The organism is Pseudarthrobacter sp. efr-133-R2A-89 (genome assembly GCF_030209315.1).
In the GTDB taxonomy this organism is placed as follows: domain Bacteria; phylum Actinomycetota; class Actinomycetes; order Actinomycetales; family Micrococcaceae; genus Arthrobacter.
Window position 1 is genome coordinate 55,335 of the sequence record NZ_JARVSE010000010.1, and the last position, 57,033, is coordinate 112,367.

The window sequence follows — 57,033 nt, forward strand, 5'->3', positions numbered from 1 at the left end:
GCTGCGCTGCCGACGTGTCCCGTTCAGGTACAAGGACCCTTTACCGGCGCGGCAGGGAAGGCGCTAAATTGTAGCTACCAATTGGGGCAATGCTCATTACAGCCCGCCGCTATGGAGGGACGAACGTGGAACTCTTCAGCGACAAACCAGCGGTCGCTGCGGCGGCCCTGACCAGGCTCGTCGCCGCCGAGGCCCGGGCTCCGGGAAAGCCGGCCGGCCGCCTCCAGGCATACCTCAGCGACCTGGTGGTGCGGAACGGGCCCCGCATCGTTGAGCAGCTCGCCATCGAACTGGCGCGCCAGCACCTGGCCACCATGGATCGGCTGGCCAAGGAGACGGGCAAGCCCGCCGCCCGCTACCTTGACGAAGTTGAGCTGGCGGCCGCCATGGATGAGAGCATTGGCCGGGACTCGGCGGATCCCGGCGAGGGGTACTGACGGACGCCGTTGACCCTTACAGGCCGGTCGTGTCCCGGCGCCGCGCCGCGAAGGCGAACAGGGACGTCGTTGCCACCGTCGCCAGGTACCCCGCGATCACAATCAGCGAGATCCCGGCCCAGAAGTAGTTCGTGGTGCTGGTTTCCTGCCACGGGCTGGGCGCAATCCGGATCAGCGAATAGACGGCCACCCCGGCCGAGGCCAATCCGATCAGCACCGGAAGCGTCAGCCAGATGCGTGCCGAACCAAGGTGCCGGCCGAACCCGTCCCACTCATTCCAGGAACCGCGGCGCAGGATCAGCCAGCCCGCAGGGATCATGAAGGCGCCCACCAGCAGGAAGGCGGCCACCACGTCCGCAGGCCGGTGCCACTGGTTAATCAACGTGGAGGCGCCGGACGCGATGGCAAAGGAACCACCAATGAAGCCGGCCATGGGGCGCCAGCGCGGGGATGCCATCAAGAACACGGCGGCCGCGGCCGAGGCCGCCAGCGTGGTGTGCCCGGACGGCAGGGAGTTGAGCTCAAGGGTCAGCACGCCTTTGTCCGGCCGGGCAGGCAGCAGGTCCTTGAGTACCTGCGTGGCCACGTTGGCGCCGATGCACGCCGCCACGGCGATTCCCGCTTCCGCCCAGTGCCGCCGGATCACCGTGACGAACAGGACCACGACGGCGGCCATCACCAGTGAGATGGTGGGCAGCCAGTCCAGGAACTGGGTGGCGGCCTTGCCTGCCGGTCCGTGGATGTCCACGGCTTCCACCAGCGCGGACTCATCGATGAACTGGCCCGTGGCGGTCTGGACGAAGAAGTAGTAGGTGGCAACCAGACCGGCAATGCAGGCCACAGTGGACAGCACGAACAGGAACGCCGAACCCGGAGCGGGCCGGGACGGTGTCCTGGTGGGTAGTTGCCGTGAAGAAGTCATCGCGCTTAAGGGTGACACAAAAAGCTGGACGGCCGCTCAGGGGCTGGTGGCATCCGGCTTGACGGGGCCGAGCCGGGGAATGCTTGCTGCCGCCACCAGTACTGCGAGGACGCCCAGGCCGAACGGCAGCGCAGTGGCTGTCGCGATGCCGCCCACCAGGAGCGGGCCGCCGGCGTCACCCAGTTCACGGCCGAGTTCGGCCGAGCCCATGGTCCGGCCCATCCGTTCCGGCGGAGTGGTGTCCGTCAGGTGCGCGAAGCCCAGGGGCGTGGCGGCGCCGATCCCTGTCCCGATGCACGCCGCGGCCACGAAAACGGTCACCGCGCCCGGGGCGGCCGCAACGAGGGCGATGCCCGCGGCAATCAGCAGCAGGCCGGCGGTGGTGCCCCTGTTGTCTGTGACGGCGTTCCGGTCCCGCAGCCTGCCGATCCACGGCTGGGTCAGCACCGAACCCAGCGCCACCACGCTCACTGCGGCGGTACCGGCGATGGCATCCATGCCATGGCGGGCAGCCAGCGCCGGCAGGAAACCGACGGCGGCACCCAGCGCCCCGGTGGAGGCGGCCAGCACCAGTGTGGGCACCAGGAAACGACGCTCGCCAAGCTGCCGGGCGAGGTCCATCACCGTGTACCGCTTGCGGGGCAGCGGCGGCAGGTGCTCGGCGGACACCAGCACCCACACAGCCGTGACTGCGGCCAGGACGGAGAGGGCGCCGAACAACAGCGGGAAACCGCCCGCCAGGATCAGACCCGCACCCAGCGGCGGGCCGATGATGTAGCCCAGGCTCTTCCAGGAGCCATACCGGCCAAAGTAGGTGCCGGCCTTGCCGCCGCGCGCCATCCGGGCCACCATCGCGGACGACGCCGGCGAAAAGGCCGACGCCGCCGCCCCCTGTCCCAGCCGGGCCAGGGCAAGGACCAGGGGATCGGCCGCGCCAAGTCCGATCAGCGACAGCCCGGCGAAGGCCAGCAGGCCGCCCACGACGACGGGTTTGGCGCCGATCCGGTCACTGAGCGCACCGAAGACGGGTTTGAGGAACACCTCGGCAACGTCATACAAGGCCAGCAGGATTCCGAGGTTCAGCAGCGTCAGGCCGATATTTCCGCTTTGCGAGCCCAATCCGGCCGCGATGCTGTGGGCGCCAAAAGCTGTGACGAATCCCGCTGCATACAGTGGCGCCGAGGACGAGCGGGCAGCCTGGCCTTCAGTGCTCATGATTGGGACTTTAGTACCTTCACAAACTTGTGAAAACTCCGAAGATTAATGCATGAACACCGTCATCCAAACCGTGGGCTTGCATAAGAACTTCGGCAGGGTCCGTGCCCTCGACGGGCTGGACCTTGACGTCCGGGCAGGGGAGATCCATGGCTTCCTGGGGCCCAACGGCGCCGGGAAATCCACCACCCTGCGCATCCTGCTGGGCCTGGCCAAGGCAACATCCGGTTCCGCCACCGTCCTTGGCATGGACCCGTGGACCCAGGCTGTTGAACTCCATCGGCGCTTGGCCTATGTTCCCGGCGACGTCAGGCTGTGGCCCAACCTTTCCGGCGGCGAAACCATCGACCTGCTCTCCCGGCTCCGCGGGGGTACGGCGGATGGTGCCGGGTACCGCCGCAGCAAGGACCGGCTGTGCGAGGCCTTCGACTTTGACCCGGCCAAGAAGGGGCGTGCCTACTCCAAAGGCAACCGGCAGAAGGTGGCCCTGATCGCCGCCCTTGCCACGGACGCCGAGCTTTACCTGCTCGACGAGCCCACGAGCGGCCTCGACCCGCTCATGGAGGCGGTGTTCCGTACGGAACTGCTTGCCGTCGTCGAGCGGGGTGCCACCGTGCTGCTCTCCAGCCACATCCTGACCGAGGTGGAGGTGTTGTGCCACCGGGTGAGCATCATCCGGGCCGGCAGGATTGTGGACGGCGGTACGCTGGACTCCCTGCGCCACCTGACCAGGACCGAAATTTCGTTCGCTGCCGATGGCCTGGACACAGACTCGCTGGCGCGGCTCGGTGCCGTGCATGACCTGGCGTTCGATGCCGGCCGGGTCAAGTTCAGCGCTGAATCGGACCGGGTGGCGGAGGTGCTGCCCGCCCTGGGTGCCCTGGCGGTGCAGGGGCTGACCATCACGCCGCCGTCGCTCGAGGAACTGTTCCTGCGGCACTACGGCGACACCGCGGCAGGTGCCGAATCCGGGGCGCGGCACGATGACGGGGACCACCGGCACGGCGGGCGCCGGCACCTGCTGGGTGCCAGGGGACGTGGCTGACATGGCCGTCCTCATGATCCTCTGGGGCCAGCGACTGCGCCGTGACCGCTGGCAGCTGCTGAGCTGGATCCTGGGAATCGGCGCCTTCGCCCTTTTCGCCGCCTCCGCTGTGACCCAGACCTACGGCAATGCCGCCAGCCGCGCCGAAATCCTGCAGGTGGCCATCGCCACCCCCGCGATCCTGATGCTGCGCGGCCTGCCCCGTGGCGCTGACCAGGGCGCCTTCACGTTCTTCCTGGTCTACGCCTTCCTGGCCCTGCTGGCCGGACTGATGAGCACCTTCCTGGCCGTGCGCCACACCCGTGCCGACGAGGAAACCGGGGGCGCCGAGCTGGTGGCCGCCACCCCCGCGGGCCGGCTCTTGCCCACTGTTGCCACCGTCCTCCATGGCGCGGCAGCCAATGTCCTGGTGGCGCTCGCCGTCTGCGCCGGACTCGCCGCCCAGGGCCTGGACCTGCAGGGGTCCCTCGTTGCGGGTGCGGCCACGGGCGCCGTCGGCCTCGCCTTCCTTGGCGTGGGCATCCTGGTGGCCCAGTTCATGAGCACATCCCGCGGCGCCAACGGTGTTTCCTCCGCCCTGGTTGTCCTGGCGTACGTGCTGCGCGGGATCGGCGACGCCACCGGAACCCCGCACGCTGACGGAACGTCCATGACCGAGGGCGCCGCCAGCTGGTTCTCACCCATCGGGTGGGGCCAGCAGACGTTCGCCTTCTCCGGCAACAGGGCCTGGCCGTTATTGCTGCCGCTGGGGCTCGGCATCGCCTGCCTCGGGGCCGCATGGGTCATCCTGGGCACCCGGGACAGCGGTGCCAGCGTATGGGGTGCCCACCCCGGACGCCTCACCGCCAGGCCGGGCCTGCGCAGCCCTGCGGCCCTCGCCTTGCGCCTGCAAGCCAACTCGATCATCGGCTGGGCACTGGGTGGCCTGGCCCTCGGCCTGCTGGCCGGGTCGCTGGGAAAGGCCATTGCCGCCGTCGACACGCCGGACACCAACATCACCGCGGTCCTGAGGTCGATCCTCCAGTCCCAGGGCACTTCCCTGACCCAGCTCATGGTGTCTGTCCTGTTCTCGATGGCAGGGATCCTGGCCGCTGCCTGCGCGCTGCAGGCCGTGATCAGGCTGAGGCAGGAAGAAGCCGCCGGGACCGCGGAACTGCTGCTCGCCGCTCCGGTGGGGCGGATGCGCTGGCTGGCCGGCTACCTTGTGCTCGGTGCCGCAGCAGTGGTACTGGTCATTGGCCTGACTGCGGTGGGCACGTGGATCACGCTGACCGGGTCCGGCGACCAGGCCATGCCGGCCGATGCACTCTGGCAAACCGCCGTGGCGCAGCTGCCGGCGGCGCTGATCTACCTCGCCGTGCCCGCCCTGGTGTTCGTCCTGTGGCCCGCCGCGACCATCGGCGTTGGCTGGGCCCTGCTGGGGCTCGGGGTCTTCCTGGGGATCTTCGGCGGCATGCTGGGCCTGAACCAGAGCGTCCGCGACCTCTCCCCGTTTACGCACACGCCGGTCCCGCACGGGAATGCGACCGACTGGAGCGGGGCGTGGTGGATGCTGGCCATCGCCGTCGTTGCCGGCGCGCTGGCCGTCGCGGCGATGCGGAGGCGGGAGGTGGGGGCGGCATGAGCACCGAAACGCGGGTGGATGCCGCCCGGGACGCCGGGGTGGCCGCCGCCGCTGCCGAACGGACGGCTGCCGCTTTCGCCGCCGCCGGGTTTCCCAAGATGCCCGCCAGGACGCTGCTGGCCCTGGTGTCATCCGAGCAGGGGAGCCTTACGGCTGCCGAGCTCGCGGAACGGCTCGGGGCCAGCGCCGCCGCCGTGTCCGGGGCGGTGCGCTACCTGCAGACCGTGGGCTTCGTGCACCGGGTATCCCAGCCCGGCAGCCGCCGCGACCTCTACGCACTGCACGACGACGAGTGGTACGTGGTGTCCATGCGCAACAGCCCCATTTACGAGAAGCTCGCCGACCTGACGGACGCCACCGCCGAGGCCTTGCCGGAAGGTTCGGAAGCCCGGGCCCGGGTGGCCGACATGGCCCGCTTCTACCGCTTCCTCAAATCGAGGATGCCGGCCTTGCTGGACGACTGGGAAAAGGAACGGGAGGCGCAGCCGTGACCATCATCGACAACGCGGTGTACGTGAACGGGCTGCGGACCGAGGACCCGGAGGACCTGGACGAAACCTACTTCCTCCTGCGGCAGCGTGAGGGGATGGCGTGGATCGGGCTCTACCGGCCCGATGCCGCCGAACTGGAGTCCGTCGGCGAGGAATTCGACCTCAACCCCCTGGCCGTGGAGGACGCGCTCGCCGGGCACCAGCGCGCCAAACTGGAACACTACGGCGAGTGCCTGTTCCTGGTGCTTCGGCCCGCCAGGTACCGCGACGACGTCGAAAAGGTCGACTTTGGCGAGATCCACGTCTTTGCCGGCGAAGAGTACGTCGTCACCGTCCGGCACGCCGAATCCCCGGACCTGGCCCGGGTCAGGCGGCGGATGGAGTCCATGCCGGAATTCCTGGCCCTCGGCCCGGACGCGGTGCTGTACGGCATCCTGGACCAGGTGGTGGACGAATACGAACCCGTCGCCGCCGGGCTGGAAAACGATATCGACGAGATCGAGGACGACCTCTTCGGCGCGGACCCGGACGTATCCCGCCGCATCTACGAACTGTCCAGGCAGGTGATCATGTTCCAGCGTGCCACCAGTCCGCTGGCCGGGATCCTGCAGGCCCTGATGTCCGGAACCCCGGACCGCGAGCAGGCATCGGAGCTGCGTGACCACTACCGGGACGTCCTGGACCACGTGCTCCGGCTCAACGAACGCGTGGCGGCCTTCCGGGCCCTGCTGCAGAACGCGCTCGCGGTCAACGCCGCCTTGGTGGCCCAGCGGCAAAACGATGAAATGAAGAACCTGACCGTTTCCAGCTATGCCCAGAATGAGGAGGTCAAGAGGATCTCCTCCTGGGCTGCCATCCTGTTCGCCCCCACGCTCGTGGCATCCATTTACGGCATGAACTTCCGCATCATGCCCGAGCTCGAGTGGGACTACGGCTACCCGTATGCCATTGGACTGATGCTGCTCCTCGGGCTCATCCTGTACCTGGCGTTCAAGCACAACAAGTGGATCTAGGTTTTCCACACCGCCGGTGCCGCAGATCCGGGAGGACTCCGGCGCCGGTACAGTGAAACGCATGCCCCGCCGTGATGCCCCGATACCCCCGCTGGACGAACTCCTGGCAGCAGCACACGTGGTCACCCTTCCCATGCGGGTGAAGTTCCGCGGCATCATGGAACGCGAATCACTGCTGCTCCGCGGGCCGGCCGGGTGGGGCGAGTTCTGCCCGTTCCCGGAGTACGGCGACGCCGAGGCTTCCCGCTGGCTGGCCGCCGCCATTGAAGCCGGGTGGCAGGGCTTCCCGGCGCCACTGCGCATGTCCGTGCCGGTCAACGCCACCGTGCCCGCCGTTCCCGCGGACCGGGTGCCGGAGGTCCTGGCCCGGTTCGGCCGGGTGGACGCGGTCAAGGTCAAGGTCGCCGAGCGCGGACAGTCCCTGGACGACGACGCCGCCCGGCTTCACGCCGTCCGGGCGGCCCTGCCCGGGGCCGCCATCCGGGTGGACGCCAACGGCGGCTGGGACGTGCCCGCAGCGGTGGAGGCCCTGACCCGGCTGGCCGCCGTGGGGCTGGAGTACGCCGAGCAACCGGTACCCACCATCGAAGGGTTGGCCGAGGTCCGCTCCCGGCTGCGGGACACCGGCACTCCGGTGCTGATCGCCGCCGACGAGAGCGTGCGCAAGGAAACCGACCCCCTGCGCGTAGCCAGGGCCGGTGCAGCGGACCTGATCGTCGTCAAAGTGGCCCCGCTGGGGGGAGTGCGGCGCGCCCTGGACATCGTGGCGCAGGCGGGACTTCCCGCCGTCGTCAGTTCCGCGCTGGACACCTCGGTGGGGATCCGCGCAGGCCTGGCCCTGGCCGCCGCCCTCCCGGAGCTGCCCTACGCCTGCGGCTTGGGCACGGTGTCGCTGTTTGAATCGGATGTCACACTGGACCCCCTGGTGGCCGACGACGGCGCGATCGGCCTCCGCGATGCGGTTCCCGACGCCGGGCTGCTGGAGCGGTTCGCGGCTCCGGCCGAACGCCGGGACTGGTGGCTGGACCGCGTCCGCCGGGTGCACGCGCTCCTCACCGCCTCCTGACACGGCCGCTCACTTTTGGCGGTTTTCCCTGACACGCCCGCTCACTTTTGGCGGTTTTCCCTGACACGCCCGCTCACTTCTGGCGGCTTTTCCGGGGACGCCCGCTCACTTCTGGCGACGTCCCTGCAGGTCACGGGCGGTTAACCATAACTTCATCGAATGGACGGTTTCCTGTAGGAACGGGCTGGAAGGGTGGGCGGGCACCCCAAAGACATTCCTTCGGAAGGTTCCCCATGTCTGAAACTGCCCGCAAGTTCACCCTGCTGCCCATGCTCGGCCATACGAAGGGCAAGCGCAGCCCGGTCACATGTGCACTCAAATGCGACAACGCCTGCGCCGGCGAGGTCTGCAACACCAGCTCCAACAGCTACTTCCGCGATATTGCCTCCGCCACCCTGTCCCGCCGCGCCGCCCTGGGCCTGGGCGCCGCCGGTGCGCTCGCCGTCGTCCTCGGTTCCGCGGTGAACTCCGCCGAACCCGCCTCCGCCGCAGGCCTTTCCAAGGCAGCCAAGGAGGGATTCGGCAAGTCCAAGCTGCAGTTCACCGCCATCAAGCCGGTGGACAAGGCCGTTGATGCCTTCACCGTCCCGGACGGATTCACCTGGCAGCCCATCATCCGCTGGGGTGACCCGCTGTTCAACGATTCCCCGGACTTCGACCTGAACAACCAGACCGCGGCAGCGCAGGCCCGGCAGTTCGGCTACAACAACGACTACACGGACATCGTGGAGATCCCGGACAGCAAGGGCCGCCGCGCGGTGCTGTTCACGAACCACGAATACACCAACGAGAACATCATGGTTCCCGCCGGCTACGACGCCAAGGAAACCCGCGCCATCGGACGCGCCGCCCACGGGCTGGCAGTCGTGGAACTCGAGCGCAAGAACACCACCAAGCCGTGGTCGTACGTCAAGGGCGCCCCGCTGAACCGCCGCTACCTCTCCGACACCACCTACGAACTGACCGGCCCCGTTGCCGGGTCGGCCCTGGTCAAGACCGTCGCCGACCCCACCGGCCGCGCCATCAAGGGAACGTTCGGCAACTGCTCCGGCGGCACCACCCCCTGGGGCACCATCCTCTCCGGCGAAGAGAACTTCAACGGCTACTTTGTCTCCGGCGGCACCTCCGCCAGCGACAAGCGCTACGGCCTCACCGCCAAGCCCACCGCGCGCCAGTGGGAGCTGGACGACCCCCGCTTCGATACCCGCAACGCCGGCTACGAAAACGAAACCAACCGGTTCGGCTGGATCGTCGAAGTCGACCCGTTCGATCCCACCTCCACCCCGAAGAAGCGCTCCGCTATGGGCCGCTTCAAGCACGAGGGCGCCAACGTGATCGTGGCCGAATCCGGGCATGTGGTGGCCTACATGGGTGACGACGAGAAGTTCGACTACCTCTACAAGTTCGTCTCGGCAGGGAAATACCGTGAGGGCGACCGCAGGCACAACATGGACCTGCTCACCGAGGGCGACCTCTACGTCGCCAAGTTCACCGGAAACTCTCCCGCTGCTGAGATCACCGGAACCGGGGCGCTCCCCGCCGACGGCGCGTTCGACGGCACCGGCGAATGGCTGCCCTTGGTGGTCGGCGGCAAGTCCGCCGTCCCCGGAATGTCCGTCGAAGAAGTCCTGGTCTACACCCGCCTGGCCGCGGACAAAGTGGGACCCACCAAGATGGACCGTTGCGAGGACGTCCAGCCCAGCCTGCACACCGGCAAGGTGTACGTGGTCTGCACCAACAACTCGGACCGCGGCACGGGTACCAAGGAAGGTGCCACCGAAGTCAACCCGCGCACGCAGAACCGCGATGGGCACATCGTGGAAATCACCGAAACCGGCGACCAGACCTCCACGAAGTTCAACTGGACCCTCCTGATGGTCTGCGGCGATCCCGCCCAGGGCGACGTCACCTACTTCTCCGGCTACCCGGTGGACAAGGTTTCGCCCATCTCCTGCCCGGACAACGTGGCCTTCGACTCTGTGGGCAACCTCTGGATCTCCACCGACGGCGCCCCGTCCGGGATCGGCTACAACGACGGGCTCTTCAAGGTCACCCTGGACGGCGTGGAGCGCGGCAAGGTGGAGCAGTTCCTCTCCGTTCCCCGCGACGCCGAAACCTGCGGCCCGGTCATTCACGACGACGAGCGCACCGTCTTCGTCTCCGTTCAGCACCCGGGCGAGGAAGGCACATTCGAGGCGCCGCACTCCTACTTCCCGGACTACGTCCCGGCAGGCACGACGCCGGCTCCCGGCCAGGTGCGCGCCCCCCGTCCCGCGGTGGTCCAGGTGTTCCGCGGCTAACCCCTTCCCGACGCCCTCTCACTTTTGACGGCTTTTCTGGCAACGCCCGCTCACCTTTGACGGCTTTTCTGGCAACGCCCGCTCACCTGTGCCCTTCTTGGGCGCATAAGGTGAGCGGGCGTTTCCTTTTGAGTTGCCATAGGTGAGCGGGCGTTTCCTTTTGAGTTGCCATAGGTGAGCGGGGGTTGGGGGATTGGCTGTCATAGGTGAGCGGGGGTTGGAGGGTGGCAGACTGGTTGGGTGACTTTGCCGAACGAACCCGCACCGGACACCTCCGCCGAAACCGATCCCGGGAACGCCAACGCCGCCCCCGGGTTGAGCGCCCTTGCTGCGGCACGGATCGCCGTCGACGTCCTGCTCGACGGCGGGGTGCGGCACGTGGTGGTGTCGCCAGGTTCGCGGTCGGCCCCCATGGCCTATGCCCTGGCCGAGGCGTCCGCGGCCGGCCGGGTGGAGCTCCTGGTGCGGATCGACGAGCGGTGTGCCGGCTTCACGGCCCTGGGCCTTGCCCTCGCCACCGGAACGCCGGCGGCCGTCCTCACCACGTCCGGGACCGCCGTCGGGAACCTGATGCCGGCGGTGATGGAGGCCAACCACGCCGCCGTTCCGTTGATCGTCCTGTCGGCGGACCGGCCGGAGGAACTGCGCGGGACCGGCGCCAACCAAACCACAGTCCAGCCGGACCTGTTCGGTGAGCAGGTCCGGTTCGCCGCCGACATACCCGCCGGGACCAGCCCGCAGCGCGCTGTGGAAACCGGGCTGTCAGCGGCCACCGGGGCATTCCCGGACCTGCCGCCGGGGCCCGTCCAGCTCAACCTCGCGTTCCGGGACCCGCTGGTTCCGTCGCCACGTGACGGCTTGCCCGACGCGGTGGAGCGGCAACGCTACCGGGTGGGATTCGAGCCGCTGGTCATGAACCTGCCGCCCGCCCCGGAGGACCTGCCCGAGCGGCGGACGGTGGTGCTCGCCGGGCACGACGCCGGGCCTGTCGCCGAGGCCTTCGCCCGCGCCCACAACCTCCCGCTCCTGGCTGAGCCCTCCTCCAACGCCAGGTTCGGACCCAATGCGCTGGGCCCCTACCGTCTGCTGCTGGAGCACTTCGGGCCCGGCTCAGCTCTCCCCATAGAACGGGTGGTGCTGTTCGGCCGGCCCACGCTGTCCCGCCCCGTGGCCTCCCTCCTTGCCCGCCCTGACATTGAATCAGCCCTGTACCAGCCGGTACCTGTCGCCTGGTACGAACCCGGGCGCCGCACCGAACTGCCCCTGGAAAACCTCGCGGACCTGGCCAACTTCGCCGGCCGCGGAAGCTCCGCCTGGCTGGACACCTGGCTCCTCGCCGGGTCGGCCGCCCAGCACGCGCTGGACCAGGTGGTCTCCGAAGAATCCGCCGCCACCGGACTGTCCGTCGCGGCCCTGGCGTGGAGGAATGCCCGCGGCCAACTGCTGCTCGGATCCTCCAACGGCATCCGGGACGTTGATCTCGCCGGTTTGCCGGCCCCGGATCCTGCCGCCACGGTCTACGCCAACCGGGGCCTGGCCGGGATCGACGGCACCATCTCCACGGCCACGGGCATCGCGTTGGGCGGGCTGCAGGAAACCACGGTCCTGCTGGGCGACGTGACGTTCCTGCACGACGCCGGCGGCCTCTTCCTCGGCGCAGGTGAGGAACAGCCGGACCTGCGGATCGTGGTCCTCAACGATTCCGGCGGCGCCATCTTCAGCCTGCTGGAGCACGGGGGAGTGGAGGAGGGCGGCCGCTACGGGGACGCCGTCGAACGCCTCTTCGGCACCCCGCACTCGGTGGACATCGCGGCACTTGCCAGGGCGTACGGCGTCGGGCATTCACTGGTCAGTACGACGGCGGGACTCGCCGAAGCGCTCGGCCAGCCTGTGCAGGGGCGCAGCATCGTCGAAGTCCGCACGGACCGCCGGCAGCTCAGGCAGCTCCATGCCCGCATCAAGGACGCCGTGTCCGCCGCCGTCGCGGGAGTCCTTGCGGGCCGGTAAGCGCCGCCCCCGCGTCGATGCCCCTCGACGGGTGAACTGCCCCGTGACGCAAAATTCCCTGGCGCTGCCGGAATAACGGCAGCGCCAGGGAATGTGCGCATCGAACGGGAAATGCAGGAGCGTCAGAGCACGCGGCCCAGGAACTCCTTGGTCCGGGCATGCTGCGGGTTCGCGATGATCTCCCGGGGGTCGCCCGATTCCACCACCACACCGCCGTCCATGAAGGTCAGGGTGTCACCCACTTCGCGGGCAAAGCCGATCTCGTGGGTCACCACGATCATGGTCATGCCCGACTTTGCCAGGTCCTTCATCACGTTCAGGACATCGCCCACGAGCTCCGGGTCGAGCGCAGAGGTGGGCTCGTCGAAGAGCATGAGTTCCGGGTCCATGGCCAGGGCGCGTGCGATGGCAACGCGCTGCTGCTGGCCGCCTGAGAGCTGGGACGGGTAGTGGCCGGAGCGGTCCGCCAGGCCCACCCGGTCCAACAGTTCCAGCGCGCGCTTCTGCGCGGCAGCCTTGGACTGGCCCTTGACGTGCACGGGGGCTTCCATCACGTTCTGCAACGCGGTCTTGTGCGGGAACAGGTTGAACCGCTGGAACACCATGCCGATTTCGCGGCGCTGGGCGGCGATTTCCTTGGTCTTGAGGTCGTGGAGCTTGCCGTTGACCTCGCGGTAGCCAATCAGCTGGCCGCCCACGGAGATCCGCCCGGCGCTGATGGATTCCAACAGGTTCACGCAGCGCAGCATGGTGGACTTCCCGGAACCCGAAGGCCCGATCACCACCGACACTTCGCCTTGCTGCACCGTCATATCGATGCCCCGGAGGACATGGTGGGGCCCGTAGAACTTGTGCAGGCCCTCGATCTTGACCAGCGGCTTTTCGGCTGTGACCGTCATCGTGCACTCTCCTCGGGGAAGTCCGTCTTCATGGACCGCTGGGCGTCGGCACCCGCACCTGCAGCCTTGGCCGCTGCCGGATTCACGGCAGCGGGAGCGAGGTTGTCCACACCCTTGCCGTAGTACGCCTCGAGGTAGTGCTGGCCCACCATGAGGATGCTGGTGACAAGCAGGTACCAGAACGCGGCAACGATCAGCAGCGGAATCGGGAGGTAGATGCGGTTGGCCAGGGCATTGGTGGCAAAGGTCAGGTCCAGCGTGAACGGGACCGCCAGGACCAGCGAGGTGGTCTTCAGCATGCCGATGGTTTCGTTGCCGGTGGGCGGGACGATAATCCGCATGGCCTGCGGCAGGATGATCCGCCACATGATCTTGCCCTTGGACATGCCAAGTGCCTCGGCGGCTTCCTGCTGGCCCCGGTCCACGGACTTGAGGCCGGCCCGGAAGATTTCCGCCAGGTAAGCCGATTCATTCAGGCCGAGGCCGAGGATCGCGGGGATCAGGCCCTTGCTGGGATCGGACAGCGCGTAGCTGAACAGTTCGGGACCAAACGGGATCCCCAGCGTGAAGGCCGGGTAGAGAACCGTAACGAGGCCCCAGAACACGAGCTGCGTGTAGACCGGGGTTCCGCGGAAGAACCACACCCAGACCCAGCTGGACCAGCGGAAGACCGGGTTGTCGGACTGCCGCATGACTGCCAGCAGGATGGCCAGGACGATGGCCAGGACCATCGACGCCACCGTCAGCAGCAGCGTCCACCCCACGCCCTGGACAACCTTGACGTCCAGGATGTAGGTGCCCACAACGTCCCAGCGGAAGTTGGAGTTGGTGAACAGGCTCTGCACGAGCCCGGCCACCAGGAGGAGGATGATCGCGGCGCTGATCCACCGGCCGGGGTGGCGCACCGGCACTGACTTATTCAGGACCGGTGCGTCCCCTTGTTGATGGTGTTCCATGTGCACGCCTGACTTGTCGTCGGTAACGCGAAAACTCAAGACTTAACCGCCGGGTTGACCTCGGACTTGGTGATGGCGCCCTCGGAGTTGCCCCAGCCTTCGAGGATCTTCTTGTAGGAGCCGTCTGCCATCAGCTTGGTGACGGCCTTCTGGATGACGTCAGCCCAGGCGGTGTCGGCCTTGGCCACGGCGATGCCCTGCGGTGCGGAGTCGTAGACGTCGCCCAGCTTTTCCAGCTGGCCGTTGGTCTGGGTGAGGGCGTAGCCGATGATGGGGGAGTCGGCGGCCATGGCGTCGATGCTGCCGTTCACCAGGCGCGTGGTGACGTCCGTCTGGTTCTTCAGCGTGACGATGTCAATGGGCTTCTTGCCGTCGGCCGCGCACTTCTTGTTGCGGTCGGCGAGGTCCGGGTCTTCCTGCACGGTGCCGGTCTGCACGCCGATGGACTTGCCGCAGACATCATCCAGCGAGAACTTCTTGGGGTTGCCCTTCTGTACTGCCCAGGCGGTGCCGGCGTTGAAGTAGCTGACCATGTTCACGGCACCCAGGCGTTCCGGGTTGATGGTGAACGAGGAGATGCCCAGGTCGTACTTGGGGCCGAGGGCCGGGAGGATGCCGGTGAACTCGGCAGTCTGGACCTGGACCTTGAGGCCCAGCGTGGCGCCGATGGCCTTGGCGATATCCACGTCGTAGCCCACGGGAGTCTGGCCGTCCGGACCGAGGAACTCGGCGGGGGCGTAGCTGGTGTCAGAACCAACGGTGATGGTGCCCTTGGACTTGATGGCGTCCGGGACCATGGCGGCCAGGGCGTCGTCCTTCTTGACGGTGGTGGGATCAAAGCTGGCGCTGGCGCTGCCTGAGGAGGTGGCCGCGCTGGAGGGACCCGTTTCCGAGGCATTGGTGCATGCTGAGAGAGCCAGGGCGCTGATGGCGATCATAGTGGCGGCGGTCAGCTTGGAGGTGCCCAGGAGGGTACGGGGAGTCTGCATTTCTTACCTTTTGTTGCAGGGGCTATGAGGTACTAACGCGGCTTATAGTGTAACGCTCAACAAGAGAGGTACGTCACACGCAACTAAGTTTCACTATTGGATAACTGTAGCGGGGGCAAAATCAAGACTTCCAGAGCAGGACTTGTCTGTCATCCCAGACTCGGGGCCCCGGGAAGCTAGCTGTTGATGCCCAGGGACTCCAGCATGGGCCGGAACTTGGCCCACGTTTCAGCCAATTCGGCCTCCGGCAGCGAGCCGTCAACTATTCCGCACCCGGCATAAAGCCGGACGGTGTCGGCAGACTCAATGACGGCGCCGCGCAGCGCGATGCCCCATTCGCCGTTGCCCGCGGCGTCCAGCCAACCCACCGGCCCGGCATACGGTCCACGGTCCAGGTGCTCCAGCTTGCGGATCAGCTCGCCCGCCACGAGGGTGGGCGTCCCGCAGACGGCCGCAGTGGGGTGCAGTGCGTTGATCAGCGCCAGGCACGTGGGGACATGCCCTTCCACCTCGGTGAGCTCCGCCTTGACGTCGGAGGCCAGGTGCCAGACATTGGGCAGCTCCAGGATGAACGGCTCGTCGTGGGCGTTCATCGCCTCGGAGAAGGGCGCCAGCTGCTTGGTCAGCGACTGGATGGCGATCTCATGCTCATGGCGCTGCTTCTCCGAACCCGCCAGGACCCGGGTGGCGTAATCCATGGGTGCGCCGTCCTCGCCGTGGGCGTCCCGCCGGTCAAGGGTGCCGGCGAGTACGCGGGCCTGGGCGGTGCGTCCTTCCACTTGGATCAGCATCTCAGGCGTGGCGCCCACCAGGCCATCCACTCCGTAGGTCCAGCATTCGCGGTACCTGGCGGCGAGCTCGCGCAGTACATCGGCGGCATGTACGCCGGAAGGAATGGTCGCCACCACATCCCGCGCCAGCACCAGCTTCTCCAGCGCTCCGGTACGGATTTCGGCGACGCCGGCGGCCACGGCGTCCATCCAGGCTTCCTCGCTGAGTGACCCGGTGTGCAGTGTTGCGCCGGCGGCCAGGGGGAGGGGGCGCACGACGGCGCCGCGGGCTGGGCCAGGCACCTCATCAAGGGTGCCGTCCCCGGCCGGGTCCGCCGCCGTCGTGGCTTCACCGGCAGCTGAACTGCTGCTGAGCCAGCGGTCGAGTGCCGCAACCGCCGTCTCTTCGGTGAGTGGGCCGTCGTCGAACGTCAATTGGGTGAGCCATACCTGGTTGTCCCGGACGCCCACCACGATCTCCGGCACGATCAGCCGCGACTCGTGCCGCGAGGTCTTCGAGAAAGCGAACGAACCAAAAGCGACGGGCCCGGTGCCGGGCAGCTCCACGGCATCCGTGACGTCCGCCTCGAGGACCAGGTGCCGCCACCAGATATCCGCCTCCAGGAACCGGTCCGGACCTGTGGCGGTGAAGCGTGAAATCTCGCCGAACCCGGCCAGCCCGGCTTCGCGGCGGGTCCAGCACAGGACATCGTCCCGGACCAGAAACGAAGGCAGCCCCCCGGGGAATGTTTTGCCATCCAGGGGGACTGTCAGGGTGCGGAACGTGCTCGTCATGATGAGACAACACTACTCCCGCGTAGGCCCGGGCCATCTCCGGGTGCGGGGAGGGGCAAAAAGGAGATGGAGGCGCTGGTCCGGACCGCCGCGAACATTTGAGACAATGTCATGGTGAACCGAGCATCCTTGGATAAGCGTCCGGACGAAGTAGCCACGATGTTTGACGACGTCGCACCGAAATACGACGTCGTCAACGATGTCCTGTCCATGGGACAGACCCGCCGCTGGCGGAAGATCGTGGTGGACGCGATGGAAGTCTCCAAGGGCCAGCGCGTCCTTGACCTCGCGGCCGGCACGGGCACCTCCAGCGAACCATATGCCGACGCCGGCATAGACGTAGTGGCCTGCGACTTCTCCCTGGGCATGCTCAAGGTGGGCAAGCGCCGCCGCCCGGACATCGACTTCATCGCCGGTGACGCCACCAACCTGCCCTTTGCGGACAACACGTTTGATGCCACCACCATCTCCTTCGGCCTGCGCAATGTGAACGAGCCCAAGAAGGCGCTGGCCGAGATGCTGCGCGTCACCAAGCCCGGCGGCCGCCTGGTCATCGCCGAGTTCTCCCAGCCCGTGGTCCCGCTGTGGCGCACCATGTACACCGAATACCTGATGCGTGCCCTGCCGGCCATCGCCGTCAAGGTGGCCTCCAACCCGGACGCCTACGTCTACCTTGCCGAGTCCATCCGCGCCTGGCCGGACCAGGACCACCTGGCCGCCTGGCTGCAGGACAGCGGCTGGGAAAAGGTCACCTACCGCAACCTCACCGGCGGCATCGTGGCGGTGCACCGGGCCTTCAAGCCTGCCGCCGGCCCCGAGGGTGCCGCTGCCGCCATCGCCGCGCACAAAGGCCCGGTGGCCAAGCTGCGCCGCAACATCGTCCGCTGACCTGTGAAGGTACTGATTGTCGGCGCAGGTCCGGCCGGGTCCACCGCCGCGTACTACCTCGTCAAGGCCGGCCTTGAGGTCACGGTCCTGGAAAAGACGCAGTTCCCGCGCGAGAAGGTTTGCGGGGACGGACTCACGCCCCGCGCCGTCCGCGAAATCCAGAAGCTCGGCCTGCCGCACCCCGAGAACGACGGCTGGCGGAGGAACAAGGGCCTGCGCCTGATCGCCGGCGGCCGCACCATCGAGCTGCCCTGGCCCGAGGTGTCCGACTTCCCGCAGTACGGCCTGATCCGCACCCGCCTCGGCTTTGACGAGGAACTGGCGCGCCACGCCGAGGCCGCCGGTGCCACCATCCTTGAACGGCACAGCGTCACCGATGCCCTCCGGAACGACGCCGGCCGCGTCACCGGGGTCCGCGCAGCGCTCCTTGACGGGAACGGACGCAAGACGGGCGAGACGCGTGACTTTGCTGCCGACGTCGTCCTCGCAGCCGACGGCAACTCCACCCGCACGGCCGTGTCCCTCGGAATCCAAAAGCGTGACGACCGGCCCTTGGGCGTTGCCGTCCGCACCTATTTCACCTCACCGCGCACCGACGACGACTGGATGGAAGGCTGGCTGGAACTCCCCGGCCGCGACGGAAAACTGCTCCCCGGCTACGGCTGGGTGTTCGGCGTGGGCGACGGCACCTCCAACGTGGGCCTGGGCATCCTGAACTCCTCCAAGGAATTCGGCAAACTGGACTACAAGCAGGTCCTGCGCGAATGGACCGCCGGGATGCCTGCCGACTGGGGCTTCACACCGGAGAACCAAGTGGGCGAGATCCGCGGTGCCGCGCTGCCCATGGGCTTCAACCGCACACCCCACTACGCTCCGGGCCTGCTCCTGCTGGGCGACGCCGGTGGCATGGTGTCCCCGTTCAACGGTGAGGGCATCTCCTACGCGATGGAGTCGGCACGGTTTGCGGCCGAGTTCATCATCGACGCCTCCTCCCGTTCGGCCGCCTTGGGCGGAACGTACGACGCCGATGCGCACCTGTCGCGGTACGCGGACTACGTGCGCGGCCAGTGGGGCTCGCACTTCACCCTCGGCCGGGCCTTCGCCGCTTTGATTGGCAAGCCCGCCGTGATGAAACTCGCCCTGCGGACCGGCATGCCCATCCCGGTTTTGATGCGGTTCGTGGTCCGGCTCCTGGCCAACCTCACGGACCCCTCAGCCAAGGGCTTCGAGGACCGGGTGATCCGCGTCCTGGAATCGCTGGTTCCGGCCACGACCAATACTTCGCCCACCCCGGCAGCATCCAATCAGCGGTATCCGCAACAAAAAGTTAGGGTTAACCCGTGACCAAATCCGCAGACCACAGCTGGACGCATGCCGGGCACGGCCTGCCGGACTCCGAACCCAGCCTCAACACCACCGCCATTGCAACGGGACTCCAGCTGCCGGCCGGTTTTGCCGCCATTGCGGAGGATGACGAACTGGGCCCGGCCATCACCAACAACCTGGCGAAGGTGGAGAAGAAACTCCGGGAGGCGATCGCCAACTCGGACCCCCTGGCCGATGCCACGTCCCGCCACCTGGTGGAAGCCGGGGGCAAGCGCATCCGGCCGCTGCTGACCCTGCTGTGCGCCCACCTCGGGGACGCATCATTGCCCGCCGTGGTCCAAGCCGCCGTCGTGGTTGAACTGACCCACCTGGCCACCCTTTACCACGACGACGTCATGGACTCCGCCCCGTTCCGCCGCGGCGCTCCCACGGCCCACGAAGTCTGGGGCAACTCGGTGGCCGTCCTCACAGGCGACTTGATCTTCGCCCGGGCGTCCATCCTGGTGTCCGAACTGGGCGGCCGTGCGCTGGGTATCCAGGCCCGCACGTTTGAGCGCCTGTGCCTGGGCCAGCTGCACGAGACCGTGGGCCCGCGTCCGGACGAGGACCCGGTGGAGCACTACCTGTCCGTGATCGCCGACAAGACCGGTTCCCTGGTGGCGGCCTCGGGCCAGTTCGGTGCCATATTCTCCGGCGCAGACGAGGCATTCGAGGACATCCTGGTGGAATACGGCGAGAAGGTTGGCGTTGCCTTCCAGCTGGCCGACGACGTCATCGACGTCACCGGTGTCAAGGTCAAGTCCGGCAAGTCTCCCGGAACGGACCTCCGCGAAGGGGTTCCCACCCTGCCGGTGCTGCTCCTGCGCAAGGCCGCCGCAGATGGCGACCAGTCCGCCGTCGAGCTCCTGACGCTGATTGACGGCGACCTGACCTCGGACGAAGCCCTGGCCGCCGCCGTTGCCGGGTTGCGGGAGCACCCCGTCACGGCCGAGTCCTGGATAGTGGCACGCCGCTGGGCCGACGAAGCCATCGCCGCCTTGGCACCGCTGCCGGACGGCGTGGTCAAGGAGTCGCTGTCCAACTTTGCGCTGGCCGTGGTGGACCGCGCCAGCTGATTTTTGCGGGAGCCCGGCGCCTCTGGTCCAGCCAGCAGGTGCCGGGCTTCTTCTTTTGGTGTGGCGTTAACGGGATAGCCCCGGTCCCCAACAACCGAAGCTGCTGTGAACCGGGGCTATCTCTCCGTTCGCATCAGACCCGCCGGAGGCGTTTAGCGGATCCGCGAATAGCTTATGACAGCTTTGTCACAATGCGCAAGTCTTCTGTAACTGCCCGTGTCAAAAAGTTTTGCCGCCGAGTCTGACCGCCTTTCAGCGCCGGAGGGTGACCAGCCTCGGCATGTTGCGGCGGCACGCCGGGACGGCAGCCGGAACGTGAGGAGTTTCAGCGCCGCGGGTTACCCACATAGCGCGAACCAGGCTCCTCAGCGGGGGCATCCGTCCGCTGTGCTGAGTTCATGGATGTATGTCATTTCCTTCGCAATGCCGGTTCTGTGGCCCGCACGGCAACAATCCTCAAGGCCGGGTTCTCCGACCGGGACATCCGCAACGCGGCGGCATCCGGTGAACTCTGCCGCCTCAGGCACGGAGTGCTGGCCCTCCGGGAAGCCCCTCAGGACTTCGTGGCTGCGGTTCTCGGCAACGGACTGCTTACCTGCGCCTCAGGGGCTCCCTATCGAGAACTGTGGCTGCTGCACCCGCCGGAGAAGGTGCATCTGCTGTGCCGGCACGCGGGGCCGCCGCATGCGGTGGTGCACCGCGGGTCCCTGGTACCGCACGGTACGGCGGAGCCCGTCGCCAGTACCACTGACATCCTCATCCACGCATTGCGCTGCCTGCCCGGGGTGGAGGCCGCTGTGATGGTGGAGAGCGCGGTGCGGCAAGGCGTGACGACGTTGGCGTACCTGCGTCAACGGCTTCCGGGAAACCGGAATGGAGCCGCCCGCAAAGTCCTGGACCTTGTCGACGGCAGCGCGGACTCACCAATTGAAGTGGTGGCCCGCATCCTCTTTCGTGCAGCGGGAATCCATACCCGGACCCAGGTTGGATTGCCCGGAATCGGCTGCGTCGACTTCCTGCTGGAGGGGTTCCTGATCATCGAGATCGACGGCGCCAGCCACTTGGAGCCGCGACAGGTGAAGAAAGACCGCTCACGGAACAATGCCAGCACCCTCAGTGGCTATGCGGTGCTGCGATACGGGTACGCGGACGTGGTCCACAACCCGCAGAAGGTGCTTGCCGAGGTCTGGCAGGTGCTCAGGGGCAGGGTCATCCGCTGAAATTCCCCGGCTTTCAACCGCAAAGCCGGGGACTCGCGGGCAAAACCGGGCAACACGCCGTCGGCACCCCTCAAAGGTGGGGAGATTCAGCGAGGGCCGGCCCAGCAGGGGAGCAGGAAACCCCTACTCTTCCTCTTCGTCGTCCTCGAACGCCCACTCGAACATGTCGAACACGAACTCGGAGAAGGTGCCTTCCTCGGACTTCCACTGGCCGCGGGCGTTGTTGCGCCGGTACACAATGGGGTCCGGGACGCCGAGGTCGCCCACGCGGAAGCCCCAGGTGAACTGTTCCTCTTCGTCTTCGAGGAACATCAGGAAGCCCTCGTCGTCGACTTCGAGCTCTTCCGGGTCCCAGAAGTAGTGGTAGGCCTCCATCAGGTCTTCGCAGCCGCCCAGGGCAAGGTAGAACTCACGCAGGACCAGGGGGATCTCGAACTGGTGCTCGGCGAGGGCGCTCTCCAGCTCCTCGGGGGTCAGGCCATCTGCTTCCTGCCATTCATCCTCGAGATACTTCGGAACAAGCGCGCGGAACTTCTCGAGGAACATGTCAGTCATGCTCATATCCTAGCCAATCCCGGACCCTCCAAAATGACACGGAACAGCCACTACAGCCCCGTATCGCCAGCCCGCCGGTGCCACCCGCGGACGGCAAGCGGCGCCTGCCACGACCGCCGCCAGGCCAGGACCCGGAATGTGAAAACCAAGGCCGCGATGGCCGCCGCGGTCAGTACGTTGAAGATGCCCAGCACCCACAGCACGGCGGTCAAGGACGAACCAAGGAACGCCGGCAGCGCGTAAATGTCCTTGGGGTTGAACAATTCCGGCACCTCGTTGGCGGTGATGTCGCGCAACAGGCCGCCGCCTACCGCCGTCGTTACGCCCAGCAGCACGGACGCCACCGGGTTGAGCCCGGTGGCCAGGGCCTTGAGGGTGCCGGTCATGCAGAACAGGGCCAGGCCGGCGGCGTCGAAGAGGACCAGCAGGGACGTGTAGCGCTGGACGCTGGAGAACAGGAAATACACGAGCGCCGTGGCGAAGACCGGCGGGAACAGGTAGGCGGGGTTGGTGAACGCTGCCGGGACCACGGCGATGATGATGTCCCGGATGACACCGCCGCCAAGGCCCACCAGCGACGCCAGCAGCAGGGAGCCGACAATGTCGATCTGCTTCCTCGCCGCAAGCAACGACCCTGAGACGGCAAAGAAGAACACGCCCAGCAGGTCCAGCCACACCGGGGAGTTGTCAAAGGCGAATGTCATGGGGCGTCCCGGTATTTCAAAGAGGGCGGACAGGGCGGCTCCAACGTTACGCTAGCCCCTATGAACAGCCCCATCATGATCGCCTGCGCCCATGGGACGTCCAACACACAGGGAGCCGCGGAGGTCAACGCGCTGCGCGCCGCCATCGCTGAACTCCGGCCGGGCCTGGATGTCCGGGAAGCCTATGTGGACGTCCAGCAGCCGGACTTGGTGGACGTGGTGGCCGGCCTGCCGGAGGGGGAGCCCGCGGTGGTGGTCCCGCTGCTGCTGAGTGTCGGGTACCACGTGAAGGTGGATATTGCGCGGGCCGTGCAGAGCCGCCCCGGCAGCGCGGCCGCCGCCCCGCTGGGCCCGGACCCCCGGCTTGCCGCCCTGCTGGACCATCGGCTGCGCGAGGCCGGCACCACGGACAACGACGTCGTCGTCCTGGCCGCGGCGGGCTCGTCCAATCCCAACGCCGCCGTCAGCGTCGAGGAGCTGCTGGGCCAGCTCCGGGAGCTCCGGTCCAACCGGATCGTGGCCGCGTACGGTGCCTCGGCCAAGCCCTCGGTGCCCGACGCCGTCGCCATGCTTCGGGAGGAGCTGGCAGGAGGTGCGGGCGCGGGGGAGTCCGCCGGAGCGGTCGACGTCGGCGGCCGGGTGGTGATTGCCTCGTACCTGCTGGCGCCGGGCTTCTTCCACGACCAGCTGGCCAAGGCAGGTGCCGACGTCGTCACCGAACCCCTGCTGCCATCCGCGACGCTCGCCGAAATCGCGCTGGACAGGTACGACGCCGCCGTCGCGACAATGCACGAAGCCCGCCCAGAACCGGCCCCGGAAGCAGTGCCTGCGGCACCGGCGGCGGGAGTGCCCGGGCCGCCCGCCGATGCACAGCAGGGTGGCATCTTCAAGGCCGTTCGGCGTTTCGTGACGAAATATTTCCCTAGGTGACTCAGCATTTCCGGACCTTTGTGACGTAAATCGGGGGCGCCCTACAGTCGTTGCATGACTGATACAGCTCTAGCCGGAGCGTCTGCGGACTCGGCTGCCCCCAAGCGCCCCGCACGCCCGTCCCGACCCGCCGCGAAGCCGCACGGCCAGTGGAAGGTGGACGGCAAGACGCCGCTGAATGCCAACGAAACCTGGAAGCAGGAAGACGACGGCCTGAACGTGCGCGAGCGTATCGAGACCATCTACGCCAAGGAAGGCTTCGACGCCATCCCGAGCCAGGACCTGCACGGCCGGTTCCGCTGGTGGGGCCTGTACACCCAGCGCAAGCCCGGGATCGACGGCGGCAAGACCGCCACGCTCGAGCCGCACGAGCTTGAGGACAAGTACTTCATGCTCCGTGTACGGATCGACGGCGGCGCGCTCACCACCGAGCAGCTGCGCGTGATCGGCCGGATCTCCGTGGACTTCGCCCGCGACTCCGCCGACCTGACGGACCGCCAAAACATCCAGCTCCACTGGATCCAGGTGGAGGACATCCCCGAGATCTGGAACCGCCTGGAATCCGTGGGCCTGTCCACCACCGAAGCTTGCGGTGACGTGCCCCGCGTCATCCTGGGCTCGCCCGTGGCTGGAATCGCCAAGGACGAGATCATTGACCCCACCCCGCTCATCGCCGAGCTGGGGGAGCGGTTCATCGGCAACCCGCTGCTGTCCAACCTGCCGCGCAAGTACAAGACCGCAATCACCGGCCACCCCAGCCAGGACGTGGTGCACGAGATCAACGACTTCGCGCTCGTGGGCATCAAGCACCCCGAACTCGGCATCGGCTACGACCTCTGGGCCGGCGGCGCCTTGTCCACCAACCCCATGCTGGGCAAGCGCCTGGGCGCCTTTGTGAAGCCGGAGCAGGCCGCCGACGTATGGCTCGGCGTCACCAGCATCTTCCGCGACTACGGGTACCGCCGCATGCGCACCAAGGCCCGCCTGAAGTTCCTGATGGCCGACTGGGGGCCGGAGAAGTTCCGCCAGATCCTCGAGGACGAATACCTCGGCTACAAGCTGGCCGACGGTCCCGCCGCCCCCAAGCCCGCCACCCCGGGCGACCACGTGGGCGTTCATGAGCAGAAGGACGGCAAGTTCTTCATCGGCGCCACGCCGCTGGCGGGCCGGCTCTCCGGCTCGGCGCTGGTCAAGCTCGCCGACACCCTGGAGGCACGCGGCTCCTACCGGCTGCGCACCACCCCGCACCAGAAGCTCGTGGTCCTGGACGTCCACAAGGACCAGGTGGAGCCGCTGGTGGCCGAACTGGACGCCCTGGGCCTCTCCGCACGGCCGTCGGTGTTCCGCCGCGGCACCATCGCCTGCACCGGCATCGAATACTGCAAGCTGGCCATCGTTGAAACCAAGATGACGGCCGCCACCGCCGTGGCCGAACTGGAACGCCGCCTGGCCGACCTCGCCGAATCCGGCCAGCTGCCGCAGGCACTGTCCCTGCACATCAACGGCTGCCCGAACTCCTGCGCCCGCATCCAGACGGCGGACATCGGACTCAAGGGCATGATGCTGCCAACGCCCGACGGCGAGCCCTCCCCGGGTTTCCAGGTCCACCTTGGCGGCGGCCTGGCAAACAACACCCGTGAGGAGGCCGGCCTGGGCCGGACCGTCCGCGGCCTGAAGGTGTACGTCGACGACCTGCCCGATTACGTGGAGCGCGTGGTGCGCCGGTTCGTCGCCGACCGCACCGAAGGCCAGACCTTCGCCGAATGGGCCCACGCAGCAGACGAGGAGGCACTCCAGTGACAACCGCACAGCCGGCCAAGCTCCGTTCCAAGGAAGAGCTCAAGGCGCTGGCCGAAGCCGGCGCCGCCGAGCTCGGCTGGGACGCCCCAGCCCGCGATGTCATCGCCTGGGTGGAGCGCAACTTCGAGCTGCCCGCCGTCGCCGTCGCCTGCTCCATGGCCGACGCCGTCCTGCCCGCCCTGGTGGCGGACCAGATGCCAGGCGTCGACGTCCTGTTCCTGGAGACCGGCTACCACTTCCCGGAAACCTACGCCACGCGTGACGAGGTGGCCGCGAACCTCCGCGTCAACGTGGTGGACGTGCTCCCCGAAAACACCGTGGAGCAGCAGGACCGGCTCCTGGGCAAGGACCTCTTCGCCCGCGACGCCGCCCAGTGCTGCGCCCTCCGCAAGGTGGCTCCGCTGCAGCGCACCCTGGCCGGCTACGAGCTGTGGTTCACCGGCGTCCGCCGCGACGAAGCCCCCACCCGGACCAACACCCCCCTGATCGGCTGGGACGAGAAGAACGGCCTGGTCAAGGTCAACCCGATGGCCGCCTGGACGTTCGACCAGCTGGTCCAGTACTCCGACGACAACCTCCTGCCCGTCAACCCGCTGCTTTCCCAGGGCTACCCCTCCATCGGCTGCCAGCCCTGCACCCGCAAGGTGGCACCCGGCGAGGACCCCCGCGCCGGCCGCTGGGCAGGAACCGACAAGACAGAATGCGGACTACACGTATGAGCACTTCACTTACCGAGGAGACCCAGGTGACTGACGCCGCCGTATCCACGCGCCTGTCCAGCCTGGACACCCTGGAGTCCGAGGCCATCCACATCATCCGCGAGGTTGTTGCCGAGTTCGAGAAGCCTGCGCTGCTGTTCTCCGGCGGCAAGGACTCCGTGGTGATGCTGCACCTGGCCACCAAGGCGTTCTGGCCCGGCAAGGTGCCGTTCCCCGTGCTGCACGTGGACACCGGCCACAACTTCCCCGAGGTCATCGACTTCCGCGACCGCACCGTTGAGCGGCTGGGCCTGAAGCTCGTGGTCGGCTCCGTGCAGGAGTTCATCGACCGGGGCGAGCTGGCAGAGCGCGCCGACGGCACCCGCAACCCGTTGCAGACCGTACCGCTGCTGGACGCCATCCAGCAGAACAAGTTCGACGCCGTGTTCGGCGGCGGCCGCCGCGACGAGGACAAGGCCCGCGCCAAGGAGCGCATCCTGAGCCTCCGCGACGAATTCGGCCAGTGGGATCCGCGCAACCAGCGCCCCGAACTGTGGAACCTCTACAACGGCCGCCACACCGTGGGCCAGCACGTCCGGGCCTTCCCCATCAGCAACTGGACCGAACTGGACATCTGGCGCTACATCGAGCGCGAGAACATCGAGCTGCCGGGCCTCTACTACGCCCATGAGCGTGAGGTCTTCGCCCGCGACGGCATGTGGCGCGCCGTCGGCGAGGTCTCCCAGCCCCGCCCCGATGAGGACGTCATCACCAAGACCGTCCGCTACCGGACCGTCGGGGACATGTCCTGCACCGGTGCCGTGGAATCGAACGCCTACACGGTGTCCGACGTCGTGGTGGAAGTCGCCGCCTCCACACTCACCGAACGTGGCGCCACCCGCGCAGATGACCGCATCTCCGAGGCCGCCATGGAAGACCGCAAGAAGGACGGGTACTTCTAATGAGCACGATTTCCGAGATTTCGACAGGCTCAATCAACGACAGCCTGCCCACCACGCTCTTCCGGTTCGCCACGGCAGGATCGGTCGACGACGGCAAGTCCACTTTGGTGGGCCGCCTCCTCCACGATTCCAAGGCCATTTTGGCTGACCAGCTCGACGCCGTCGCCCGGACCTCAGCCGACCGCGGCTTTGGTGGCGACAAGGGCGGCATCGACCTGGCCCTGCTGACCGACGGCCTGCGCGCCGAGCGCGAACAGGGCATCACCATTGACGTGGCCTACCGCTACTTCGCCACCGACCAGCGCAGCTTCATCCTGGCCGACTGCCCCGGGCACGTTCAGTACACCAAGAACACGGTGACCGGCGCGTCCACCGCGGATGCCGTCGTCGTCCTCATTGACGCCCGCAAGGGCGTGCTGGAGCAGACCCGCCGGCACCTGTCCGTGCTGCAGCTGCTGCGGGTGGCGCACGTGATCGTGGCCGTGAACAAGATCGACCTGGTGGACTTCAGCGAATCCGTCTTCCGCGGGATCGAAGCCGATGTGCAGCAGGTGGGCCGCGAACTGGGCCTCGGCTCGGACGGCATCAGCGACCTCCTGGTCATCCCGGTCTCGGCGCTCGACGGCGACAACGTGGTGGACCGCTCGGAGCGCACCCCCTGGTACACCGGGCCCGCCCTGCTCGAGGTCCTCGAAACCCTCCCCGCAGCCGATGAGCTTGAGAGCCACCTGGAAAGCTTCCGCTTCCCCGTGCAACTGGTGATCCGGCCGCAGGGTGCCCTGGCTCCGGACGCCGTCGCCGCCGGCCTGGACGTGGAGGCCTACCGGGACTACCGTGCCTACGCCGGCCAGATCACCGAAGGCTCGGTCAAGGTGGGAGACAAGGTTTCCGTGCTGACGCCGGGCCAGTCGCCGCGGACCACCACCGTGGCGGGCATCGACTTCGCCGGCGCTTCCTTGGAGGAAGCCGCCGCCCCGCAGTCGGTGGCCATCCGGCTGGCGGACGAGTTCGACGTCGCCCGCGGTGACACCATCGCCGCCGCCGGCACCGTCCGCGAAGCTTCCGCCGACCTGTACGCCGCCCTGTGCTGGCTCTCCCCGAAGCCGCTGCGCGAAGGCCAGAAGGTGCTGGTCAAGCACGGCACCCGTACGGTGCAGGCGATGGTCCGCAACGTCTCAGGCAAGCTGGACCTGGCCACCTTCAAGCTGGAGGCCGCCTCGAACCTGGAGCTCAACGACATCGGCCACGCCCAGCTCCGGCTCGCTGCCCCGCTGCCCCTGGAGAACTACCTGCACCACCGCCGCACCGGAGCGTTCCTGGTCATCGACCCGCTGGACGGCAACACGCTGGCCGCCGGCCTGGTCAAGGACCACCCGGGCGACCACGAGGACGAGCGCTACAGCATCTAGTCCCTTTTCGATTCGCCGGAAGACTGCCGGCTCGCCGTTCCTGAACCGCGAGCCCGCAGGTTTCCGGCGAATCGGTGGTTAAGGGCGGATCTGGCTGTGCCCCTCGAGGATGGACTTCAGCCGCTGCAGGTCCCGGCGGGTTTCGCGCCGGATCATCGGCTCCATGAATAACCCGGCGAGCCTGGAGAAACCCGAGGGGCTCCCGCTGTTGCCGAGCGTCATGCGTGTCCCGCCGTCGTCGTCCGTCCAGGTATAGGTGGTCTGCATGGGGAAGGGGCCCTGGGCTGTCCGCATCACCAGTCTCTCGCCGGGAATGAACTCCACGAATTCGTACGTGTATTTCAGCTCCCTGCCCAGGAATTTCGCAGTGAAAGCCACCTGGGAACCTACCCCTGCAGGACCTCCGCTGAGCCGCTGGGCGCTGTGGATGTTCCGGTACCACCTAGGTGCATTCCCCGGGTCTGCCGCGTACTCCGCCACCTCACGCCGGGGCCTGTCGATGTGGATCTCGGTCTGGACGTTCACCATGCCTGGTCTCCTTGCCGCTGCGGGTGTGCTGTTGCGGTAAGCCTCCAAGCCACGTTAGCCGGGACGATGGGGCGGCGCACCCGCCACGGTGGAGCACATGCCGTGGCAGGTGGTCAATGCCGCAGCGCCTGGATCTGTGAAACCCGGGCCCGGGGCGGCCGAATGTGACGCTACATGAACGTGCGTGACCCCCCGTTTCCGCGTCATTGAACGGGTTTGGGCCACTCCCTATGGTGAAACAATGACTAGTTCCAAGCCCGGGATGACCCGCATCGTGGCAGGCGAAAGCGCGGTTCCCAAGCGCAAGCGTGCCATCGAAGCTGCCCTGGCCATCGGGCTGGTCCTCCTGATCGCCGTCGGCGCCATTGTGGCCTCGAACGTGTCCCGCAACACCGAGGCCCAGGCCGCAGAGACCAGCCCCGCGGCCGAGTTGAAACTGGGCTACTTCGGCAACGTCACGCACGCCCCGGCCCTGGTGGGCGTCAAAAAAGGATTCCTCCAGCAGGCCCTGGGCAGCACCAAGCTCAGCACCCAGACCTTCAACGCCGGACCGGCCGCCATCGAAGCCCTGAACGCGGGCGCCATCGATGCCGCCTACATCGGTCCCAACCCGGCCATCAACTCGTTCGCCAAGAGCCAGGGCGAGTCCGTCCGCGTAATTGCCGGGGCGGCAGCGGGCGGGGCGCAGCTGGTGGTCAAGCCGGAGATCACCTCCGCCGCAGACCTCGAGGGCAAGACCCTCGCATCGCCGCAGCTGGGCGGCACCCAGGACGTCGCGCTCCGCGCCTGGCTTTCCAAGCAGGGGTACAAGACCAGTGTGGACGGCAGCGGCGACGTCGCCATCAACCCCACCGAGAACGCCCAGACGCTCAAGCTGTTCCAGGACGGAAAGCTCGACGGCGCGTGGCTGCCCGAGCCGTGGGCCTCCCGCCTGGTGCTCCAGGCCGGCGCCAAGGTGCTGGTGGATGAAAAAGACCTCTGGGACGGCACCGGGACCGGCAAACCGGGCGAGTTTCCCACCACCATCCTGATCGTCAACCAGAAGTTCGCCGCAGACCACCCGGACACCGTCAAGGAATTGCTCAAGGGCAACGCCGAATCCGTGGCCTGGCTCAACTCCGCGCCCGCGGATGAGAAGGCGAACCTCATCAACGCCGCTCTGCAGGAATCCGCCGGGGCAGCATTGCCCAACGATGTCCTCACCAGGTCGCTGGCAAACATCACCTTCACCCTTGACCCGCTGGCCGGCAGCTACCCCAAGCTGTTGCAGGACGGCGTGGATGCGGGAACCACCAAGAAGGCCGACATCAACGGGCTCTTCGACCTCCGTGCGCTCAACCAGGTCACCGGTGGCGCCGACAAGATCTCCGCGGCCGGACTCGGCCAGGACTGACCCAACCACTACCTAAGGACGGCACCATGCCAGTCGTACTGGAAAACCTGGGCAAACGCTTCGGCGACGGCGCCCCGGTACTGGACGACGTCAACGCCAACATCAAGCAGGGCGAATTCGTTGCCCTCCTCGGTGCCTCCGGCTGCGGCAAGTCCACCCTCCTGAACATCATTGCAGGACTTGAAGCGCCGACGTCGGGCGCCCTGGAAGTGCCCAGCGACGGCGCCGCCTTCATGTTCCAGGACGCCGCGCTCTTCCCGTGGCTCACGGCCCGGGAAAACATCGAACTGGCCCTGAAGCTCCGGGGTGTGGGCAAAGCCGAGCGGCGCACCAAGGCCCAGGAACTCCTGGAACTGGTGCACCTTGGCTCTGCCGGGGACAAGCGTCCGCACGAACTCTCCGGCGGTATGCGGCAGCGTGTCTCGCTGGCCCGCTCGCTGGCGCAGGACCGGCAGCTGCTGCTCATGGACGAGCCGTTCGCCGCGCTGGACGCCATCACCCGGGACCTGCTGCACGATGAGCTGGAACGGATTTGGAAGGAAACCGGGCGCACCATCGTCTTCGTCACCCACAACGTCCGCGAGGCTGTCCGGCTGGGACAGCGCGTCCTGCTCCTGTCCTCCCGTCCCGGACGGGTGGTCCAGGAATGGTCCGTCACCGAGGAACACCGAACCGACGCCGGGCTCGCCGGCCAGCTGACCGGGGTCATCACCGCCCGGCTGCGGGAGGAGATTCGCCGCCATGCCAAGTAACCCACCCCTGGTTGAGGAGGAGCCGGTGGTTGAGCCTGTCGACACCACACCCGCTGAAACCCGTCACGTCCATGCCGCCCTGACCAGGACGTCCACCGGCAAAGAGGACCTTCGCGAGCTGGAATCCGGCCTGGATTCCCTGCAGTCCGACGCAGACCGCAAACACCGGATCGACTGGAGCCGGATCCTCCTGCCTGTGGCTGCCCTGGTGGTCCTGGTGCTGGTGTGGCAGTTCTACGTCTCGCTAGGCGTCAAGCGCCGCGACCTGGTGCCCGGTCCGCTGGACGTCCTCAGCCAGCTGGGCGTCCTCTGGAGCGACGGCAAGCTGCAGGAGTCCGTCTGGACGTCACTGCAGCGGGGCGTGGTGGGCTTCCTCATCTCGGTGGTCATCGCCACGCCGGTGGGGCTGCTCCTGGCCCAGGTGGCGCCGCTGCGGCGAGCCTTCGGCCCGCTGATCTCCGGCCTGCAGGTCCTGCCCTCGGTGGCCTGGGTTCCCGCGGCCATCATTTGGTTCGGCCTTACCGATGCCACTGTCTACTTCGTGGTGTTCATGGGAGCAATCCCCTCCATCATCAACGGGCTCATCTCCGGCGTGGACCAGATCCCGCCGCAGTACCGCAGGGTGGGCACCGTGCTGGGCGCGTCCCGGCTCCAGATGGCATTGCAGATTGTCCTTCCGGCCGCGCTGCCGGGGTACCTGGGCGGCCTGAAGCAGGGCTGGGCCTTCTCCTGGCGTTCCCTCATGGCCGCCGAAATCATTGCGGTGGGCGGCACCATCGGCTTTGGCCTGGGTTCGCTGCTGGACCAGGGCCGGACCCTTTCGGACATGGCCGTGGTCATGGCTGCCATCCTCGTGATCCTGGCGGTGGGAATCCTGATTGAGCTGCTGGTCTTCGGCCCCATCGAGAAGCGGCTCCTCCGCAGCCGGGGCCTCCTGTCCGGCAGCACCCGCTAGCCCGCGCCGGCACCCAACCATTGCAGAAAGCCCGACGGCGACCTCCCGCCGTCGGGCTTTCTGCTGTCCTGCCTGGCCGGCTGGGGAACAGATGGCAGACTGGCGCCATGACAGCCAGCTTCGTGTGCCGCACCGAGTCCCCACTCCCCGTGGAGCAGCTCTTCGACCGGGCGCGCAGCATCGACCTGCACCTGGACTCGCAGCAGGCATCCGGGGAGCGCGCGGTAGCCGGCGTCACCAGCGGCCTGATCGGGGAGGGCCAGGACGTGACTTGGCGGGCGCGGCACTTCGGGGTCACGCTCACCATGACCAGCCGCATTACCCGTCTGGATTACCCGCGCAGCTTCACCGACGAACAGGTGACTGGCCCCTTCAAGGCCTTCCGGCATGTCCACGACTTCGCGGCAACATCCACGGGCAGCGTGATGACGGACCGGGTGGAGTTCACCGCACCGCTCGGAGTCCTGGGAACCGCCGTCGAACGGCTTGTCCTGGCCCGCTACCTGGAGCGCCTGATCATCCGCAGGGGCCGGTTCCTCGCCGGGCGGCACTAGGAATTGTTTTGTGACGCAGCATTACCTTGCGTGAACTGGTGTTGCTCGGCCTTTGTTGGCGAATGTGACGCGGCCCTACCGTTGATCCATGGCAATTCAGGACATTTACCCCACGGCGCTGCGGCTGCTCGGCCGCCCCGTGCTGGTGGTGGGCGGCGGCCCCGTTGCGGCACGCCGCGCCAAAGGCCTGCTTGACGCCGGCGCAGTGGTCACCGTCGTGGCGCCGGTTGCCTCGCTCGCGCTGAAGGACATGGCCGACGCCGGCCTGCTCACCTGGGAAGCGCGGCCCTACCTTTCCAGCGACGTGGACGGCGTGTGGTTCGCCCAGACCGCCACCGGCGACCCGGAGGTGGACGCGCAGGTATCGGCCGACGCCGAGGCGCAGCGGGTTTGGTGCGTCAACGCCTCCAACCATGAAGCCTCCGCCGCCTGGACGCCCGCCGTCGCCGAAGTGGATGACGTCAAGATCGCCGTGAATGCCGGGGGAGACCCGCGCCGCGCCATGGCCGTCCGCGACGCTGTCGCCACCGCCCTCGAAACCGGCGACCTTCCGCTGCGCCGCCGCCGCGCGCACCGGGGAACCGTTGCCCTGGTGGGCGGCGGTCCGGGCGACACCGGCCTCATCACCGTCCGCGGCCGCCGCCTGCTGGGCCAGGCCGACGTCGTGGTGGCCGACCGACTGGGCCCCCGCGGCCTCCTGAACGAACTGGCCCCGGACGTCCGCGTCATCGAGGTGGGCAAGACCCCCGGCCACCATCCCGTGCCGCAGGCGGAGATCAACCGGATCCTGGTGGCGGAGGCACAACAAGGCCACCGCGTGGTCCGGCTCAAGGGCGGGGACCCCTATGTCCTGGGTCGCGGCGGCGAGGAAGCCGAATACTGCCGCCAGCACGGCGTGGAAGTTGAGGTGGTTTCCGGTGTCACGTCAGCCATCTCCGTCCCGGCCGCCGCAGGCATCCCCGTGACGCACCGCGGCTTGGCCAAGGGCTTCAGCGTGGTGACCGGCCACGAGGAACTCTCCGAGGTTCCCGCCCGCCCGGACCACACGATCGTCCTGCTCATGGGCGTCGGCCAGCTCCGGGAATCCGCGTCCGCGCTGGGCGAAGCAGGCATGCCGGCCGACACCCCGGTTGGTATCGTGGAGAACGGCTACCTGCCTGACCAGCGCGTCACCATCGGCACGCTCGGTTCCATTGCGGACCAGGCCGACGCCGCCGGTGTTGCCAACCCCGCCGTGATCGTCATCGGTGACGTGGTGCGCGTGAGCCCGTTCGCTCCGCCGCACTTCAAAACCGCCGACTACGGCACCACCACCCCTAACAGCCCCCGCAAGACCGTCCTCACCACCTAGCCCCACCCAACTGACTGGCAGTTGTTGTCGTTCTGAGCCGTCAAAACGACAACAACTGCGAGCCAGTTGGGCCGGAACGAAGAAAAGGAACACAGCCGTGTCATCCAGCACCACCGTAGGAACTGCTGCGCGTCCGCTGCGCGTCGCCGTCGTTGGCTCCGGCCCGGCCGGCGTCTACGCCGCCGACATCCTCACCAAGAGCGAGGCCGTCAAGAGCGGCGAGCTGACCGTCAGCATCGACCTCTTCGACCGCTACCCGGCACCCTACGGCCTGATCCGCTACGGCGTGGCCCCGGACCACCCCCGCATCAAGGGCATCGTCAACGCCCTGCACAAGGTCCTGGACCGCGGCGACATCCGCTTCTTCGGGAACGTGGACTACGGCACGGACCTCACCATCGAGGACCTGCGCACCCACTACGACGCCGTCATCTTCGCCACCGGCGCCATCAAGGACGCGGACCTGAACATCCCCGGCATCGAGCTGGACGGCTCCTACGGCGGCGCCGACTTTGTCTCCTGGTACGACGGACACCCGGACGTGCCCCGCGAGTGGCCGCTCGAGGCCAAGGAGATCGCCGTGATCGGCAACGGCAACGTGGCCCTGGACGTGGCGCGCGTCCTGTCCAAGCACGCCGACGACCTCCTGGTTTCGGAAATCCCGGACAACGTCTACGCCGGCCTGAAGGCTTCCCCGGTTACGGACGTCCACGTCTTCGGCCGCCGCGGCCCCGCCCAGGTCAAGTTCACCCCGCTTGAGCTCCGCGAGCTGTCCCATTCCAAGGACGTGGACATCATCCTGTACCCGGAGGACTTCGAGTTCGACGAGGAATCAGACCGCCAGATCCAGACGAACAACCAGACCAAGACCATGGTGGGCACGCTCACCAACTGGATCGCAGAGCAGCCGGAGGACCTCTCCGAGCTCAAGGCTTCCCGCCGCCTGCACCTGCACTTCCTGCACAGCCCGGTGGAGATCTACGACGACGCCGATGCCCCCGGCAAGGTGGCCGGCATCAAGTTCGAGCGCACCGAGCTGGACGGCACGGGCAACGCCCGCGGCACCGGCGAGTTCGTGGACTACCCGGTCCAGGCCGTGTACCGCGCCATCGGCTACTTCGGTTCCGCCCTGCCGGACGTCGAGTTCGACCACAAGAAGGGCGTTGTGACGAACGACGGCGGCCGTGTCCTGGACGCCGAAGGCAACCACGTGCCGGGTATCTACGCCACCGGCTGGATCAAACGTGGCCCCGTCGGCTTGATCGGGCACACCAAGGGCGACGCCCTGGAAACCGTGACCTACCTGCTGGAAGACCGCGAAAACCTCCCGGTCGCGTCCGCACCGGCGGAGGATTCGGTCGTTGAGCTGCTCGACGCCCGCGGCGTAAAGTTCACGTCCTGGGAAGGCTGGCTGGCACTGGACGCCCACGAACTTGCGCTCGGCGCGGCGGCCACCGAGGCCGGCGGCTCGCACGGCGTCGAGGTCAAGCGTGAGCGCATCAAGGTGGTCCCGCGCGAGGACATGGTGGCCATCTCCCGTGATGGCGTGTCCGCCCAAGTCTAGGATCCTGATGCTGCAGGAGCCGTGGAACCACCGTTCCGCGGCTCCTGCCATTTAACCCTGCTGCGCTATTTTCCCGCGCCGCCGATCGCCATGAGCTCCAGCCGGCGGAGCGTCTCGCGGTTCCGGGCGGAGATGACAGGATCACGGAGGAATTTCGGCATCAGCTTTCCCGGCCCGCGGATGGCGTCCTCGGCCATGGTGACCAGGCATTCGCCGCCGCGGTCCTCGAGCCTGATGTCCACCTTGGCCTCGCCCACAGGCCAGCCGCGCGCCACGAGTTCCAGGGAGCGGCCGGGTTCCACCGCGGTGACGCGGCTGGTGTCGTTGATCACCAGCGGCCAAGCTCCCACGGAGTGGTGGAGCCGGGCTCCAAGCCCCGGCCATTCGGCATCCACATCCCTGATCCGGGAGGCGCCCACCACCCAGCCGGAGTACAGCCATCCGTCGGCGATGACCCGCCAGACATCGGCAGCGGGGCACTTGAACAGCTGCGAGACGGTGGACATGGGGTTCCTTCTCTCTTCGTGGGCAAAAGGCGGTGCTACATGCGGCCGAACCGGGCCCGGATCATCGCGAAAATCCCGTAGGCGATGAAGCCCGCGCCAATCGCCACCAGCAGGGTGGGGCCGAACGGGTGGTCCTGGAGGGCCTTGAGGCTGCCGTCCAGTCCGGTGGATTCATCGGGCCGGTGCCGGGCTGCGGCGATCACGAACAGCAGCCCGGTAAGGACCAGGGCGATGCCCTTGGCCACATGGCCGGTGACGCCCAGGCTGTCGATCAGCCGCCCCCGCCGGGTGCCGTCAAAGTGGAACAGTTCCTCCTTGAACCCGCGCCGGAGGCCCTTGACGATGAAGTAGATGCCAATGCCGAGGACGGTCAGGCCCAGGGCCACCAGGATCCAGGGCCCTGCAGGGTGCGCCATCACGCCGGAACTGAAATCCCTGGTGTTGTCGCCCGAGTCGCTGGGCTGCCCCACGGCGAATCCCGCAAAGCTGAGGCCCACGCTGCCGTACGCGATGGCAAGGAAACCCGACGACACCAGTTTGGCCAGCCGTTCCTTCCGGGGCAGGCTCCGGGCCCGGAGGGTCGCTTCGCTGGCCTGCCAGAGGGCCAATGCCAGGCATGCCACCACGCACCCCCACATGACGATGGTGCCGAAGGGGTTGTCCGCGAGGCGGGCAATGGCCCCGGTTGGCTCGGCGTCCCCCTGGTGGCCGAAGGCGATGGCGATCGCGATGGCACCCACGATCACATGGAGCAGTGCCATGACGGCGAATCCCGTGCGGGCCAGGACATCGAGGACCTTGTGGTTGGACGCGTCTTCGACCGCGTCGGCTGCCTGGCTGAGGGTGGAATCGCCGTCGGACATCCCTTAGCCGTTCATGGGCCCTTCGGCCCGCATGTTCTCGGCTCCCGGACCCTCAACGTGGACAGTGCAGCGGACCACCAGCTGGCCGGGGGCGTTGTCCAGTTCCACCAGTGAATCGTGGCCGCTGAGGACGGTGAACACTTCGGAACCGGCGAGGACGCTGACGCCCTTGGCCTTGGCAGTTTGCCGGGCGTTCCCCAGGGCCTCGCGCTCCAGCGCATCCACATAGCCGCTGTCACTTTCCCGGGCGGGGTTCCCGAAGGCCCAGCCGAACAATGTCCCTGTGTTTCCCATGGCGTTGATATTACGCGGTCGGCGGCCCCGCGGGCCGGGCTTTCGTAATATTAGTAAGTGTGCTTAGTATGAGCGGACCATACCTTGATTAGGACACGGCATGCGACACCCGCGGAGGGCGCCACGCCGGGACCCGTTCACAACGTTAGGAATGCACATCATGGCAGGAAATCTCTTTGCGCGTTCAGTTCACGACCTGACGGCGGCAGCATGGTTCGGCGGATCGCTGATGGGCGCCATCGGCTTGAACGGAGCAGCGGCGCAGGCCAAGGATCCCGCCGAACGCACCCGGCTGTCCAGCGCCGGCTGGATGCGGTGGGCGCCGGTCCAGACTGCTGCGTTCGCCGCGCACCTGGCGGCAGACCTCGCCATCGCCTGGGACAACAAGGGCCGGATCGCCAAGCAGGACGGCGTGGCACGCGACACCGCCATCAAGACAGCCGTGACCCTTGCGGGCGCCGGGGTGACCCTGTACTCGGGCATCCTGGGCAAGAAGGTGGAGAAGCTTGCCGATGAGGGGGCCAGGGGAGCCACGGAGCCGCAGCCGGCGGCATCGGACGAGCTGAAGTCCGCCCAGCAGCAGCTCAAGCTCCTGCAGTGGGCCATCCCCGGATTCGCTGCGCTGGTGATCATCCTGGGAGCCAAGCACGGCGAGATGCAGCGCCCCACGAACGTCCTCGCAGGCCTGCGCCGGAACTGATTCACCGGCAGGCAGAGGACGGACGACGGCGGCCCGGCACCACAGTGCCGGGCCGCCGCCATGCCCGGGGAACTTTACTCCGCGAGCCACTCCGCGCAGGAGTTCAGGTTCCGGTTCACCGTGGCCACGGCATCGTCCTCGTGCCGCCGTTCTATGGCGTCCAGCAGGGTTTCGTGGCCGTCCCGCGGGAGTCCATTGAAGCCGGGCCGGCGCTGTTGCGTGAGCAGGTCATGGTGGAATGCCGTGCCGAAGCTGGCATACAGCTCATGCAGCAACGGGTTGCCGGATGCCTGGGCCACTCCCTGGTGGAACTGCCAGTCTGCGTCGGCCCACGCCTCGATGTCGCCGTTCTTCCAGGCCTGGTCCCGGGCGGCGAGGAAGGCGCGCAGGGCCGTGACGTCGTCGTCGGTGGCATTCCGGGCGGCGAGCCGCGCAGCCTGGGTGTCCAGGCCGAGCCGGACCTCGAGGATGTGCTGCTCGGTATGGTCCTGGTACAGCCGCCGCGCGGCGCCGGACATCTCATTCGTTGCCCGCACGTAGGTGCCGTCGCCCCGGCGGACCTCCAGCATGCCCCCATGGGCCAGGGCCTTGACTGCCTCGCGCAGGGTCCCGCGGGAAACCCCCAGCCGCGCCATGAGCTCGGGCTCGGGCGGGATGCGCTGGTTCAACGCCCACTCACCGGAGTGGACCATCTCCCGCAGCTTGGCGGTGACTTCGGCGGCCAGCGGCTGGCGGACGGAGGGGCTCAAAGACAAGGTGCTACTTCCTTTCCGCAGGGCGCGTCCCGGACATCGGGCGCCCCGTGATCAGGTGGGCCACCACGATTTGGGCCACGGACAGAGCCAGCAGAAGGGCCAGTGGCAGGGTCCAGCCGCCGGTGGCGCTGTGCAGCAGGCCCATGCCGAAGGGACCCGCCGTCGCCAGCAGGTACCCCGAGGACTGGGCCAGGGTGGACAGTGCCGTGGTTTCGGCCGTGCTGGACCCGCTGCGGCTGATCATCACCATCACCAGGGGGAAAATGCCCAGGCCGAAACCGATCAGGACAGCCGGAATGGCCGCCAGTCCCACAGGGAGGACCAGCAGCGCCGCGATCCCGGCCGCCATGGTGACGCTCACCAGGTAAAAGGCCGGGCGCAGCATGCGCGGGCGGGATCCGATGGCAATCAGCACCATGCCCGCCGGGACGGACACGAGCTGCATCAGGCCGAACATGAGCCCGCTGTCCGAGGCGCTCATTCCCATAGTGGTGAGCATGTACGGCAGCCAGCTCAGCAGCGCGTAGGCCAGCAGTGCCTGGAGGGTGAAGATGGCGGTGAGCAGCCGGCCTTTCCCGGTCCGCAGCAGTGGCCAGGGGGAGATGTGGGCTGCGGTGCTCCGGACCGTGTGGCGGTGGGCGTGCAGGGCCACTGGGAGGAAGCCCAGGAGCGCCGCAACGGCGGCGATGCCCACCATGCCGACCGCGGCGGATGGCGACCCGAGGGCCTGCGCCAGCGGGACCACCAGGACGGCGGACAGGGTGCCGCCGGTAGTCATGGTCACCGTGTAGACGGCCGTCATGAGCGACGTCCGGTCTGCGAAGTGTTCGCGGATGAAGGACGGCATGGCCACATTGCACACGGCAAGGCCGGACATGCCCACCACGCTGCCGGCCACGAGCATTCCGGTGGTGGGAATACCCCGCAGCAGGAGCCCGCCGGCCAGCAGGGTCAGGGACAGCAGGATTGCCTTCTCCACGCCGAGCTTGCCGCTCAGCCAGGATGTTGCGGCGCCCGCCACCGCGAAGCACAGGGTGGGAATGGACGGGATGATGGCCGCCACCAGCGCCCCATAGCCCAGGACGGCTTGAAGGTCGTGCAGCAGGGCCGAGGCTCCGGTGATCCCCGCGCGGAGGTTCAGCCCGATGAGCACCAGGGCAATCACGCCGAAGACGACGGCGGAGCGCGGCTTGGCGGGCACCGCGCCGACGGTGACGGCCGGGATGGTGGCGGTTGCTGCTGGCGCGGACGCGGGGGGAGTGGCGGACATACCATCCACCCTAAAGGTTAGACGTTTGATGTTTGCGCTTTTGTGGCCAACCTCTCGCCCATGCCGGAGGCTGGCATAGACTGCGAACGGACTGTCGGAGGGCCTGGCATGGACCGGGCGGTGCGGAAGGACGGCTGTGGAGGCTTCGCGGGGACTTGAGATCGAGAAGAAGTACGACGTCGACGCCGACGCCGTGGTGCCGGCGCTGGAACAGGCCGCCGGGGTGGCCCGGACCGGGAAACCCCACACGGACCTCCTCGAAGCGGTGTACTTCGACACCCCTGCCCACGACCTGGCGGGCCGCCGGATCACCCTGCGGCGCCGCACCGGCGGCGCCGACGCGGGGTGGCACCTGAAGCTCCCGCCCACCGCTGCCGCCGCCACCGCTGGCGGTCCCGCGCCGCGGACGGAGCTGCACGCACCCCTTGGCCGTCCCGACGCCGTGCCGGACAGCCTCCTGGCCCACCTTCACGCCTACCTGCGGGGATCCGTTCCGGTGCCCGTGGTCCGGCTGGAAACCCGGCGCACCACCTACCCCCTGTACGGCGACGACGGCGTGCACCTCGCCGACCTCGCCGACGACCACGTCACCGCCGAACGGCTGGACGGCCGGGACAAGGGCACCAGCGCGCAGGGGGAGTGGCGCGAGTGGGAGGTGGAACTGGTCCACGGCGGCCCCGCCCTCTTCGGGCCGGTGGAGGAACTCCTGACCGCCGTCGGTGCCCGCCCCGCCGCGCACGCCTCGAAGCTGGCGCGCGCCCTGGGCACAGGCAAGGCAGCCGCGAAACGCTCCAACGGCGCCGCCCCCGACGACGGTGCGCGCGGCGGTGACGCCGGAAGCAGCCCCGCCCTGCTGGCCGGCAAGCGCGCCCCGGCAGCCGCCGTCGTCACCGTCTTTGTGGCGTCGCAGATCGACGAGATCCTTGCCATCGACGCCGCCGTCCGGCTCGAGGAACCGGAAGCCGTGCACACCATGCGCTCCTCGGCCCGCCGCATCCGGTCAGTCCTGGCCGCGTACGGCAAGCTGTACCGGGCATCACCGGTGCGCCGGCTCCGGGACGAGCTGAAATGGCTGGGCCGGCTGCTCGGCGAACCGCGCGACGCCGAAGTCCTGCGCGCGCAGCTCCGCAGCCAGCTGGCCGATCTTCCGCCGGGGGAAGGCCTCGCCGCCGCCACGGCCGCGGTTGACCACCGGACGGGTGAAAAATTCGACGCCGCCTACCGCCTCCTGCAGGAAGCGCTCGGCTCGGCCCGCTACTTCCGGCTCCTGGACAACCTCGAGGATTTCCGCGACAACCCGCCGGTGCGCGCCGCCGCCGTCACCTCCGGCCGCAAGGCGGCAGCGAAAGCCGTGGACAAGGGTGCCAGGAAGGTGAAGCGCTCGCACAAGGCGGCCACCCGCGCCCGCCGCGGCACGGACCAGGAACTTGCCCTGCACCGCGTACGCAAGGACGCCAAGCGGCTGCGCTACGTGGCGGAATCAGCCGCCCTGGTCCGCGGCAAGCGCGCCGCCAAAGTCGCCAAAGCCGCCCGCCGGCAGCAAAAGATCCTCGGCAGATTCCAGGACGCCGTGGTGGCCAGGGAACTGCTGACGGCCCTCGCCGGGGACGGCAGCGACCCGGCCGCCGCGGCCGTCTACACCGAGCTGCTCAGCCAGCAGGATGCGATCATGCTCGCCGCACACGCCAAATACCGGAAGGCCCGGAAGAAATCCCGCGACCTCTTCCGCCGCGGCATCATCTAGGGGCGGGTTTACTTGCCCTGCCGCGCCGACAACCGCGCCACAGCCAGGGCCAGCCACAACTGCACCCGGTCCGCCGTGACCGAGGGATCGTAGCCGGTCAGCTCGGTGATCTGGGCCAGCCGGTACCGCACGGTGTTGCGGTGCAGGGTGAGCTCTTCCGCCACCGCGGCCACCGAGCCGTTGTTGTTCAAGTAGCTCTCCAGCGTGGCCATCAGCTCCGAGCCGTGCGCGGCATCGAAGGCCCGCAGCGGGTTCAGGGACTCATGCGCCATGTCCGCCAGCGGCACGTCCTCACTGGCCAGCAGCAGCGAGGTCAGGCTCAGCCGCTCGGGCTCATTGACCGGCAGGCCGTGGCTTGCGGCGTCCCGCGCCTCGAAGTAGCTCCAGCGCAGGCCATTAGGCTTGGTGTATGCCCCGCCGATGCCGATCGTGGCGTGGATTCCGGCCTCCGCCAGGTGATCGCTCAGCCCGCGGGCCAGCGCCGGTGCCGCGCCGCCGTCGTCATTGACCACCAGCACCAAATCCTTGCCCACGACGGCGGCCACGGCCTTCTGGAGCTCCTGCGGCACCGAGGTGCTGCCCAAGGCCTTGCCGTGGGCGGCGGACACCGCCAGCAGCACCACGTTCTTGCGGGTGCTGTTCACGCCCACGCCCGCCAGGCGGCGCTGCGCCTCGCTGGTCTCCAGCGCGCCATGGATCACGTCCTCCAACACCTGGCCGCAGAGCGCCCGCTGGGCCTGGCGCTGCTTGACCATGTTGTTCAGCTCTACGCTGATCAGGTTCTGCGCATACCCGATGATGCCTGTGTCCTCGAAGGGCTGGCGGACCCACAGCGTGCAGGCATCCCGCCGGCCGGTGGGGACGGGGTAGCTGGACCAGGTATCCGCGGACGGGCTGGACATGCTGCTGTTGTACAGCTGCGCGGCGAACTGGGTCAGGGCAATATCCGTGCGCAGCATGCCGCCCAAATTCTTCAACAACTCGGCCAGCCCGCCGCCGGTCAAAAGTGCCCGGGCCAGCACCTGGTGGCCGGCGATGAGCCGCTCAAGCTTGGCGTAGTGGTCCGCCGACTGGGCGTCCGCCACCAGCTTGGTAATGGCGATGAACGGAGTCTCGTAGGGGACCTCCACCACAGGGAGGCCCCAGCGGTTCGCCTCCGCCAGCAGGGCCGGCGGGACTGCCTCGTGCGTCAGGCCCACCCCGAATCCGATGCCCACCGCGCCGGCCCGCTGCACCTGGCGGACAAAGCGGCGCTGTTCGGGGGCGGAGCGCAGCCGCAGGCCGGTGGTGAGGACCAGCTCTCCGCCGTTGAGGAACCGCTGGGGATCCTCAAGCTCGGTGACGGCCACCCAGTTGATGTCCTGGTTCCAGGTGGTCTCCGCCACGCCCGCCTTGGACAGCTTCAGCGACGTGACGCCCACCAGGGCAGCAAGGGAAATGGCCATGAAGCAAGGATAAACGTGAGCTGGGCAACCGCACTAAACCTGTTCCGTAAGGGTGTGCAGGTGGCTATTCACCGCGCTGGGGCCCTGGCATAGGCTCAATGCAGTTCCATCCATCCGTCCCGGCCTCCGCCCGGGCGCTGATGGCTCCTACGAAAGAGGTTGCACACCGTGGTCCAAACCTTGCAGAACTTCATCAACGGCGCGTTCGTCACGCCGGCCGGCACCGCCCTGCTGGACGTGGTCAACCCCGCCAACGGCGAGGTGGTGGCACACGCCCCCGTTTCCGTGCAGGCCGATGTCGACGCCGCCATGGCTGCCGCGAAGGAAGCATTCCGGACCTGGAAGCACGTCACCCCTGGCCAGCGCCAGCTGATGCTGCTCAAGCTCGCCGACGCCATCGAGGCCAACAGCGCCGAACTCGTCGAGGCACAGCACCGCAACACCGGCCAGGTGCGCTCCCTGATCGCCTCCGAGGAAATCGCCGCCGGCGCAGACCAGCTTCGCTTCTTCGCCGGTGCCGCCCGCATCCTGGAAGGCAAGTCCGCCGGCGAATACTTCGAGGGCCACACCTCCTACGTCCGCCGCGAACCCATCGGCGTGGTGGCCCAGGTGGCGCCCTGGAACTACCCGTTCCTGATGGCCATCTGGAAGATCGGCCCCGCCCTGGCCGCCGGCAACACCGTGGTCCTCAAGCCTTCTGACACCACGCCGGAGTCCACCCTGGTGCTGGCCCGCCTTGCCGGAGAGATCTTCCCCGCCGGCGTTCTGAACGTTGTCCTGGGCACCGGCGAAACCGGGGCCATGATGGTGGAGCACAAGGTCCCCGGCCTGGTGTCCATCACCGGCTCCGTTCGCGCCGGCATTGCCGTCGCCTCCGGTGCCGCCAAGGGCCTCAAGCGCGCGCACCTGGAGCTGGGCGGGAAGGCTCCGGCCATCGTGTTCAAGGACGCGGACATCAAGAAGAGCGCCGCGGCCATCGCCGAGTTCGCGTTCTTCAACGCCGGCCAGGACTGCACCGCCATCACCAGGGTCCTGGTGGAGGAGTCAGTGCACGACGACGTCGTGGCAGCCATGGTGGAACACACCAAGACCCTGCACACCGGCTCGCAGAACGATGAAGACAACTACTTCGGGCCGCTGAACAACATCAACCACTTCAAGGCAGTGACCTCGGTGGTGGAGAACCTGCCCGCCAACTGCCGGATCGAAACCGGCGGCCACCGCGCGGGGGAGAAGGGTTTCTTCTTCGAACCCACCATCATCACCGGCGCCAAGCAGACCGACGACGTGGTGCAGAAGGAAACCTTCGGCCCGGTCATCACCGTGCAGAAATTCAGCACCGAAGCCGAAGCCGTGGAACTGGCCAACGACGTCGAGTACGCCCTGGCCTCCAGCGTCTGGACCACCAACCACGGCACCGCCATGCGGATGAGCCGGGACCTGGACTTCGGCGCCGTCTGGATCAACACCCACATCCTGCTCACCGCCGAAATGCCGCACGGCGGCTTCAAGCAGTCCGGCTACGGCAAGGACCTCTCCATGTACGGCGTGGAGGACTACACCCGCATCAAGCACGTCATGTCCGCCCTCGACGCCTGACCAGTTTCCGCGGGTTGAGCTCGCCGAAAACCGCGGTTTCGGCACGCTCAACCACCAGCACAGAAAGAACCCCAATGACCACCACCGCATCAGACATCACCTACCGGCTCGAGCAGAAGCGCAACGTCCAGGCCGACTTCCCGGGCCCCAAGTCCGTGGCATTGACCGAGCGCCGCAAGTCCGTGGTGGCTGCCGGCGTCGCCTCCAGCGTCCCGGTCTACGTTGCAGACGCCGACGGCGGCATCATCCATGACGTCGACGGCAACTCCTTCATCGACCTCGGCTCGGGCATCGCCGTGACCAGCGTGGGCGCCTCCGATCCCGCCGTCGTCGGTGCCGTCAAGGAAGCGGTGGAGCACTTCACCCACACCTGCTTCATGGTCACCCCGTACGAGGGCTACGTCGCGGTCGCCGAGCAGCTGAACCGCCTCACCCCGGGTGACCACGAAAAGCGCACCGTCCTCTTCAACTCCGGCGCCGAGGCCGTGGAGAACGCCGTCAAGGTGGCCCGCCTGGCAACCGGCCGGGACGCCGTCGTCGCCTTCGACCACGCCTACCACGGGCGCACCAACCTGACCATGGCCTTGACCGCCAAGGCCATGCCGTACAAGACCAACTTCGGCCCGTTCGCCCCTGAGGTCTACCGGATGCCCATGAGCTACCCGTACCGCGAGGAGAACCCCTCCATCACCGGTGCCGAGGCAGCAAAGCGAGCCATCACCATGATCGAGAAGCAGATCGGCGGGGACCAGGTTGCCGCGATCATCATCGAACCGATCCAGGGCGAGGGCGGCTTCATCGTCCCCGCCGAGGGTTTCCTGCCGGCGCTGGCCGCCTGGGCCAAGGACAAGGGCATCGTCTTCATCGCCGACGAAGTCCAGTCCGGCTTCTGCCGCACCGGAGAATGGTTCGCCGTCAACCACGAGGGCGTCGTCCCGGACATCATCACCATGGCCAAGGGCATCGCCGGCGGCATGCCGCTGTCCGCCATCACCGGCCGAGCAGACCTGCTCGACGCCGTCCACCCCGGCGGCCTGGGCGGCACCTACGGCGGCAACCCCGTGGCGTGCGCCGCTGCCCTGGCATCCATCGGGTCCATGGAGGAATACGACCTCAACGGCCGTGCCCGCCACATCGAGGAACTCGCACTGGGCCGCCTCCGCGACCTGCAGTCCGACCTGGCTGCTGCCGGTGCCGCCGTCATCGGTGACGTCCGTGGCCGCGGTGCCATGCTCGCCGTCGAACTCGTCCAGGCCGGTTCCAAGGAACCCAACCCGGAGCTGACCAAGGCCGTTGCCGCCGCCTGCCTGAAGGAAGGCGTCATCATCCTCACCTGTGGAACCTACGGCAACGTCATCCGCCTGCTGCCCCCGCTGGTCATCACCGACGAGCTGCTCAACGACGGGCTGGATGTCCTGGCCGCGGCGATCAAGGCCAACGCCTAACCGGAACGACTCCCTCCGGCAACGCAAAGAAGGTGGGCTCCCCATGGGGAGCCCACCTTCTTTGCGCCTGGGCAGCCTTTTCAGGCGGCGGCGCGGAGCGCGGCCCTGCGGACCAGCGAGTTCCGGCGTGCCGTCCGCAGCATGTCCACCGTGAGCAGCAGCAGGGCCAGCCACACCACTCCAAAGCCGATCCAGCGCTCCACGGTCATGGCCTCCCGGAACACCAGCAGCGCCACCAGGAACTGCAGCACCGGCGCGAAGTACTGCAGCAACCCGATGGTGGTCATGGGCAGCCTCCGGGCGGAGGCGCCGAAGAAGAGCAGCGGAACCGCGGTGATGACGCCGGAGGCCAGCAACAGCCAGAAGTGTCCGGCACCCTCCGTGGTCAGGGTGGCGGTGCCGCCGGCGGCCAGGACAACCATCGCCACGGCGGCCAGCGGGGCCAGGACCATGGTTTCCACGCTGAGGCTGGTAATGGCGTCCACCCTGGAGCCCACCCGGTTCTTGACGAACCCGTACAGTCCGAAACTGAACGCCAGTGTCAGGGCGATCCACGGAAGTTTCCCGTAAGAGTAGGTCAGCACGCCCACAGCGATGAAGCCGACGCCGACGGCGGCCCACTGGAGCGGCCGGAGGCGTTCCTTCAACACGAACACGCCCAGCAAAACGGAAACGAGCGGGTTGATGAAGTAGCCCAGCGAGGTTTCCACAGCTTGCCCGGTGGTCACGCCGTAGGTGTAGGTCAACCAGTTGATCGCGATCAGGAACGCCGCCAACGCGAGCGGACCGAACACCCGCCGGTCCCTCACCGCGGCCGCAAGCACGCGCCAGGTCCGGGTCACCGTGATCAGGAGGACGCAGAACAACAGCGACCACACCACGCGGTTGGCCACGATTTCGACGGCGCCCGCAGGCATGAGGATGAAGAAGTACAGGGGGAGCAGGCCCCACAAAACGTACGCGCCGATGCCGAAGAGCATGCCCGCCGTCGTGTCTTTCGCAACGGGCTTGGGGCCCGTGGTGGCCGCAGGCTCCTGCGCGGGGGCCGGGGACGTGGTGAGTGGGGCGGCGTGGGACGTTCGTTCTGGCATGGGCACGATGTCCATAACAGCAGTCCCGGGGCAGGTATTCCAGCCGGAACACGGGCAAACCGCAAAACAATCAGTAGGCTTTCTTTTATGAGATCCGCTTACCGGCCATCCGGCGCCCGATGAGACTCCGGCGCAGCAACGCCTCCGGCCGCGGCTACCGCAGGGTGGCCGCAGGAACAGGCTTCAGTTACCGGGACCTTGACGGTTCCACCCTGCCGCCCGGACCCGTGCGGGACCGGCTCGAAAATATCGGCATTCCCCCGGCATGGACCGACGTCTGGATCGCCCCGTTTGAGAACGGCCACATCCAGGCCACAGGCCTGGACGCAGTGGGGCGGCGCCAGTACATCTACCACCCTGAGTGGCGCGAGCGGAAGGACCGGGTCAAGTTCGACCGGTCCCTGCAGCTGGCCGAATCGCTGCCTACGGCCCGCCGCAAGGTCACCATCGATCTGCGAAGCGAGGGCTTCAGCCGGGAACGCGTCCTGGCGGCAGCCTTCCGGATGCTTGACAGCGGATCCCTGCGGGTCGGCTCCGAGCGCTACACGAATGAGAACGGCAGCCGCGGCCTGGCCACGCTGCTGTGTGCCCACGTCCGGGTGCGCAAAGACAGGATCCTGCTGAGCTTCCCGGCAAAGAGCGGCAAGGACTGGGAATCGGAAATCCGGGATCCCGACCTCGCCGACCTCTTGCGCCTGCTGAAGCGGCGCGGATCCAACGCGCGGCTCCTCGCCTACAAGGAGGGCCGCACCTGGCGGCCCGTGACCAGCGCGGACATCAACGCCTACGTCAAGGAGCGGACCGGGTCCGATTTCACGGCCAAGGACTTCCGGACCCTGCGGGGAACGGCTGCCGCAGCGGCCAGCCTGGCGCGGACCGGCGCCCTGCGCACGGCCGCCAAGCGGAAGCGCGCCATCAGCAGGGCCATGGCCGAGGCCGCGGAGACGTTGGGAAACACCCCCTCGATCGCCCGCAAGAGCTACGTGGACCCCCGGGTGGTGGACCACTACCACGACGGCGAAACCATCGATCCGAAGCGGCTGGACTCCGCCGAAGCCGAACTCCGGGCACTCCTGTACCGGGAAGGCCAGGTGGTGCCCCTGGCCGCCAACTAGAATGGGGCCTTGTGCGTTGCACCATGCAGCGCATGAATCATGAGCAGGACCAGTTCAGAAGGGCTCCCGGTGACCAATCACAGCGAATCCGCCGCCAACCGTCCGCTCCGCGTCGCCATCATCGGCGCGGGACCGGCAGGAGTCTATGCTGCGGACATCCTCACCAAGTCCAGCGGCGTCAAGGACGGCGACTTCCAGGTCAGCATCGACCTCTTTGAGGCGTATCCGGCGCCCTACGGGCTGATCCGGTACGGCGTGGCCCCGGACCATCCGCGGATCAAGGGCATCGTCAACGCCCTGCACAAGGTCCTGGACCGCGGCGACATCCGGTTCCTGGGCAACGTGACCTACGGGCGCGACCTGACCCTGCACGACTTCCGCGCCTTCTACGACGCCGTGATCTTTTCCACCGGTGCGGTCAAGGACGCGGACCTGGACATCCCGGGCATCGACCTCCAGGGTTCCTTCGGCGGAGCAGATTTCGTGTCCTGGTACGACGGGCACCCGGACGTTCCGCGCGAGTGGCCCCTCGACGCGAAGGAGATCGCGGTCATCGGCAACGGCAATGTGGCCCTGGACGTGGCCCGCATGCTGGTCAAGCACCCGGAAGAACTGCTCAGCACCGAAATCCCGGACAACGTCTACCAGGGCCTGAAGTCATCTCCCGTTACCGACGTCCACGTCTTCGGCCGCCGCGGGCCCGCCCAGGTCAAGTTCACCCCGCTGGAGTTGCGGGAGCTCAGCCACATGGACGACGTCGACATCGTGCTCTACCCGGAGGATTTCGAATTCGACGACGCCTCGGACGAGGCCATCCGCAGCAACAACCAGATCAAGACCATGGTGAACACCCTCACCAACTGGCTCGTGGAAGAGCACGCCGAAGCCGAGAACCCGTCCTCCCGCCGGCTGCACCTGCACTTCCTGCACAGCCCCATAGAAGTGCTCGACGACGGCACGGGCAAGGTGGGCGGCATCAAGTTCGAGCGGATGCAGCTGGACGGGACCGGAAACGCCAAGGGCACGGGGGAATACGTTGAATACCCCGTCCAGGCTGTCTACCGCGCCATCGGCTACCACGGCTCGGCGCTCGACGAACTGGAATATGACGCCAAACGCGGCGTCATCCCGAACGAGGGCGGCCGCGTCCTGGACGCCGATGGCAAGCCCGTCCCCGGAATCTACGCCACCGGCTGGATCAAGCGCGGCCCCGTCGGCCTGATCGGGCACACCAAGGGCGATGCCCTGGAGACCATCGGGTTCCTGCTGGAGGACCGGCTGAACCTCCCGGCGGCCCGCAACCCGGATCCGCAGGCCATCATCGACCTCCTGGAGGAGCGCGGCATCGAGTACACCACGTGGGAGGGCTGGAACAAGCTCGATGCCCACGAGGCCGGACTCGGTGCTGCCTGGACCGGCCCCGAAGGGCTGGACCATGTGGTGCGCGAACGCATCAAGGTGGTCCCGCGCGAGGAAATGATCCGCATCTCCCGCGGCTGACGCTTTCCGCCGGCGCACCCTGTGCAGCGCCGGTTATTCGAGTTAACATCATTAACATGAAAGTCGGCGGGGCAAAGACCCGTGCCTATGACTCGCGGAAACGCGCCTCGGCTGCGGCCCAGACGGGTTACCGCATCCTGCAGGCCACCGAGGACCTGTTCATGGCGGGGCCGCTTGCCGATGTCACGTTGAACGCCGTCGCGGAGCGGGCGGGCGTCACGGTCCAGACCATCATCCGCCGGTTCGGCGGCCGGGACGGCCTGATCCGCGCCACGGCAGAGTCAGCCGCCGCACGCGTCTCGGCCCAGCGGAATGCCGCTCCATCCGGTGACGTCCAGGCCGCCGTCGAAAACCTGCTTGACCACTACGAAACCACCGCCCCGCTCGCCCTGAAACTCCTCGCCGATGAACACTCATCCGCGGACCTCGCCGCCATTACCGGGGCCGCCCGCCAACTCCACCGGCAATGGTGCGGACGGGTATTTGCGCCATTCCTGGAAGCCATGGCGGGTACCCCGGACCATGACCGCCGGCTGGCCCAGTTCGTCGCCCTCTGCGACGTCTACACCTGGAAACTGCTGCGCCTCGATGCCGGGCTCAGCCGTGACCAGGTGGCACACTCCCTGTTCGAAATGCTGGAACCCTTCACCCGGAGGCCCTGATGTCCACCGTCCTTGCCTACACCTCGCCCGCCATCGGCCACCTCTTCCCCATGGTTCCCCTGCTCGGGGAACTCAAAGCCCGGGGCCACGACGTGCACGTGCGCACCCTTCGCGGGCAGGTTCCCATGATTACGGCGTTAGGGTTCCACGCCGGGTCCGTGGACGGGAGGATCCTTGCGATCGAGGCCACGGACTACAGGGCCGGAAACCCCAAGGCTGCCTTGGCTTCCAGCGTTGAGACGTTCACCAGCCGCGCCCGTTTCGATGCGCCGGACCTGCAGCGGGCCATCGCCGACGTCAGCCCGGACCTGCTGCTCATCGACATCAACGCCTGGGGAGCACGGATCCAAGCCGAGTCATCGGGCCTTCCCTGGGCCACGTTCAGCCCCTACACCCCGCCGCTGCAATCGAAGGGAACGCCGCCCTTTGGTCCCGGGCTTGCCCCTATGAACGGCCCGTGGGGGAGGGCCCGCGATGCCGTGGCTCGCCGCCTGGTCATTGGCGCGGTGGAAAAGCTGATGCTGCCGCGGATCAATTCACTTCGGGCCGAACTTTCCGGAGGCAGGCTTCCCCCGGTGACCGGCGCCGACTCTATGTTCCGCACCGCGCCTCTGATGCTCGTGGCGACCTCCGAGCCGTTCGAGTATCCCCACCCGGACTGGGGTGCCGACGTGCGCATGATTGGCGCACTCGCATGGGAGCCGCCGGCCGAACCTCCCGCCTGGCTTGGAGAGGCCACCCACCCCGTCATCCTGGTGACCACGTCCTCTGAATACCAGGCAGACGAGGCGATCGTCCGTGCGGCGTTGGCAGGCCTGGCCGGGGAGCCCTTTACCGTCGTCGCCACCCTGCCTGCAGCCCAGGCCGGTTCGGCCGGTGCCGCCAAGGCCGCCGGCATGGACCGGTTCGGGCCCCTGCCGGCCAATGCGCGGCTGGAGCACTTCGTCCCGCACGGGACCGTGCTCGACCGGGCAGCGGTTGCCATCACCCACGGCGGAATGGGGGCAACGCAGAAGGCCCTGTCCAAGGGAGTGCCGGTGGTGGTGGTTCCGTTCGGCCGCGACCAGCACGAGGTGGCGGCCCGGGTGGTGGCGGCCGACGCCGGGGTGCGGCTGGGGCGGAAAAACCTCACCCCCGAGCGGCTCCGGGCAGCCGTTTACCGGGCCCTGGGGAAGGCGCCGGGCGCGCGGCGGGTCGCTGCCGGCTATGCCGCCGCCGGGGGAGCCGCGGCGGGCGCGGATGCGTTGGAGGAACTGGTCCGGGTGCGCCGATGACACGGGGGTGTTGTTTGGCTATGCTGGCTGGGCCACCCTCCAGCGCTGCTTCGCCGGACAAGACCCCGGAACGGGAGTTCGATGACGAACCTGATCCAGCCTGAACCGCGCCAGCGTGCCGCGCTGGCCGGACACGAGCGCCTGGACCATGCGTTCGCTGACGCCACCCCAGAAATACCCGGCCTGCGCGCCCTGATCCGCGAATCCTGGCTGCGGTCCGCCCGCTTCAAAGCGAACCCGGACAACGCCGCCGCGCCCCTGGCCTTCGACTGGGATGAGCTGGAGGACTATCGCCGCCGGCACCCCCTGGCCGCGATCATGCCGGTCATCAACAAGCTGCTGGTGCAGCCGAGCCACGACAGCGGGCTGCTGGTGGCCGTCGGGGACGAAGTGGGCAGGCTCCTTTGGGTGGACGGCGATCCCGCGCTCCAGCGCCGGGCCGAAGGAATGATGTTCGTCCCCGGCGCCAACTGGTCCGAAGCGAGCGTGGGCACCAGCGCACCCGGAACGGCACTCGCCCTGGGCCGGGGAATCCAGATCTCCGGCGCAGAGCACTACCAGCGCGCAGTCCACCCCTGGAGCTGCACCGCCGTTCCGTTCCACGACCCCGACTCGGGAGCCGTCCTCGGCGTCGTGGACATCACCGGGACGGCTACCGCGGTGGCGCCGCACACCCTGTCGTTGGTGGAAGCCACAGTAGCGGCCGCGCAGGCGCAGCTGCGGGTGGAGCGGCTGCAGCACGCGGCGGAACTGGCACGGAAACCCGTCCGACGCCGGAGCCCGGCTGCGGCGGACGGGCAGGGGCGCGGTGCCACGGGAGGCAGCCTCTACCGGAACAGCCTCCAGCTGCTGGGCCGCGACCAGGCACTCCTCAGCCTCGGAGGAAAGACAGTCGCCTTGTCCGCCCGGCACAGTGAAATCCTTGCCCTGCTGGGCATGCATCCGGACGGGCTCACCGCCGAGGAACTCAGTTCTTTGCTGTACCCGGGGGAGGGCTCCACCATGACGCTCCGGGCCGAGATGGTGCGCCTGCGCAAGGTGATCCAGCAGCTCAGCCCCGAGGCCGTCCCCGGCTCGCGTCCCTACCGGCTCCCGGTGGACATCGTGGCCGATACCGGCCAGGTCCTCAGTTGCCTGCAGCGCGGAGCCCACCGGATTGCGCTGGAGATCTACCGCGGCGCGGTACTGCCCCGCTCCGAGGCCCCCGGTGTCGTGGACCTCAGGAACAAGGTGTCGTCCCTGCTCCGCGAGGCGGTCTTGACGGACGGCAGCGCCGAGTCCCTGCTCAAGTTCGCCGCGCTTCCGGAGGCAACTGACGACGTCGGCATCCGCCGTGCCGCACTCCGCCTCCTGCCGCCGCGCTCACCCAAGCGGGCCGCCGTCGTCGCTGATCTTGAACGGCTGGAAGCTGAGCTGCGCGCCTGAAACCCGCGCCACACGATGCTTGAGCTCGTCGAAACAGGGGTCCGGCAAGCTCAACCACCGTTGCAACCTGGCTGCAACCTCCCGGCTCCTACGCTGTAGGCAACGGCGGGCCCCGGGCGGGCCGGCCTCCTGCACAGCAAAGGAGCTAAGCAATGACCGTTTACGCGCAGCCAGGAACCGACGGCTCGAAGGTCACCTTCAAGGACCGGTACGAGAACTGGATTGGTGGCGAATGGGTGGCCCCGGTGAAGGGCCAGTACTTCGAAAACATCACCCCGGTCACGGGCAAGGCCTTCTGCGAGGTGGCCCGCGGCACCGCCGAAGACATCGAGCTGGCGCTGGACGCGGCCCACAAAGCCGCACCGTCCTGGGGCAAGACCTCCGTGGCAGAACGGGCCGCCATCCTGAACAAGATCGCGGACCGCATCGACGAAAACCTCGAAATGCTCGCCGTCGCCGAAACCTGGGACAACGGCAAGCCGGTCCGCGAAACCCTCAACGCAGACCTCCCGCTGGCCTCGGACCACTTCCGGTACTTCGCCTCGGCCGTCCGGGCCCAGGAAGGCAGCCTGTCCCAGCTGGACGACAACACCACCGCCTACCACTTCCACGAACCGCTCGGCGTGGTGGGCCAGATCATTCCCTGGAACTTCCCCATCCTGATGGCCGTCTGGAAGCTGGCCCCGGCGCTCGCGGCCGGCAACACCGTGGTCCTCAAGCCCGCCGAGCAAACACCGAGCTCCATCCTGGTCCTGATGGAACTTATCGGCGACCTCCTGCCCGCCGGCGTGATCAACGTGGTCAACGGCTTCGGCGTGGAGGCCGGCAAGCCACTGGCTTCCAGCTCCCGGATCCGGAAGATCGCGTTCACCGGCGAAACCACCACCGGGCGGCTCATCAGCCAGTACGCCAGCCAGAACCTGATCCCCGTCACCCTGGAACTGGGCGGCAAGAGCCCCAACATCTTCTTCAACGACGTGGCCCAGGAGGACGACGCCTTCTACGACAAGGCGCAGGAAGGTTTCGCCCTGTTCGCGTTCAACCAAGGCGAGGTCTGCACCTGCCCGTCCCGCGCCCTGGTGCAGGAAGACATCTACGAGTCCTTCATGGCCGACGCCGTGGCGCGGGTGGAGAAGATGATCCAGGGCAACCCGCTGGACACCGCGACCCAGGTGGGCGCCCAGGCCTCCAACGACCAGCTGGAGAAGATCCTCTCCTACATCGACATCGGAAAGCAGGAAGGCGCCAAGATCCTGACCGGCGGCGCCCGTGCCGAACTGCCGGGCGACCTGGCAGGCGGCTTCTACGTCCAGCCCACCGTGTTCGAGGGGCACAACAGGATGCGGATTTTCCAGGAGGAGATCTTCGGGCCCGTCGTGGCCGTGACAAAGTTCAGCGACTACAACGACGCCATGGGCATCGCCAACGACACCCTCTACGGCCTGGGCGCCGGCGTCTGGTCCCGCAACGGCAACGTGGCCTACCGCGCCGGCCGGGAAATCCAGGCCGGCCGCGTCTGGGTCAACAACTACCACGCCTATCCGGCCGGTGCCGCCTTCGGCGGGTACAAGTCCTCCGGCATCGGCCGCGAGAACCACGCCATGATGCTGGACCACTACCAGCAGACCAAGAACCTGCTGGTCAGCTACGACGAGAACAAGCTGGGCTTCTTCTAAACCATCGCTACCTCCACTACAACGACGCAAGGATTTCGCCAATGACGACGAGAATGCAAGCAGCAGTAGTAACCGAATTCGGCACCGACCTGTCTGTCCAGGACATCGACGTTCCGGTGCCCGGGCCGGGACAGGCGCTGATCAAGGTGCTCACCACCGGCGTCTGCCACACCGACCTCCACGCCGCGGAGGGCGACTGGCCGGTGAAGCCCACACCGCCGTTCGTTCCCGGCCACGAAGGGGTCGGCGAAGTGGTGGGCCTGGGCGAGGGCGTCACCGATCTCGCCCTCGGCGACCTCGTGGGCAACGCCTGGCTGTGGTCCGCCTGCGGCGACTGCCAGTACTGCCGCACCGGCTGGGAAACACTGTGCGAGTCGCAGCAGAACGGCGGCTACAGCGTGGACGGCTCTTTCGGGGAGTACATGCTCGTGGACTCGCGCTTCGCGGCCCGCATACCGGCGGGATCCGACCCCGTCGAGGTGGCGCCGGTGCTCTGCGCCGGCGTCACCGTCTACAAAGGCCTGAAGATGACCGAGGCGACGCCGGGCCAGTGGGTCACCATCTCCGGCATCGGTGGCCTGGGCCATATCGCCGTCCAATACGCAGTGGCCATGGGCCTGCGCGTCGCCGCGGTGGATATCGCCGACGACAAACTTGCCCTGGCAAGGACCCACGGCGCCGAAGTGACAGTCAACGCCTTGCATGAGGACCCGGCGGAAGTGATCCAACGTGAAACGGGAGGCTGCCATGGAGTCCTGGTTACTGCGGTGCACCCGTCAGCGTTCGGGCAGGCGATCGGCATGGCCCGCCGTGGTGGCACCATCGTGTTCAACGGGCTGCCGCCGGGGGACTTTCCGGCGCCGATTTTCGACATTGTGCTCAAGGGGTTGACGGTTCGCGGCTCGATCGTCGGCACCCGGCAGGACATGGCGGAAGCCCTGGATTTCTACGCCCGGGGGAAGATCCACCCCACGGTCTCCGTGCGGGAGCTTTCCGAGGTCAACGCCGTGTTCGACGAGATGAAGCACGCCAAGATCGACGGCCGCGTGGTGCTGAAGTTCTGATGCACGTTCATGGGCTTGAGGCCGCCGTGACGCTGCCCGGGGAAGACTTCTCCCGGGTGGCGCTCACGCCCGCGGCCGTGGACCTCCTGCGGATGCTCTGGGAGCGGCACGGTCCGCTCATGTTCCACCAGTCCGGCGGCTGCTGTGACGGTTCCTCGCCGATGTGCTACCCGGCAGGGGATTTCATCACCGGGGATTCAGACGTCCTGCTGGGGCTGTTCGACCTGTCGGACGGAGTGCAGCCCCTGCCCCTGGAGTTCTGGATGTCCCGGGAACAGTTCAATTACTGGAGCCACACGCATCTGACTGTCGACGTTGTTCCGGGCCGGGGAAGCGGGTTTTCCGTCGAAGCGCCCGAGGGCAAGCGCTTCCTGATCCGCTCAACCCTGATGGACTGGCCCGTCTAGGAAGTTCGGCCAACATGCTCCGGGGCTCTCCATCAGGAGGGCCCCGGATGCATTCGCGGAATATAGTTCGGGCTTTTGGTCGTCTCACTATTCGGGACAATTGGGACCGTCCAGTGGATGGACACTATCGTTGATAGGTCTGTTTCCATCACATACCAGGATTGTGACCCCCAATGAATCTTCTGCGGACAAAATCCATCGAGCAATCGATCGCTGACGCCGATGAACCCGGACGCAAGCTCAAGCGCTCCCTCAGCACCTGGGACCTCATGATCATGGGCGTCGCCGTTGCAGTGGGCGCCGGCATCTTTTCCGTTGGCGCCAAGGCTGCCGCGAACTTCGCCGGCCCCGCCGTCACGCTGTCCTTCGCCATCGCCGCCGTCACCTGCGCGCTGGCCATCATGTGCTACGCCGAGTTCGCCACCGCCATCCCCGTGGCCGGTTCAGCCTATGTCTTCACGTATGCCACCATGGGCGAACTCCTCGCCTGGATCATCGGCTGGAACCTGATCCTGGAGTTGTTCACCGCCGCCGCCGTGATTGCCAAATACTGGGGCATCTACCTCAGCAAGGTTTTCGCGCTCACCGGGGCCGATATCCCGCCCGCCATCTCGCTGGGTGGCGTGGACCTCTACTGGGGCGCCTTCCTGATCGTGGCCATCTTCACGGTGCTGCTGGTCCTGGGCACCAAGCTCTCGGCCCGGGTTGGCAACATTTTCACCCTGATCAAGATCGGCGTGGTGCTCTTCGTGATCGTGGTGGGCTTCACCTACGTCAAGGTCGAAAACTACACGCCGTTCATTCCCGCCGCGGAGCCCACCGCCGGCGCCGGCGGCGCGGATGTGCTGAAGCAGTCCTTCTTCGGTTTCCTGACCGGTGCCGCCCCGGCCCAGTACGGCACCCTGGGCATCTTCGCCGGCGCCGCCCTGGTGTTCTTCGCCTTCATCGGGTTCGACGTGGTCGCC

Annotated in this window: 52 protein-coding genes (1 of these 52 cut by a window edge); 36 read left to right on the top strand and 16 right to left on the bottom strand. The window is 67.6% G+C overall.

Features of this window, described 5'->3' with window-relative positions; genetic code table 11:
• Positions 1-125 precede the first annotated feature (125 nt).
• Positions 126-437 (top strand): hypothetical protein, encoded by a 312-nt coding sequence (locus tag QRM95_RS15985; RefSeq protein ID WP_285248520.1) that lies wholly within the window; start codon positions 126-128, stop codon positions 435-437.
• Positions 438-453: 16 nt separating this feature from the next.
• Here the strand turns inward: QRM95_RS15985 and QRM95_RS15990 are convergent, their stop codons facing one another.
• The gene (locus tag QRM95_RS15990) at positions 454-1,359 is read right to left on the bottom strand and encodes a phosphatase PAP2 family protein (RefSeq protein WP_285248521.1); all 906 of its coding nucleotides are present in this window, start codon (positions 1,357-1,359) and stop codon (positions 454-456) included.
• A gap of 36 nt (positions 1,360-1,395) precedes the next feature.
• Positions 1,396-2,574, bottom strand: coding sequence for an MFS transporter (locus QRM95_RS15995; RefSeq protein WP_285248522.1), 1,179 nt, complete (start codon positions 2,572-2,574; stop codon positions 1,396-1,398).
• A gap of 52 nt (positions 2,575-2,626) precedes the next feature.
• Here QRM95_RS15995 and QRM95_RS16000 point away from each other — a divergent pair, with 52 nt between their 5' ends.
• From QRM95_RS16000 to menD, 7 genes are all read left to right on the top strand, one after another.
• Positions 2,627-3,619, top strand: coding sequence for an ABC transporter ATP-binding protein (locus tag QRM95_RS16000; protein ID WP_285248523.1), 993 nt, complete (start codon positions 2,627-2,629; stop codon positions 3,617-3,619).
• Entirely contained in the window at positions 3,558-5,243 is a 1,686-nt protein-coding gene (locus QRM95_RS16005; protein WP_285248524.1) for an ABC transporter permease, read from the top strand. The genes QRM95_RS16000 and QRM95_RS16005 overlap by 62 nt, the downstream gene beginning before the upstream one ends.
• Positions 5,240-5,734, top strand: coding sequence for a GbsR/MarR family transcriptional regulator (locus tag QRM95_RS16010; RefSeq protein ID WP_285248525.1), 495 nt, complete (start codon positions 5,240-5,242; stop codon positions 5,732-5,734). The genes QRM95_RS16005 and QRM95_RS16010 overlap by 4 nt, the downstream gene beginning before the upstream one ends.
• Positions 5,731-6,747, top strand: coding sequence for a magnesium/cobalt transporter CorA (gene corA / locus QRM95_RS16015; RefSeq protein ID WP_285248526.1), 1,017 nt, complete (start codon positions 5,731-5,733; stop codon positions 6,745-6,747). Before QRM95_RS16010 ends, corA begins: the two co-directional genes overlap by 4 nt.
• A 61-nt stretch (positions 6,748-6,808) precedes the next feature.
• Positions 6,809-7,813 (top strand): o-succinylbenzoate synthase, encoded by a 1,005-nt coding sequence (locus QRM95_RS16020; RefSeq protein WP_285248527.1) that lies wholly within the window; start codon positions 6,809-6,811, stop codon positions 7,811-7,813.
• Between the two features lie 233 nt (positions 7,814-8,046).
• A complete protein-coding gene (locus tag QRM95_RS16025; protein WP_285248528.1) occupies positions 8,047-10,113 on the top strand; it encodes a PhoX family protein in 2,067 nt (688 codons plus the stop codon).
• Between the two features lie 246 nt (positions 10,114-10,359).
• Entirely contained in the window at positions 10,360-12,120 is a 1,761-nt protein-coding gene (gene menD, locus QRM95_RS16030) for a 2-succinyl-5-enolpyruvyl-6-hydroxy-3-cyclohexene-1-carboxylic-acid synthase (RefSeq protein ID WP_285248867.1), read from the top strand.
• Positions 12,121-12,242: 122 nt separating this feature from the next.
• On the opposite strand, the gene QRM95_RS16035 is transcribed toward menD, so the two are convergent.
• The 4 genes from QRM95_RS16035 to QRM95_RS16050 all read right to left on the bottom strand — a co-directional run bounded on the left by QRM95_RS16035 (position 12,243) and on the right by QRM95_RS16050 (position 16,529).
• Positions 12,243-13,019, bottom strand: coding sequence for an amino acid ABC transporter ATP-binding protein (locus QRM95_RS16035; protein ID WP_285248529.1), 777 nt, complete (start codon positions 13,017-13,019; stop codon positions 12,243-12,245).
• Complete coding sequence (locus tag QRM95_RS16040) at positions 13,016-13,975, bottom strand: amino acid ABC transporter permease (RefSeq protein WP_285248530.1); 960 nt, start codon at positions 13,973-13,975, stop codon at positions 13,016-13,018. Before QRM95_RS16040 ends, QRM95_RS16035 begins: the two co-directional genes overlap by 4 nt.
• A 35-nt stretch (positions 13,976-14,010) precedes the next feature.
• A complete protein-coding gene (locus QRM95_RS16045; protein WP_285248531.1) occupies positions 14,011-14,964 on the bottom strand; it encodes an ABC transporter substrate-binding protein in 954 nt (317 codons plus the stop codon).
• A gap of 176 nt (positions 14,965-15,140) precedes the next feature.
• Positions 15,141-16,529 (bottom strand): isochorismate synthase, encoded by a 1,389-nt coding sequence (locus QRM95_RS16050; RefSeq protein ID WP_285248532.1) that lies wholly within the window; start codon positions 16,527-16,529, stop codon positions 15,141-15,143.
• Positions 16,530-16,643: 114 nt separating this feature from the next.
• Here QRM95_RS16050 and QRM95_RS16055 point away from each other — a divergent pair, with 114 nt between their 5' ends.
• From QRM95_RS16055 to QRM95_RS16070, 4 genes are all read left to right on the top strand, one after another.
• Positions 16,644-17,417, top strand: coding sequence for a demethylmenaquinone methyltransferase (locus tag QRM95_RS16055; protein WP_285248533.1), 774 nt, complete (start codon positions 16,644-16,646; stop codon positions 17,415-17,417).
• Between the two features lie 3 nt (positions 17,418-17,420).
• Positions 17,421-18,761: a geranylgeranyl reductase family protein gene (locus QRM95_RS16060; protein WP_285248534.1), complete on the top strand. Its 1,341-nt coding sequence runs from the start codon at positions 17,421-17,423 to the stop codon at positions 18,759-18,761.
• Positions 18,758-19,858, top strand: a complete 1,101-nt coding sequence (locus QRM95_RS16065; RefSeq protein WP_285248535.1) for a polyprenyl synthetase family protein — start codon at positions 18,758-18,760, stop codon at positions 19,856-19,858. Before QRM95_RS16060 ends, QRM95_RS16065 begins: the two co-directional genes overlap by 4 nt.
• Before the next feature lie 398 nt (positions 19,859-20,256).
• Complete coding sequence (locus tag QRM95_RS16070; protein WP_285248536.1) at positions 20,257-21,078, top strand: type IV toxin-antitoxin system AbiEi family antitoxin domain-containing protein; 822 nt, start codon at positions 20,257-20,259, stop codon at positions 21,076-21,078.
• Between the two features lie 123 nt (positions 21,079-21,201).
• Here QRM95_RS16070 and QRM95_RS16075 read toward each other — a convergent pair whose 3' ends face one another.
• Together QRM95_RS16075 and QRM95_RS16080 are read right to left on the bottom strand one after the other, a co-directional pair.
• Positions 21,202-21,633: a hypothetical protein gene (locus tag QRM95_RS16075; RefSeq protein WP_285248537.1), complete on the bottom strand. Its 432-nt coding sequence runs from the start codon at positions 21,631-21,633 to the stop codon at positions 21,202-21,204.
• Positions 21,634-21,683: 50 nt separating this feature from the next.
• Positions 21,684-22,337 (bottom strand): trimeric intracellular cation channel family protein, encoded by a 654-nt coding sequence (locus QRM95_RS16080; RefSeq protein WP_285248538.1) that lies wholly within the window; start codon positions 22,335-22,337, stop codon positions 21,684-21,686.
• Positions 22,338-22,397: 60 nt separating this feature from the next.
• On the opposite strand from QRM95_RS16080, the gene QRM95_RS16085 reads away from it, so the two are divergent.
• Genes QRM95_RS16085 through QRM95_RS16105 form a run of 5 tightly spaced genes read left to right on the top strand, consistent with a single transcriptional unit; the run spans position 22,398 to position 28,136 of the window.
• Positions 22,398-23,267, top strand: coding sequence for a sirohydrochlorin chelatase (locus QRM95_RS16085; protein ID WP_285248539.1), 870 nt, complete (start codon positions 22,398-22,400; stop codon positions 23,265-23,267).
• A gap of 54 nt (positions 23,268-23,321) precedes the next feature.
• On the top strand, positions 23,322-25,067 hold the full coding sequence (locus QRM95_RS16090) for a nitrite/sulfite reductase (RefSeq protein ID WP_285248540.1): 1,746 nt from the start codon (positions 23,322-23,324) through the stop codon (positions 25,065-25,067).
• Entirely contained in the window at positions 25,031-25,786 is a 756-nt protein-coding gene (locus QRM95_RS16095) for a phosphoadenylyl-sulfate reductase (RefSeq protein ID WP_502934980.1), read from the top strand. Before QRM95_RS16090 ends, QRM95_RS16095 begins: the two co-directional genes overlap by 37 nt.
• Complete coding sequence (cysD, locus tag QRM95_RS16100) at positions 25,783-26,727, top strand: sulfate adenylyltransferase subunit CysD (RefSeq protein ID WP_018760574.1); 945 nt, start codon at positions 25,783-25,785, stop codon at positions 26,725-26,727. The genes QRM95_RS16095 and cysD overlap by 4 nt, the downstream gene beginning before the upstream one ends.
• Positions 26,727-28,136, top strand: coding sequence for a sulfate adenylyltransferase subunit 1 (locus tag QRM95_RS16105; protein ID WP_285248542.1), 1,410 nt, complete (start codon positions 26,727-26,729; stop codon positions 28,134-28,136). The genes cysD and QRM95_RS16105 overlap by 1 nt, the downstream gene beginning before the upstream one ends.
• A gap of 78 nt (positions 28,137-28,214) precedes the next feature.
• Here QRM95_RS16105 and QRM95_RS16110 read toward each other — a convergent pair whose 3' ends face one another.
• Entirely contained in the window at positions 28,215-28,664 is a 450-nt protein-coding gene (locus QRM95_RS16110) for an SRPBCC family protein (protein ID WP_285248543.1), read from the bottom strand.
• Between the two features lie 262 nt (positions 28,665-28,926).
• On the opposite strand from QRM95_RS16110, the gene QRM95_RS16115 reads away from it, so the two are divergent.
• From QRM95_RS16115 to QRM95_RS16140, 6 genes are all read left to right on the top strand, one after another.
• Positions 28,927-30,057, top strand: coding sequence for an ABC transporter substrate-binding protein (locus tag QRM95_RS16115; protein WP_285248868.1), 1,131 nt, complete (start codon positions 28,927-28,929; stop codon positions 30,055-30,057).
• 26 nt (positions 30,058-30,083) lie between these two features.
• On the top strand, positions 30,084-30,809 hold the full coding sequence (locus QRM95_RS16120; RefSeq protein ID WP_285248544.1) for an ABC transporter ATP-binding protein: 726 nt from the start codon (positions 30,084-30,086) through the stop codon (positions 30,807-30,809).
• Positions 30,799-31,764: an ABC transporter permease gene (locus QRM95_RS16125; RefSeq protein WP_285248545.1), complete on the top strand. Its 966-nt coding sequence runs from the start codon at positions 30,799-30,801 to the stop codon at positions 31,762-31,764. The genes QRM95_RS16120 and QRM95_RS16125 overlap by 11 nt, the downstream gene beginning before the upstream one ends.
• A gap of 107 nt (positions 31,765-31,871) precedes the next feature.
• Complete coding sequence (locus QRM95_RS16130; protein WP_285248546.1) at positions 31,872-32,318, top strand: SRPBCC family protein; 447 nt, start codon at positions 31,872-31,874, stop codon at positions 32,316-32,318.
• An 88-nt stretch (positions 32,319-32,406) separates the two neighbouring features.
• Positions 32,407-33,669 (top strand): uroporphyrinogen-III C-methyltransferase, encoded by a 1,263-nt coding sequence (gene cobA, locus QRM95_RS16135; RefSeq protein ID WP_285248547.1) that lies wholly within the window; start codon positions 32,407-32,409, stop codon positions 33,667-33,669.
• A 97-nt stretch (positions 33,670-33,766) separates the two neighbouring features.
• Positions 33,767-35,233, top strand: a complete 1,467-nt coding sequence (locus tag QRM95_RS16140; protein ID WP_285248548.1) for an FAD-dependent oxidoreductase — start codon at positions 33,767-33,769, stop codon at positions 35,231-35,233.
• 65 nt (positions 35,234-35,298) lie between these two features.
• Here the strand turns inward: QRM95_RS16140 and QRM95_RS16145 are convergent, their stop codons facing one another.
• The 3 genes from QRM95_RS16145 to QRM95_RS16155 are packed head-to-tail and all read right to left on the bottom strand — an operon-like array spanning position 35,299 to position 36,896.
• Positions 35,299-35,739, bottom strand: a complete 441-nt coding sequence (locus QRM95_RS16145) for an SRPBCC family protein (RefSeq protein WP_285248549.1) — start codon at positions 35,737-35,739, stop codon at positions 35,299-35,301.
• 35 nt (positions 35,740-35,774) lie between these two features.
• A complete protein-coding gene (locus QRM95_RS16150; protein WP_285248550.1) occupies positions 35,775-36,602 on the bottom strand; it encodes a DUF1206 domain-containing protein in 828 nt (275 codons plus the stop codon).
• A 3-nt stretch (positions 36,603-36,605) separates the two neighbouring features.
• The gene (locus QRM95_RS16155; protein ID WP_285248551.1) at positions 36,606-36,896 is read right to left on the bottom strand and encodes a hypothetical protein; all 291 of its coding nucleotides are present in this window, start codon (positions 36,894-36,896) and stop codon (positions 36,606-36,608) included.
• Positions 36,897-37,056: 160 nt separating this feature from the next.
• Between QRM95_RS16155 and QRM95_RS16160 the strand changes: the two genes are divergently transcribed.
• Positions 37,057-37,596, top strand: coding sequence for a hypothetical protein (locus QRM95_RS16160; RefSeq protein ID WP_285248552.1), 540 nt, complete (start codon positions 37,057-37,059; stop codon positions 37,594-37,596).
• Positions 37,597-37,670: 74 nt separating this feature from the next.
• Here QRM95_RS16160 and QRM95_RS16165 read toward each other — a convergent pair whose 3' ends face one another.
• Together QRM95_RS16165 and QRM95_RS16170 are read right to left on the bottom strand one after the other, a co-directional pair.
• Complete coding sequence (locus QRM95_RS16165) at positions 37,671-38,351, bottom strand: FadR/GntR family transcriptional regulator (RefSeq protein WP_285248553.1); 681 nt, start codon at positions 38,349-38,351, stop codon at positions 37,671-37,673.
• Between the two features lie 4 nt (positions 38,352-38,355).
• Entirely contained in the window at positions 38,356-39,621 is a 1,266-nt protein-coding gene (locus QRM95_RS16170) for an MFS transporter (protein ID WP_285248554.1), read from the bottom strand.
• A 136-nt stretch (positions 39,622-39,757) separates the two neighbouring features.
• Here QRM95_RS16170 and QRM95_RS16175 point away from each other — a divergent pair, with 136 nt between their 5' ends.
• A complete protein-coding gene (locus QRM95_RS16175; protein WP_285248555.1) occupies positions 39,758-41,365 on the top strand; it encodes a CYTH and CHAD domain-containing protein in 1,608 nt (535 codons plus the stop codon).
• Between the two features lie 8 nt (positions 41,366-41,373).
• Here the strand turns inward: QRM95_RS16175 and QRM95_RS16180 are convergent, their stop codons facing one another.
• Complete coding sequence (locus QRM95_RS16180) at positions 41,374-42,810, bottom strand: PucR family transcriptional regulator (RefSeq protein WP_285248556.1); 1,437 nt, start codon at positions 42,808-42,810, stop codon at positions 41,374-41,376.
• A 168-nt stretch (positions 42,811-42,978) separates the two neighbouring features.
• Here QRM95_RS16180 and QRM95_RS16185 point away from each other — a divergent pair, with 168 nt between their 5' ends.
• Positions 42,979-44,409: an aminobutyraldehyde dehydrogenase gene (locus QRM95_RS16185; RefSeq protein ID WP_285248557.1), complete on the top strand. Its 1,431-nt coding sequence runs from the start codon at positions 42,979-42,981 to the stop codon at positions 44,407-44,409.
• A 74-nt stretch (positions 44,410-44,483) separates the two neighbouring features.
• A complete protein-coding gene (gabT, locus tag QRM95_RS16190; RefSeq protein WP_285248558.1) occupies positions 44,484-45,854 on the top strand; it encodes a 4-aminobutyrate--2-oxoglutarate transaminase in 1,371 nt (456 codons plus the stop codon).
• 80 nt (positions 45,855-45,934) lie between these two features.
• Here the strand turns inward: gabT and rarD are convergent, their stop codons facing one another.
• Positions 45,935-46,945, bottom strand: a complete 1,011-nt coding sequence (gene rarD / locus QRM95_RS16195; protein WP_285248559.1) for an EamA family transporter RarD — start codon at positions 46,943-46,945, stop codon at positions 45,935-45,937.
• Between the two features lie 119 nt (positions 46,946-47,064).
• Between rarD and QRM95_RS16200 the strand changes: the two genes are divergently transcribed.
• The 9 genes from QRM95_RS16200 to QRM95_RS16240 form a co-directional block, all read left to right on the top strand.
• A complete protein-coding gene (locus QRM95_RS16200; protein WP_285248560.1) occupies positions 47,065-48,060 on the top strand; it encodes a DNA topoisomerase IB in 996 nt (331 codons plus the stop codon).
• 39 nt (positions 48,061-48,099) lie between these two features.
• Entirely contained in the window at positions 48,100-49,560 is a 1,461-nt protein-coding gene (locus QRM95_RS16205) for an FAD-dependent oxidoreductase (protein ID WP_502934981.1), read from the top strand.
• A gap of 56 nt (positions 49,561-49,616) precedes the next feature.
• The gene (locus tag QRM95_RS16210) at positions 49,617-50,222 is read left to right on the top strand and encodes a TetR/AcrR family transcriptional regulator (RefSeq protein WP_285248562.1); all 606 of its coding nucleotides are present in this window, start codon (positions 49,617-49,619) and stop codon (positions 50,220-50,222) included.
• Positions 50,222-51,496: a glycosyltransferase gene (locus QRM95_RS16215; protein ID WP_285248563.1), complete on the top strand. Its 1,275-nt coding sequence runs from the start codon at positions 50,222-50,224 to the stop codon at positions 51,494-51,496. Before QRM95_RS16210 ends, QRM95_RS16215 begins: the two co-directional genes overlap by 1 nt.
• 81 nt (positions 51,497-51,577) lie before the next feature.
• Positions 51,578-52,921 (top strand): GAF domain-containing protein, encoded by a 1,344-nt coding sequence (locus QRM95_RS16220; protein ID WP_285248564.1) that lies wholly within the window; start codon positions 51,578-51,580, stop codon positions 52,919-52,921.
• Positions 52,922-53,073: 152 nt separating this feature from the next.
• Positions 53,074-54,597, top strand: a complete 1,524-nt coding sequence (gene exaC, locus QRM95_RS16225) for an acetaldehyde dehydrogenase ExaC (RefSeq protein WP_285248565.1) — start codon at positions 53,074-53,076, stop codon at positions 54,595-54,597.
• Between the two features lie 41 nt (positions 54,598-54,638).
• Positions 54,639-55,661 (top strand): alcohol dehydrogenase AdhP, encoded by a 1,023-nt coding sequence (gene adhP, locus QRM95_RS16230; protein WP_285248566.1) that lies wholly within the window; start codon positions 54,639-54,641, stop codon positions 55,659-55,661.
• Positions 55,661-56,068: a DUF779 domain-containing protein gene (locus tag QRM95_RS16235; protein ID WP_285248567.1), complete on the top strand. Its 408-nt coding sequence runs from the start codon at positions 55,661-55,663 to the stop codon at positions 56,066-56,068. Before adhP ends, QRM95_RS16235 begins: the two co-directional genes overlap by 1 nt.
• A 173-nt stretch (positions 56,069-56,241) precedes the next feature.
• On the top strand, positions 56,242-57,033 hold the 5' portion of the coding sequence (locus QRM95_RS16240; protein WP_285248568.1) for an amino acid permease. The gene runs 768 nt beyond the window's last position; 792 of the gene's 1,560 nt are visible here — the first part of the coding sequence; its start codon is at positions 56,242-56,244; its stop codon lies beyond the right edge, outside the window.

Bases quoted from the DNA above. Each gene is read 5' to 3' on its own strand.
- QRM95_RS15990 (WP_285248521.1), bottom strand. From the start codon at position 1,359: ATGACTTCTTCACGGCAACTACCCACCAGGACACCGTCCCGGCCCGCT.
- QRM95_RS15995 (WP_285248522.1), bottom strand. From the start codon at position 2,574: ATGAGCACTGAAGGCCAGGCTGCCCGCTCGTCCTCGGCGCCACTGTAT.
- QRM95_RS16000 (WP_285248523.1), top strand. From the start codon at position 2,627: ATGAACACCGTCATCCAAACCGTGGGCTTGCATAAGAACTTCGGCAGG.
- QRM95_RS16005 (WP_285248524.1), top strand. From the start codon at position 3,558: ATGACGGGGACCACCGGCACGGCGGGCGCCGGCACCTGCTGGGTGCCA.
- QRM95_RS16010 (WP_285248525.1), top strand. From the start codon at position 5,240: ATGAGCACCGAAACGCGGGTGGATGCCGCCCGGGACGCCGGGGTGGCC.
- QRM95_RS16020 (WP_285248527.1), top strand. From the start codon at position 6,809: ATGCCCCGCCGTGATGCCCCGATACCCCCGCTGGACGAACTCCTGGCA.
- QRM95_RS16025 (WP_285248528.1), top strand. From the start codon at position 8,047: ATGTCTGAAACTGCCCGCAAGTTCACCCTGCTGCCCATGCTCGGCCAT.
- QRM95_RS16035 (WP_285248529.1), bottom strand. From the start codon at position 13,019: ATGACGGTCACAGCCGAAAAGCCGCTGGTCAAGATCGAGGGCCTGCAC.
- QRM95_RS16040 (WP_285248530.1), bottom strand. From the start codon at position 13,975: ATGGAACACCATCAACAAGGGGACGCACCGGTCCTGAATAAGTCAGTG.
- QRM95_RS16045 (WP_285248531.1), bottom strand. From the start codon at position 14,964: ATGCAGACTCCCCGTACCCTCCTGGGCACCTCCAAGCTGACCGCCGCC.
- QRM95_RS16050 (WP_285248532.1), bottom strand. From the start codon at position 16,529: ATGACGAGCACGTTCCGCACCCTGACAGTCCCCCTGGATGGCAAAACA.
- QRM95_RS16070 (WP_285248536.1), top strand. From the start codon at position 20,257: ATGGATGTATGTCATTTCCTTCGCAATGCCGGTTCTGTGGCCCGCACG.
- QRM95_RS16075 (WP_285248537.1), bottom strand. From the start codon at position 21,633: ATGACTGACATGTTCCTCGAGAAGTTCCGCGCGCTTGTTCCGAAGTAT.
- QRM95_RS16080 (WP_285248538.1), bottom strand. From the start codon at position 22,337: ATGACATTCGCCTTTGACAACTCCCCGGTGTGGCTGGACCTGCTGGGC.
- QRM95_RS16085 (WP_285248539.1), top strand. From the start codon at position 22,398: ATGAACAGCCCCATCATGATCGCCTGCGCCCATGGGACGTCCAACACA.
- QRM95_RS16090 (WP_285248540.1), top strand. From the start codon at position 23,322: ATGACTGATACAGCTCTAGCCGGAGCGTCTGCGGACTCGGCTGCCCCC.
- QRM95_RS16095 (WP_502934980.1), top strand. From the start codon at position 25,031: ATGGGCCCACGCAGCAGACGAGGAGGCACTCCAGTGACAACCGCACAG.
- cysD (WP_018760574.1), top strand. From the start codon at position 25,783: ATGAGCACTTCACTTACCGAGGAGACCCAGGTGACTGACGCCGCCGTA.
- QRM95_RS16105 (WP_285248542.1), top strand. From the start codon at position 26,727: ATGAGCACGATTTCCGAGATTTCGACAGGCTCAATCAACGACAGCCTG.
- QRM95_RS16110 (WP_285248543.1), bottom strand. From the start codon at position 28,664: ATGGTGAACGTCCAGACCGAGATCCACATCGACAGGCCCCGGCGTGAG.
- QRM95_RS16115 (WP_285248868.1), top strand. From the start codon at position 28,927: ATGACCCGCATCGTGGCAGGCGAAAGCGCGGTTCCCAAGCGCAAGCGT.
- QRM95_RS16120 (WP_285248544.1), top strand. From the start codon at position 30,084: ATGCCAGTCGTACTGGAAAACCTGGGCAAACGCTTCGGCGACGGCGCC.
- QRM95_RS16125 (WP_285248545.1), top strand. From the start codon at position 30,799: ATGCCAAGTAACCCACCCCTGGTTGAGGAGGAGCCGGTGGTTGAGCCT.
- QRM95_RS16130 (WP_285248546.1), top strand. From the start codon at position 31,872: ATGACAGCCAGCTTCGTGTGCCGCACCGAGTCCCCACTCCCCGTGGAG.
- cobA (WP_285248547.1), top strand. From the start codon at position 32,407: ATGGCAATTCAGGACATTTACCCCACGGCGCTGCGGCTGCTCGGCCGC.
- QRM95_RS16145 (WP_285248549.1), bottom strand. From the start codon at position 35,739: ATGTCCACCGTCTCGCAGCTGTTCAAGTGCCCCGCTGCCGATGTCTGG.
- QRM95_RS16150 (WP_285248550.1), bottom strand. From the start codon at position 36,602: ATGTCCGACGGCGATTCCACCCTCAGCCAGGCAGCCGACGCGGTCGAA.
- QRM95_RS16155 (WP_285248551.1), bottom strand. From the start codon at position 36,896: ATGGGAAACACAGGGACATTGTTCGGCTGGGCCTTCGGGAACCCCGCC.
- QRM95_RS16160 (WP_285248552.1), top strand. From the start codon at position 37,057: ATGGCAGGAAATCTCTTTGCGCGTTCAGTTCACGACCTGACGGCGGCA.
- QRM95_RS16170 (WP_285248554.1), bottom strand. From the start codon at position 39,621: ATGTCCGCCACTCCCCCCGCGTCCGCGCCAGCAGCAACCGCCACCATC.
- QRM95_RS16180 (WP_285248556.1), bottom strand. From the start codon at position 42,810: ATGGCCATTTCCCTTGCTGCCCTGGTGGGCGTCACGTCGCTGAAGCTG.
- gabT (WP_285248558.1), top strand. From the start codon at position 44,484: ATGACCACCACCGCATCAGACATCACCTACCGGCTCGAGCAGAAGCGC.
- rarD (WP_285248559.1), bottom strand. From the start codon at position 46,945: ATGCCAGAACGAACGTCCCACGCCGCCCCACTCACCACGTCCCCGGCC.
- QRM95_RS16200 (WP_285248560.1), top strand. From the start codon at position 47,065: ATGAGACTCCGGCGCAGCAACGCCTCCGGCCGCGGCTACCGCAGGGTG.
- QRM95_RS16205 (WP_502934981.1), top strand. From the start codon at position 48,100: ATGAGCAGGACCAGTTCAGAAGGGCTCCCGGTGACCAATCACAGCGAA.
- QRM95_RS16210 (WP_285248562.1), top strand. From the start codon at position 49,617: ATGAAAGTCGGCGGGGCAAAGACCCGTGCCTATGACTCGCGGAAACGC.
- QRM95_RS16215 (WP_285248563.1), top strand. From the start codon at position 50,222: ATGTCCACCGTCCTTGCCTACACCTCGCCCGCCATCGGCCACCTCTTC.
- QRM95_RS16220 (WP_285248564.1), top strand. From the start codon at position 51,578: ATGACGAACCTGATCCAGCCTGAACCGCGCCAGCGTGCCGCGCTGGCC.
- exaC (WP_285248565.1), top strand. From the start codon at position 53,074: ATGACCGTTTACGCGCAGCCAGGAACCGACGGCTCGAAGGTCACCTTC.
- adhP (WP_285248566.1), top strand. From the start codon at position 54,639: ATGACGACGAGAATGCAAGCAGCAGTAGTAACCGAATTCGGCACCGAC.
- QRM95_RS16235 (WP_285248567.1), top strand. From the start codon at position 55,661: ATGCACGTTCATGGGCTTGAGGCCGCCGTGACGCTGCCCGGGGAAGAC.